Origin of the sequence: Sphingobium bisphenolivorans, assembly GCF_000412635.1 — a bacterium.
Lineage (GTDB): Bacteria > Pseudomonadota > Alphaproteobacteria > Sphingomonadales > Sphingomonadaceae > Sphingobium > Sphingobium bisphenolivorans.
This window is the reverse complement of record NZ_ASTG01000010.1, coordinates 109,907-166,123: the sequence shown is the minus strand read 5'-3', so window position 1 is coordinate 166,123 and position 56,217 is coordinate 109,907. Positions and strand designations below refer to the sequence as shown.

Annotated in this window: 54 protein-coding genes and 3 tRNA genes (1 of these 57 running past the window's edge); 42 read left to right on the top strand and 15 right to left on the bottom strand. The window is 64.5% G+C overall.

Annotated features, from left to right (window positions below; all coding sequences use genetic code 11):
* Positions 1-106 precede the first annotated feature (106 nt).
* Together surE and serS are read right to left on the bottom strand one after the other, a co-directional pair.
* Positions 107-871: a 5'/3'-nucleotidase SurE gene (surE, locus tag L858_RS0109665; RefSeq protein WP_022682947.1), complete on the bottom strand. Its 765-nt coding sequence runs from the start codon at positions 869-871 to the stop codon at positions 107-109.
* Between the two features lie 86 nt (positions 872-957).
* Positions 958-2,235 carry a serine--tRNA ligase gene (gene serS / locus L858_RS0109660; RefSeq protein WP_022682946.1) on the bottom strand — a complete coding sequence of 426 codons (1,278 nt, stop codon included), beginning with the start codon at positions 2,233-2,235 and terminating at the stop codon, positions 958-960.
* Positions 2,236-2,554: 319 nt separating this feature from the next.
* Between serS and L858_RS0109650 the strand changes: the two genes are divergently transcribed.
* The 3 genes from L858_RS0109650 (at position 2,555) to L858_RS0109640 (ending at position 4,525) form a co-directional block, all read left to right on the top strand.
* On the top strand, positions 2,555-3,055 hold the full coding sequence (locus L858_RS0109650) for a hypothetical protein (protein WP_238564949.1): 501 nt from the start codon (positions 2,555-2,557) through the stop codon (positions 3,053-3,055).
* A 575-nt stretch (positions 3,056-3,630) separates the two neighbouring features.
* Complete coding sequence (gene dksA, locus L858_RS0109645; protein ID WP_022682943.1) at positions 3,631-4,095, top strand: RNA polymerase-binding protein DksA; 465 nt, start codon at positions 3,631-3,633, stop codon at positions 4,093-4,095.
* 64 nt (positions 4,096-4,159) lie between these two features.
* A complete protein-coding gene (locus L858_RS0109640; RefSeq protein WP_022682942.1) occupies positions 4,160-4,525 on the top strand; it encodes a PilZ domain-containing protein in 366 nt (121 codons plus the stop codon).
* Between the two features lie 162 nt (positions 4,526-4,687).
* Here L858_RS0109640 and L858_RS21265 read toward each other — a convergent pair whose 3' ends face one another.
* Positions 4,688-4,846: a YdcH family protein gene (locus L858_RS21265; RefSeq protein ID WP_022682941.1), complete on the bottom strand. Its 159-nt coding sequence runs from the start codon at positions 4,844-4,846 to the stop codon at positions 4,688-4,690.
* Between the two features lie 192 nt (positions 4,847-5,038).
* On the opposite strand from L858_RS21265, the gene L858_RS0109630 reads away from it, so the two are divergent.
* The 5 genes from L858_RS0109630 to L858_RS0109610 all read left to right on the top strand — a co-directional run bounded on the left by L858_RS0109630 (position 5,039) and on the right by L858_RS0109610 (position 12,923).
* Entirely contained in the window at positions 5,039-5,218 is a 180-nt protein-coding gene (locus tag L858_RS0109630) for a YdcH family protein (RefSeq protein ID WP_037504558.1), read from the top strand.
* A 112-nt stretch (positions 5,219-5,330) separates the two neighbouring features.
* The gene (locus L858_RS0109625; RefSeq protein ID WP_022682940.1) at positions 5,331-5,801 is read left to right on the top strand and encodes a DUF1465 family protein; all 471 of its coding nucleotides are present in this window, start codon (positions 5,331-5,333) and stop codon (positions 5,799-5,801) included.
* Between the two features lie 59 nt (positions 5,802-5,860).
* Entirely contained in the window at positions 5,861-7,909 is a 2,049-nt protein-coding gene (locus L858_RS0109620; RefSeq protein WP_022682939.1) for an autotransporter assembly complex protein TamA, read from the top strand.
* Positions 7,909-12,090 carry a translocation/assembly module TamB domain-containing protein gene (locus L858_RS0109615; protein WP_022682938.1) on the top strand — a complete coding sequence of 1,394 codons (4,182 nt, stop codon included), beginning with the start codon at positions 7,909-7,911 and terminating at the stop codon, positions 12,088-12,090. Before L858_RS0109620 ends, L858_RS0109615 begins: the two co-directional genes overlap by 1 nt.
* A gap of 179 nt (positions 12,091-12,269) precedes the next feature.
* The gene (locus L858_RS0109610; RefSeq protein WP_022682937.1) at positions 12,270-12,923 is read left to right on the top strand and encodes an outer membrane protein; all 654 of its coding nucleotides are present in this window, start codon (positions 12,270-12,272) and stop codon (positions 12,921-12,923) included.
* A gap of 99 nt (positions 12,924-13,022) precedes the next feature.
* Here the strand turns inward: L858_RS0109610 and pyrF are convergent, their stop codons facing one another.
* Together pyrF and L858_RS0109600 are read right to left on the bottom strand one after the other, a co-directional pair.
* Positions 13,023-13,697: an orotidine-5'-phosphate decarboxylase gene (pyrF, locus tag L858_RS0109605; RefSeq protein ID WP_022682936.1), complete on the bottom strand. Its 675-nt coding sequence runs from the start codon at positions 13,695-13,697 to the stop codon at positions 13,023-13,025.
* Complete coding sequence (locus L858_RS0109600) at positions 13,694-14,032, bottom strand: hypothetical protein (protein WP_022682935.1); 339 nt, start codon at positions 14,030-14,032, stop codon at positions 13,694-13,696. The genes pyrF and L858_RS0109600 overlap by 4 nt, the downstream gene beginning before the upstream one ends.
* Before the next feature lie 218 nt (positions 14,033-14,250).
* Here L858_RS0109600 and ku point away from each other — a divergent pair, with 218 nt between their 5' ends.
* Genes ku through L858_RS0109585 form a run of 3 tightly spaced genes read left to right on the top strand, consistent with a single transcriptional unit; the run spans position 14,251 to position 17,867 of the window.
* Positions 14,251-15,147, top strand: a complete 897-nt coding sequence (ku, locus tag L858_RS0109595) for a non-homologous end joining protein Ku (RefSeq protein WP_022682934.1) — start codon at positions 14,251-14,253, stop codon at positions 15,145-15,147.
* A 3-nt stretch (positions 15,148-15,150) separates the two neighbouring features.
* Positions 15,151-17,640 carry a DNA ligase D gene (gene ligD / locus L858_RS0109590; protein WP_022682933.1) on the top strand — a complete coding sequence of 830 codons (2,490 nt, stop codon included), beginning with the start codon at positions 15,151-15,153 and terminating at the stop codon, positions 17,638-17,640.
* A 44-nt stretch (positions 17,641-17,684) separates the two neighbouring features.
* On the top strand, positions 17,685-17,867 hold the full coding sequence (locus L858_RS0109585) for a hypothetical protein (protein WP_022682932.1): 183 nt from the start codon (positions 17,685-17,687) through the stop codon (positions 17,865-17,867).
* 111 nt (positions 17,868-17,978) lie between these two features.
* Here the strand turns inward: L858_RS0109585 and L858_RS0109580 are convergent, their stop codons facing one another.
* Positions 17,979-18,353, bottom strand: coding sequence for an EF-hand domain-containing protein (locus L858_RS0109580; protein ID WP_022682931.1), 375 nt, complete (start codon positions 18,351-18,353; stop codon positions 17,979-17,981).
* A gap of 275 nt (positions 18,354-18,628) precedes the next feature.
* On the opposite strand from L858_RS0109580, the gene purB reads away from it, so the two are divergent.
* Positions 18,629-19,942: an adenylosuccinate lyase gene (gene purB, locus L858_RS0109575; RefSeq protein ID WP_022682930.1), complete on the top strand. Its 1,314-nt coding sequence runs from the start codon at positions 18,629-18,631 to the stop codon at positions 19,940-19,942.
* Positions 19,943-19,956: 14 nt separating this feature from the next.
* Here the strand turns inward: purB and L858_RS0109570 are convergent, their stop codons facing one another.
* Entirely contained in the window at positions 19,957-21,027 is a 1,071-nt protein-coding gene (locus L858_RS0109570; RefSeq protein WP_022682929.1) for a LacI family DNA-binding transcriptional regulator, read from the bottom strand.
* 163 nt (positions 21,028-21,190) lie between these two features.
* Here L858_RS0109570 and putA point away from each other — a divergent pair, with 163 nt between their 5' ends.
* Positions 21,191-24,796, top strand: a complete 3,606-nt coding sequence (gene putA / locus L858_RS0109565) for a trifunctional transcriptional regulator/proline dehydrogenase/L-glutamate gamma-semialdehyde dehydrogenase (protein ID WP_022682928.1) — start codon at positions 21,191-21,193, stop codon at positions 24,794-24,796.
* A gap of 7 nt (positions 24,797-24,803) precedes the next feature.
* On the opposite strand, the gene L858_RS0109560 is transcribed toward putA, so the two are convergent.
* Together L858_RS0109560 and L858_RS0109555 are read right to left on the bottom strand one after the other, a co-directional pair.
* Positions 24,804-24,880 (bottom strand) — tRNA-Pro (locus L858_RS0109560).
* A gap of 98 nt (positions 24,881-24,978) precedes the next feature.
* Positions 24,979-25,278 (bottom strand): JAB domain-containing protein, encoded by a 300-nt coding sequence (locus tag L858_RS0109555; RefSeq protein ID WP_022682927.1) that lies wholly within the window; start codon positions 25,276-25,278, stop codon positions 24,979-24,981.
* Between the two features lie 166 nt (positions 25,279-25,444).
* On the opposite strand from L858_RS0109555, the gene thyA reads away from it, so the two are divergent.
* The 4 genes from thyA to L858_RS0109535 all read left to right on the top strand — a co-directional run bounded on the left by thyA (position 25,445) and on the right by L858_RS0109535 (position 30,116).
* Positions 25,445-26,371 (top strand): thymidylate synthase, encoded by a 927-nt coding sequence (gene thyA / locus L858_RS0109550; RefSeq protein WP_028055986.1) that lies wholly within the window; start codon positions 25,445-25,447, stop codon positions 26,369-26,371.
* Between the two features lie 93 nt (positions 26,372-26,464).
* Positions 26,465-27,760 (top strand): 3-methyl-2-oxobutanoate dehydrogenase (2-methylpropanoyl-transferring) subunit alpha, encoded by a 1,296-nt coding sequence (locus tag L858_RS0109545; protein WP_022682925.1) that lies wholly within the window; start codon positions 26,465-26,467, stop codon positions 27,758-27,760.
* Positions 27,761-27,801: 41 nt separating this feature from the next.
* Positions 27,802-28,806: an alpha-ketoacid dehydrogenase subunit beta gene (locus L858_RS0109540; protein WP_028055985.1), complete on the top strand. Its 1,005-nt coding sequence runs from the start codon at positions 27,802-27,804 to the stop codon at positions 28,804-28,806.
* A 5-nt stretch (positions 28,807-28,811) separates the two neighbouring features.
* Entirely contained in the window at positions 28,812-30,116 is a 1,305-nt protein-coding gene (locus L858_RS0109535; RefSeq protein WP_022682923.1) for a dihydrolipoamide acetyltransferase family protein, read from the top strand.
* A 6-nt stretch (positions 30,117-30,122) separates the two neighbouring features.
* On the opposite strand, the gene L858_RS0109530 is transcribed toward L858_RS0109535, so the two are convergent.
* Entirely contained in the window at positions 30,123-30,584 is a 462-nt protein-coding gene (locus tag L858_RS0109530) for a DUF11 domain-containing protein (RefSeq protein ID WP_022682922.1), read from the bottom strand.
* Between the two features lie 152 nt (positions 30,585-30,736).
* On the opposite strand from L858_RS0109530, the gene L858_RS0109525 reads away from it, so the two are divergent.
* The 3 genes from L858_RS0109525 to L858_RS0109515 all read left to right on the top strand — a co-directional run bounded on the left by L858_RS0109525 (position 30,737) and on the right by L858_RS0109515 (position 32,164).
* Entirely contained in the window at positions 30,737-31,891 is a 1,155-nt protein-coding gene (locus L858_RS0109525; RefSeq protein ID WP_022682921.1) for an AI-2E family transporter, read from the top strand.
* A 41-nt stretch (positions 31,892-31,932) separates the two neighbouring features.
* A tRNA-Asp gene (locus L858_RS0109520) sits at positions 31,933-32,009 on the top strand.
* Between the two features lie 78 nt (positions 32,010-32,087).
* Positions 32,088-32,164 (top strand) — tRNA-Asp (locus tag L858_RS0109515).
* 165 nt (positions 32,165-32,329) lie between these two features.
* Here L858_RS0109515 and L858_RS0109510 read toward each other — a convergent pair.
* The 4 genes from L858_RS0109510 to L858_RS0109495 form a co-directional block, all read right to left on the bottom strand.
* Positions 32,330-32,572: a DUF2842 domain-containing protein gene (locus L858_RS0109510; RefSeq protein WP_022682920.1), complete on the bottom strand. Its 243-nt coding sequence runs from the start codon at positions 32,570-32,572 to the stop codon at positions 32,330-32,332.
* Positions 32,569-33,147: a 5-formyltetrahydrofolate cyclo-ligase gene (locus tag L858_RS0109505; RefSeq protein WP_022682919.1), complete on the bottom strand. Its 579-nt coding sequence runs from the start codon at positions 33,145-33,147 to the stop codon at positions 32,569-32,571. The genes L858_RS0109510 and L858_RS0109505 overlap by 4 nt, the downstream gene beginning before the upstream one ends.
* A gap of 219 nt (positions 33,148-33,366) precedes the next feature.
* Positions 33,367-33,702: a cell division protein ZapA gene (locus L858_RS0109500; RefSeq protein WP_022682918.1), complete on the bottom strand. Its 336-nt coding sequence runs from the start codon at positions 33,700-33,702 to the stop codon at positions 33,367-33,369.
* Positions 33,695-33,889, bottom strand: a complete 195-nt coding sequence (locus tag L858_RS0109495) for a hypothetical protein (RefSeq protein ID WP_037504554.1) — start codon at positions 33,887-33,889, stop codon at positions 33,695-33,697. The genes L858_RS0109500 and L858_RS0109495 overlap by 8 nt, the downstream gene beginning before the upstream one ends.
* A 172-nt stretch (positions 33,890-34,061) precedes the next feature.
* Between L858_RS0109495 and tkt the strand changes: the two genes are divergently transcribed.
* The 4 genes from tkt to L858_RS0109475 all read left to right on the top strand — a co-directional run bounded on the left by tkt (position 34,062) and on the right by L858_RS0109475 (position 39,451).
* Complete coding sequence (tkt, locus tag L858_RS0109490) at positions 34,062-36,032, top strand: transketolase (protein WP_022682916.1); 1,971 nt, start codon at positions 34,062-34,064, stop codon at positions 36,030-36,032.
* Between the two features lie 31 nt (positions 36,033-36,063).
* Entirely contained in the window at positions 36,064-37,074 is a 1,011-nt protein-coding gene (gene gap / locus L858_RS0109485) for a type I glyceraldehyde-3-phosphate dehydrogenase (RefSeq protein ID WP_022682915.1), read from the top strand.
* Positions 37,075-37,231: 157 nt separating this feature from the next.
* A complete protein-coding gene (locus L858_RS0109480; protein ID WP_022682914.1) occupies positions 37,232-38,434 on the top strand; it encodes a phosphoglycerate kinase in 1,203 nt (400 codons plus the stop codon).
* Positions 38,435-38,554: 120 nt separating this feature from the next.
* The gene (locus L858_RS0109475; protein ID WP_028055983.1) at positions 38,555-39,451 is read left to right on the top strand and encodes a fructose bisphosphate aldolase; all 897 of its coding nucleotides are present in this window, start codon (positions 38,555-38,557) and stop codon (positions 39,449-39,451) included.
* 184 nt (positions 39,452-39,635) lie between these two features.
* Here L858_RS0109475 and L858_RS0109465 read toward each other — a convergent pair whose 3' ends face one another.
* Positions 39,636-40,355, bottom strand: coding sequence for a DUF72 domain-containing protein (locus L858_RS0109465; protein WP_022682911.1), 720 nt, complete (start codon positions 40,353-40,355; stop codon positions 39,636-39,638).
* Between the two features lie 76 nt (positions 40,356-40,431).
* On the opposite strand from L858_RS0109465, the gene thiE reads away from it, so the two are divergent.
* From thiE to nuoL, 18 genes are all read left to right on the top strand, one after another.
* Positions 40,432-41,124, top strand: a complete 693-nt coding sequence (gene thiE, locus L858_RS0109460; protein ID WP_022682910.1) for a thiamine phosphate synthase — start codon at positions 40,432-40,434, stop codon at positions 41,122-41,124.
* 67 nt (positions 41,125-41,191) lie between these two features.
* A complete protein-coding gene (locus L858_RS0109455) occupies positions 41,192-42,283 on the top strand; it encodes a L,D-transpeptidase family protein (protein ID WP_028055982.1) in 1,092 nt (363 codons plus the stop codon).
* A gap of 2 nt (positions 42,284-42,285) precedes the next feature.
* Positions 42,286-42,855 carry a M23 family metallopeptidase gene (locus L858_RS0109450; protein ID WP_028055981.1) on the top strand — a complete coding sequence of 190 codons (570 nt, stop codon included), beginning with the start codon at positions 42,286-42,288 and terminating at the stop codon, positions 42,853-42,855.
* A 99-nt stretch (positions 42,856-42,954) separates the two neighbouring features.
* Positions 42,955-43,518, top strand: coding sequence for an elongation factor P (efp, locus tag L858_RS0109445; protein WP_022682907.1), 564 nt, complete (start codon positions 42,955-42,957; stop codon positions 43,516-43,518).
* Positions 43,518-43,883, top strand: a complete 366-nt coding sequence (locus L858_RS0109440) for a hypothetical protein (protein ID WP_022682906.1) — start codon at positions 43,518-43,520, stop codon at positions 43,881-43,883. Before efp ends, L858_RS0109440 begins: the two co-directional genes overlap by 1 nt.
* A gap of 35 nt (positions 43,884-43,918) precedes the next feature.
* Positions 43,919-44,731: an inositol monophosphatase family protein gene (locus L858_RS0109435; protein WP_022682905.1), complete on the top strand. Its 813-nt coding sequence runs from the start codon at positions 43,919-43,921 to the stop codon at positions 44,729-44,731.
* A gap of 130 nt (positions 44,732-44,861) precedes the next feature.
* Positions 44,862-45,236, top strand: a complete 375-nt coding sequence (locus L858_RS0109430; protein ID WP_022682904.1) for an NADH-quinone oxidoreductase subunit A — start codon at positions 44,862-44,864, stop codon at positions 45,234-45,236.
* Complete coding sequence (locus tag L858_RS0109425; RefSeq protein WP_022682903.1) at positions 45,227-45,781, top strand: NuoB/complex I 20 kDa subunit family protein; 555 nt, start codon at positions 45,227-45,229, stop codon at positions 45,779-45,781. Before L858_RS0109430 ends, L858_RS0109425 begins: the two co-directional genes overlap by 10 nt.
* Before the next feature lies 1 nt (position 45,782).
* The gene (locus tag L858_RS0109420) at positions 45,783-46,619 is read left to right on the top strand and encodes an NADH-quinone oxidoreductase subunit C (RefSeq protein WP_022682902.1); all 837 of its coding nucleotides are present in this window, start codon (positions 45,783-45,785) and stop codon (positions 46,617-46,619) included.
* On the top strand, positions 46,619-47,854 hold the full coding sequence (locus tag L858_RS0109415) for an NADH-quinone oxidoreductase subunit D (RefSeq protein WP_022682901.1): 1,236 nt from the start codon (positions 46,619-46,621) through the stop codon (positions 47,852-47,854). Before L858_RS0109420 ends, L858_RS0109415 begins: the two co-directional genes overlap by 1 nt.
* The gene (gene nuoE, locus L858_RS0109410) at positions 47,854-48,522 is read left to right on the top strand and encodes an NADH-quinone oxidoreductase subunit NuoE (protein WP_022682900.1); all 669 of its coding nucleotides are present in this window, start codon (positions 47,854-47,856) and stop codon (positions 48,520-48,522) included. Before L858_RS0109415 ends, nuoE begins: the two co-directional genes overlap by 1 nt.
* Positions 48,519-49,835: an NADH-quinone oxidoreductase subunit NuoF gene (gene nuoF, locus L858_RS0109405; protein ID WP_028055980.1), complete on the top strand. Its 1,317-nt coding sequence runs from the start codon at positions 48,519-48,521 to the stop codon at positions 49,833-49,835. The genes nuoE and nuoF overlap by 4 nt, the downstream gene beginning before the upstream one ends.
* Positions 49,836-49,837: 2 nt before the next feature.
* The gene (nuoG, locus tag L858_RS0109400) at positions 49,838-51,859 is read left to right on the top strand and encodes an NADH-quinone oxidoreductase subunit NuoG (protein ID WP_022682898.1); all 2,022 of its coding nucleotides are present in this window, start codon (positions 49,838-49,840) and stop codon (positions 51,857-51,859) included.
* A complete protein-coding gene (gene nuoH / locus L858_RS0109395) occupies positions 51,856-52,905 on the top strand; it encodes an NADH-quinone oxidoreductase subunit NuoH (protein WP_022682897.1) in 1,050 nt (349 codons plus the stop codon). Before nuoG ends, nuoH begins: the two co-directional genes overlap by 4 nt.
* A complete protein-coding gene (gene nuoI / locus L858_RS0109390) occupies positions 52,902-53,387 on the top strand; it encodes an NADH-quinone oxidoreductase subunit NuoI (protein WP_022682896.1) in 486 nt (161 codons plus the stop codon). The genes nuoH and nuoI overlap by 4 nt, the downstream gene beginning before the upstream one ends.
* A gap of 30 nt (positions 53,388-53,417) precedes the next feature.
* A complete protein-coding gene (locus tag L858_RS0109385) occupies positions 53,418-54,029 on the top strand; it encodes an NADH-quinone oxidoreductase subunit J (RefSeq protein ID WP_022682895.1) in 612 nt (203 codons plus the stop codon).
* Positions 54,026-54,331, top strand: a complete 306-nt coding sequence (nuoK, locus tag L858_RS0109380; protein ID WP_022682894.1) for an NADH-quinone oxidoreductase subunit NuoK — start codon at positions 54,026-54,028, stop codon at positions 54,329-54,331. Before L858_RS0109385 ends, nuoK begins: the two co-directional genes overlap by 4 nt.
* A 9-nt stretch (positions 54,332-54,340) precedes the next feature.
* On the top strand, positions 54,341-56,217 hold the 5' portion of the coding sequence (nuoL, locus tag L858_RS0109375; RefSeq protein WP_022682893.1) for an NADH-quinone oxidoreductase subunit L. 238 nt of this gene lie beyond the right edge of the window; only the first 1,877 of its 2,115 coding nucleotides appear in the window; it begins with the start codon at positions 54,341-54,343; the stop codon falls past the right edge of the window.

Here is a 56,217-nt window from a genome sequence, read left to right as displayed (position 1 = left end):
TCAACAATACATCGATAACTCGTCATCTTAGCGCAAGCTGGGCTCTCGTGGGGCTGGGTCGTGCTCTCTCGCCTGAGATCCCAGCTTGCGCTGGGATGACGGAAGATTACCCGCCAAACACCGCCGCCGTAGCCGCCATCGCGCCATCCTGCGTCAGGTCGTAATGCAGCGGGGTCACAGTCACATAACCCTCCGCGATCGCCGCCAGATCGCTTCCTTCCGGAACCGCGTCGCTCTTGCCGAGGCCAAACCAGTAATAGTGGTAGCCGCGCGGATCGGTGCCCTCGATGATCTTCGTGCGGTCGACATCATGAAAGCCTTGCCGCACCACCCGGACGCCCTTCACCGCTTCTGGAGCGAGCGCCGGGAAGTTCACGTTGAACAGCAGCCTTGGGCTGGCGGGCATTTCGATCAGCGGCCGCAGCACCCGCTCACCCCATGCTCGCGCCGCCGCGAAGGGAACCGCGTCATCCATGCCTTCCCGCTCATAGACCTGGCTCAACGCGATCGACTTGATGCCGGAAATCGCCCCCTCCATCGCGGCGGAAACGGTGCCGGAATAGGTCACGTCCTCCGCCAGATTGGCGCCGCGATTGACGCCCGACAGCACCAGGTCGGGCTTTGCATCCTTCATCAGATGCCCCACCGCCATCATCACCGCATCGGTCGGCGTGCCGGTGACGCTATAATGCTTCTCGCCATGCTCCCGGATGCGCAGCGGCCGCGTCAGCGTCAGGCTGTGCCCCGCACCGGACTGCTCCTCGCTGGGCGCAACGATCCAGATGTCGTCGGAAATCGCCCGCGCAATCTCCTCCAGCACCTTGAGGCCCGGAGCATGAACTCCATCGTCATTGGTGAGCAGGATGCGCATGAATTTCCCTGACTTCCGTTTGCTTCGAGCTTAAAAACCCTGCGCACCCGTTCCGACAAGCTCGAACCGAACGGGAAGGGGGGAAATCAGGCGGGCGTGAGAACCGTCAAACCGCCCATATAGGGCGCCAGCACCTCCGGCACGACGACGCTGCCATCCTCCTGCTGGTAATTTTCCAGCACCGCCACCAGCGTCCGGCCGACCGCCAGGCCCGACCCGTTCAGCGTATGCAGGAAGCGCGTCTGCTTCTCCCCTTCGGGCTTGAAGCGCGCGTTCATCCGCCGCGCCTGAAAGTCGCCGCAGTTGGAAACGGAACTGATCTCGCGGTAGGTCTGCTGGCTGGGCAGCCAGACTTCCAGGTCCCAGGTCTTGCGCGCGCCGAAACCCATGTCGCCGGTGCAGAGCAGCATCTTGCGATAAGGCAGCCCCAGCGCCTGCAACACGCCCTCGGCGGCCGCGCACATGCGCTCATGCTCGGCCTCCGACTCCTCGGGCTTGCAGATCGCGACCAACTCGACCTTCTCGAACTGATGCTGCCGGATGAACCCGCGCGTGTCGCGGCCGGCCGATCCTGCTTCCGAGCGGAAACAAGGCGTCAGCGCCGTCAGCCGCAGCGGCAGGCTCTCGACCGGCACGATCTGCTCGCGCACCAGATTGGTGAGGCTGACTTCCGCCGTCGGGATCAGCCACCGCCCGTCGGTCGTGCGGAACAGGTCCTCGGCAAACTTCGGCAACTGCCCCGTGCCGAACAGCGCCTCATCGCGCACCAGCAGGGGCGGGTTGACCTCCTCATAGCCATTCTCGCCCGACTGGCGGTCCAGCATATATTGCGCCAGCGCGCGATGCAGCCGCGCCATCTGCCCGCGTAGCGCCGTGAACCGCGCGCCCGAAAGCGCCGCGCCCCCCTCGAAATCCAGCCCCAGAGCCGGTCCGAAATCGGCATGATCCTGCGGCGTGAAGCTGAATTCGCGCGGCTCGCCCCAGCGTGCCACTTCGACATTGCCCGCTTCATCTTCGCCGAGCGGCACGTCGTCGGCGGGAAGATTCGGGATCGCCGCCAGCTTCGCCGCCAGCGCCTCGCCGACCTCGCGGTCCTCTGCCTCCAGAGCCGGCATGCTCTCCTTGAGTGCCGCCACTTCGGTCTTCAGTGCCTCGGCCGTCTCCATGTCCTTCTGCGCCATGGCCTGGCCGATCGCCTTGCTCGCCTCGTTTCGGCGGGCCTGGCCCTGCTGGAGCTGCGTCTTGATCGCCCGGCTGCGCTCATCGAGCGCCAGCAGTTCCGCGCTGAGCGGCTCAAGCCCGCGACGGGCAAGGCCGGCGTCGAAAGCTGCGGGATTTTCGCGAAGGAAACGAATGTCGTGCATGGGCCAGCCCTATGCCGTTCCGGGCGCAGCCGCGCAAGGCGCTGCCTCACGATATCCGGCCGACGCCTCCCCCCGGACGCATCGGCCGGATCGCCCCGCTTAAGTCCGGATCACCGGGATCGGTTCGGCTGCGCCTTCTTCCGCGGCCTTGTTGCGTGCGAAACGCTTGCGCGCCAGCAGGGCGGCGGCGCCGGCACCGAACAGCAGCACCATCGGCGGTGCCGGCACATCGGTGGGCGGCGGCGGCGGATGATGGTCCCCGCCCGAGGAGCTTGAAGAACTGCTCGACGTCGAGGAACTGGTCGAGGTGGAGGAGGAGGTGGACGACGAGGTCGACGAACTCGTCGAGCTGGAGGTGGACGAACTGCTCGTCACATTGCCGCTGGAGGTCGAGACATTCCCGCTCGACGTCGACACATTACCGCTCGACGTCGAGACACCGCCGGTGGAGGTCGATACCCCCCCGGTGGAGGTGGAAGTGGACACGCCGCCGGTGGAGGTCGACACGCCCCCTGTAGTCGAACTGGTGGAACTCGTGATCCCGCCGGTCGAACTGCTGGTGGAGGAGATGACGACCGATCCTCCGCTCGATCCCCCGCCGCTGCCGCCGAAGAAGCCGCCTACGAAACCGCCCCCGCCAAAGCCGGGGCCACCCGCCATCACGATCGGCCCCCCACCGCCACCGCCGGACATGACCGGCATTTCGGCCGGCATCGGCGCGGGGAGGGGAACGGGTGCCGCCTGGCTGGTCACCGTCACCGTCTGCGGCGCGCAGGACACGGTCTTCACCACCCGGCGCTTGACCGTCTGCACCGCATAGCGTTTGCGCGGAGCGGCCTTGGTGCTCTTGGTGCTGTGGACCACCGCCGGCCGCGCGCTCTCGGCGACATGGACGGCGCCGCCGCCGATGATCGCTCCCCCGCAAGCGCAGGCGCATAATTTAGCGAGTGCCATTCGTACCGACATAGGTTCCACTCTTGATGTCTTGCCTGCGCCCCTTTCCCGAATTCGGTGCCAGCGGGAAAGGAGCGGCGGCCATTGCGTAAGATTAAAAACGCAAAAGAAAGCGTTAACTTCAATGGCGTTAACCCTGAATGTCGCCACCAAGTCGAGATAATTTATAACTAAAGTCAAATGATCATGGTTAACGTCCCATTGTGATACGATCCGCCGCCCCGCTGTTTATGCGCTTGCCTCATTTCTTTTCGGAGATTGAAGCAGGGCGGACTCGCCGCATTTCCGTTCATCGTCTGTATCGCTACCCCGTGCGATATCGCCCGCTTTCGATTGGGCGCTTGTGTCGGCCTTCGCCGCTGGCTATTAGGCGCCGTCAATCACAAGTCACGGATACCCCGGCACTTTGAGCACCGGGGATCATGCGAGTCGGAGAGCCAGATGGCATCGGTCCTGAATTCCGATAAAGACGGCCACACCCCGCCCAAGTCGGCCGTAACACTACCCCCCGACTATCGTCCCTCGGCAGACGAAGAGTTCATGAACCCCCTGCAGCTTGAATATTTCCGGCAGCGTCTGTGGGACTGGAAGAAGCAGATATTGGCGGAGGCCGAAGGGACGCTCGCCGTGCTGCAGAACGAACCGCTGCGCGAGCCCGACCTCAACGACCGCGCGTCGAGCGAGACGGACTGGTCGATCGAACTGCGCACCCGCGACCGCCAGCGCAAGCTGATCTCCAAGATCGATGCCGCGCTCCGCCGCATCGACGAGGGTGAATATGGCTATTGCGAAGTGACCGGCGAGCCCATTTCGCTGGGCCGTCTGGAGGCTCGCCCGATCGCGACCATGACCGTCGAGGCGCAGGAGCGGCACGAGCGTCAGGAAAAAGTCTCCCGCGACGATTAACCTTTTCTCCATCCCGCCTTGGCACGTTCACTGCAAAATCAGTCGATTGTGCAAGGCGTTGTTGATGGATGACTATCAGGAAAGCTCCTCTCGCGGGCCGGCCCGTTCCGGCCCACGGGACAGCCTGTTCCTTTTGACCAGCCTGTCCTCGGTGGAAGGAACGCCGCTCGGCCGCGCTCGCGTGCGCAACCTGTCCGCGACCGGGCTGATGGCCGATTGCGAACGCGCGGTGCCATCAGGTGTTCGGGTCAGCTTCGCCCTGCGTGGGGTCGGTCAGGTGGAAGGTGTCGTTGTCTGGTCGCGGGAGGACCGCATCGGCATTGCCTTCGATGAGCGGATCGATCCGCAACTCGCGCGCCGTCCGGTGTCGGCCGGCGATTCGCGCCCGTCCCTGCCGGACTATCTGCGCCAGCACCGCCTAGTCCGTTAAGTCCGTTATCCTAGAAAAAACAAGCCCCGCGCCGTAAGGAATCCGGGGCTTTCGTGGTTCATGCAGGCTGGCCTCCATCCACGCCGCCTGCCTGAAAAGGGAACAGGCCGGGTCAGCGGCGTCCACCGCTGACCCATAGCCTTTCCCATAGGCGTCACCGGGTCAGTGTTGCGCCTCCATTTCCTCTTTCAAACGCAGCTTCTGCTTCTTGAGCGAGGCGACAAGGATCGCGTCGGGCAACGGCCGACTCGTCTCTGCCTTAATTCGAGCCTCGAGCCCGGCATGCTTGGCTGAAAGAGCTGAAATGTGGCTATTTTCCATGACATTCTCCTTACGAGGGCGATGGATGAGGGAGTAAATCACGATTCGGGTGTCATGTCTTCGCCCGTGTCGGGCTTTGCGACGGGCCGTCCCCAAATTTGCGATGGTTCGATCCCGTTGGGCGGGCTATCAAGGCCTTGGGGGCAAGATGATGAGCGTGAAAGTAGGTGTGCGGTGAGCCGGGAAGACATCATGCGTCGGCTGGAGCTGTTGCGAGTCGAGCATCGCGACCTCGATAGCGCGATCGCCGCGCTGGTCGGTTCCGGTTCGAGCGACCAGATGCAGGTCGCCCGTCTCAAGAAGCGCAAACTGCGCTTGCGCGACGAGATGACGATGCTGGAGGATGCACTGGTTCCCGACATCATCGCCTGAGTGGAAAGAAAGTTCGGCACAGGGCCGCCGCCACGCCCCTGAATGGGACAATTCGGGGTTAACACCGGGGATCGGGCCTGACATTCCGGCCGCTTTATGTCACACAGGCCGCATGTATCCCGTCCTCACTCCTGATCCTGGTCTTCACACCCGGCTGGTCGATGGCCTCTATGTCGAAGCCATGGTCATGGCGGATGAGGCACGCGCCTATTTCGACGTGCGGGAAGCGGCCGACCTGGAGATGGAGGACCCGATCCGGCGCGTCTCCTTCGCATGCGAATCGCTGAAGGTCACGACCCGCCTCATGCACATCATCGCCTGGCTGCTCAGCCAGCGCGCATGGCAGCGGGGCGAGATCAGCGCGGATGAGCTGAGCAACGACAAATATCGGCTCGGCCACGCCGCCGGAACGGACCCGGCCATCGCCTCGACCTTCCCGTTCGCCGCCCGCGCGCTGATAGAGGCGAGCCAGGATCTTTACGACCGGGTCGCCCGGCTGCAGGATCGCATGGGCGTTCCCAGGAGCCAGCCGACCGCCAGCCCGGCCCGCGCTCTGCTGGATCGGCTCAACACCGCCTTCTGATCGGCCGGCCGCCGCTTCGGGGCTGGTCATTTGCCTGATATCTGGTCTAGATCAGCCATATGAACACCGGTTTGCGGAACAGCCGCCGCACTTCAGGCATGCCGCAAGCTGCTCGCCTCTTCCTTGCGCCGCTGCTTCTGCTCGCGCCCGTGGTTTATGCGCAAACCGTGCCGCCGGCTGAGGCCGCGCCCGATCAGGACAGTCCGCTCGATCCTATGCCCGATATCGGCGTCGATTGGCCCGATATGGGCCAGCCCGATGACGTCGCCCTGCTGCCACGCGATCCGGCCGCCGAGGCCGCGCCGCTCCCCGCTGAGAATCCGGTCGAAGCGGTCGATGCGGCACCAGCGGAGGAAGATATCGCCACCTTCGCCGACACCGGTGAGGAGCGCCGCTACACGCTGCGCCTGGCCGGCCTTGACGGTATCGCCGACGCGCAGTTCAACAGCCGCTTCAACGAACTGTCGGTCCTTCATCTTGGCGAGGGGAAGCCCGCGAACCTTGCCCAGATCAACCGCCGCATCAAGGAAGACAGCGAATTGCTCGACCGCCTGCTACGCGCCAAGGGCTATTATGCCGCCCGCGTGCGCAGCAGCGTCGCTGCACCCCCGCCGGGGAGCGACCGCCTTGCCGTCACTTTCGATATCGCGCCTGGCACCCGCTACCTCCTTTCGTCGGTCGATATCGAAGGCTTGGCCTCCACCGGCGAGCGGGAACCCCGGCTCCGCGCCGCCTTCCCTGTCGAGGCTGGCGATCCGGTCGAGGCCGATGCGATCCTCGCCGGCCGGGACGCCTTGACCCTCGCGCTTGCCGAAAATGGCTTTCCCTTCGGCAAGGTGGAGGAGCCGGAAGTCCGCATCGACCATGAGGAGCGGAAGGGCGATCTCGACATCATCGTCGCGCCCGGCGCCTATCGGACCTTCGGTCAGATCCGCATGAAGGACGAGGCGTTGTTCAGCGCGCGCCATGTCCAGCGGATCGCCCGCTTCGAACCGGGCGACACCTATATGGCGTCGGATGTGGAGGATTTGCGGCAGGCGCTGGTGGCGACGGGCCTCGTCTCCTCGCTGACGCTGACGCCCGTGGATGCGGGCGATGGCGAGCATGTCGATCTTGCCATAGAGGCGCGCCCTGCGCCGCTGCGCACCATCGCCGGGGAACTGGGCTATGGCACGGGCGAAGGCTATCGCGCGGAGGTCAGCTGGCAGCATCGCAATCTCTTCCCGCCCGAAGGCGCGGTCACGCTGCGCGGCGTGATCGGTACGCAGGAACAAACCGCCTCCTTCACCTATCGCCGCAACAATTTTCGGGAGCGGGACCATGTGCTGACCGGCCTGCTGTCGGTCAGCAACATCAAGCGCGATGCCTATGACGCGCGTACCATCACGCTGGCGGGCGCGCTGGAGCGGCAGACCAACATCCTCTTCCAGAAGAAATGGGTGTGGCGCATCGGCGCCGAACTGATCGCGTCGGACGAAGCGGACGCTTTCAGCGGCGGCAGCCGCCGCACATTCCTGATCGGCGCCGTTCCGCTCAGCCTCACCTATGACGGCAGCGACGACTTGCTCAATCCGACGAAGGGCTTTCGCCTCGGCGGCCGCATCAGCCCTGAACTCTCGTTCCAGAACAGCAGTTTCGGCTATGCCCGGGTGCAGCTGGACGGCAGCATCTATCAACCGGTGAGCGACCGCATCGTCATCGCGGCGCGCAGCCGCTTCGGCACGATACTCGGTTCGACGGTCGATCGTATCGCTCCTTCACGGCGATTTTACGCAGGCGGCGGCGCGTCGGTGCGCGGCTATGGCTATCAGGCGATCGGTCCGCGCTACGGCCCGGACGATAAGCCCGTGGGCGGCAAGAGCTTGGCCGAATTTTCGCTCGAATCCCGCATCCGCTTCGGCAATTTCGGCGTCGTGCCCTTCGTCGATGCCGGCAATATCTCCACGACCTTCCTGCCGCGCTTCAGGGATCTTCGCATCGGCGCCGGGCTTGGGCTGCGTTATTACAGCAGCTTCGGCCCGATCCGCATCGATGTCGGAACCCCGCTCAATCCCCAGCCGGGTGATCCGAAGGTCGCCGTCTATGTCTCGCTGGGTCAGGCCTTTTGATGGACGAAGGCCAGCCCGAAGCCGCCACGCCGCCGCCACGCCGCCGCAGGAAATTCGCGCGGTGGGAGCGTTGGCTGGCGGGTTTCGTGGCGCTGCTTCTGCTGATCATGGCGGCGGCGCTGGTATGGCTCGACACGGCCCCCGGCCACCGCTTCCTTGTGTCGCGCATCGTGCGGATCAGCCCGCCATCGGGCCTGCGCATCCATGTCGATCGCATAGAAGGCAGCATCTATCACAAGGCTGTCCTCTATGGCCTCACTTTGTCGGATCCGAAGGGCAGCTTCCTCGACGCGCCGCGCGTGGAGCTTCAATGGTGGCCCTTCGCCTGGCTCTCCAACCGGCTCGACATCGACCGGCTCGTCATTCCGCAGGCGACCCTGCACAAGCTGCCCAAGCTCAACCCCAGCGAGCGGGAAGGGCCGATCCTGCCGGGCTTCGATATCCGCCTTATGGAGTTTTCGGTCGGCCGTCTCATCATCGATCGGGGCGTGACGGGCAAGGTGCAGCAGGCCACGCTTTCAGGCGACGCTGACATTCGCGGAGGGCGCGCGATCATTGATCTGTCCGCCCGGGTGCTGAATGGCGAGGACGCGCTGAACATCGCGCTCGATAGCAGGCCCGACGATAACAGGTTCGACCTCGACGTCACCGTCAATGCGCCGAATGGCGGCGTGCTCGCGCTGATGGCCGGGCTCAAGCAGGACGCCAATCTGCGCATTCGGGGCAAGGGCAGCTGGACCCGCTGGGACGGGCGGCTCGCTGGCACGCTCAGCAGTGAACCGGCGATCGACCTGAAGCTTGCCGCGCGCAGCGGCGCCTACACCGCGACCGGCACGATTGAGGGTGCGGCTCTGGCGGGGCAGGGGCTCGCCAAGCGCCTCTTCTCGCCACGCCTCGCCGTTACCGCGAGCGGATCGCTGACCAACCGGGTGATCGACGGCAAGCTTGCCCTGCGCTCCGCCGCGATCGACCTGAACGCGGATGGCGCCATCGACCTGCGCAACAACGCGCTCGACAATATGCTGGTCGATGTGAAGCTTGCCCGGCCGCAGGCTCTGCTCAAGAATATGCGCGGCCGCGACGTGGCCGCGCGGGTTCGGCTCGACGGGCCGCTCGCCGGTTTCGGCTACGAATATCTTCTGACCGCCAAACAACTGGCCTTCAGCAAGACCGTCATCCGCGAGGTGCGCGCCGATGGCAAGGGATGGAAGGCACGGGGCGGCCCTGCCATCATTCCCATTCGTTTGCGCGCCCGCAGCCTTGAGGGCCATGGCGACCTCATCGCCGGCATCATCCGCAATTTCCAGCTCGACGGCACGCTCCAGCTGAAGGACCAGCAGATCGTCAGCAATCCGATGGCGGTGCGGTCGGACAAGCTGCGTGGCCGGCTCATCATGCTCGCGAACCTGAGAACCGGGCGATATGATTTCGGCCTGGACGGGCAGATCAACGGCCTGGCCATTCGCGGCCTCGGGATCGTCGATCTGTCGTCCAAACTGCGCGCGGTTCCCGGACCCAAGGGCGCCTTCACGCTCAGCGGCCATGCGGTCGCACGGATGCGGCGGCTCGACAACAGCTTCCTGCGGTCCCTGGGCGGCGGCCTTCCCGTCGTGCGCAGCGGCCTGTCGCTAGGCCCCGACGGGCAGCTCCACTTCACCGATCTTCGCCTTGAAGCGCCCCATATCGGGCTCAATGCCACGGGCTATCGCCGCCGCGACGGCAGCTTCCATTTCGAAGGAACCGGCCAGCACAAAAGCTACGGCCCGCTCCGCCTCGTGCTCGATGGCAAGATCGAAAAGCCGACGATCGATCTCGTCCTGCAAAGTCCGCTGAAAGCGCTGGGCGTCACCAATATGCACGCGCATCTGATCCCCGATGCGAGTGGCTACAGCTTTACGGCCGAGGGCGGATCGACCCTCGGTGCCTTCAAGGGTGACGGCGCCATCCTCCTGCCCCCCGGCGGGCAGGCGGTGGTCCGCATCGCGCGGGTCACGGCGTCCGGCGTCACCGCCAGCGGCGACCTGCGCCCGGTCGAGGGCGGCTTGGATGGGCAGCTGGCGGTCAGCGGCCCGCTCAGCGGCACCATCGGCTTCGCGCCGGTCCGGGGCGTTCAGCAACTCGTCCTGAAGCTCGACGCCACCGACGCTAGCTTCGATGGCCCCACCGTCATCGGGGTTCGCCGGGGCAAGCTCGACGCGACGATCCTGCTCGATCCCGCCGGCACATCCGTCAACGCCACCGTGCAGGCGCGAGGCCTGCGCGTCGGCGGCATCCTGCTTGGCCGTCTTGCCGCCAACGCCGAACTCGTGGACGGCAGCGGCAAGGTGCGCGCCAGCCTGTCGGGCCAGCGTGGCCGCTTGTTCGACCTGCAAGGCGAGGCGCTGCTGGATCCCGACCGCATCCGCCTCTCGGCCAGCGGCACCATCGACAAGCGCCCCATCCGTCTGACCCGCGCCGCGCTATTCACCCGGACCGAGGGCGGCTGGCGCCTCTCTCCCGTGACGATCAGCTATGCCGGCGGTTCGCTGCAACTGGGCGGAGAATTGAGCGGCCAGACCACCAGCATAGAGGCGCGGATGCAGAAGCTGCCGCTCTCGCTGCTCGATATCGCCTCCGACAATCTCGGGCTTGGCGGCACGGCGACGGGCTCGCTCAGCTATGTCCAGACGCGCGGGGCCATGCCCACCGGCAAGGCGGAGCTGCGGGTGCGCGGCCTCTCGCGCTCCGGCCTGTCGCTCAGTTCCCGCCCCGTCGATGCCGGGGTCAATGCCGTGCTGACGCAGGACCGCCTCGCCACCCGCATGACCTTCCTCGCGGATGGGCAGACGATCGGCCGCGCCCAGGCGCTGCTGACCCCGCTCGGGACGGAGGGGAGCCTCGTAGAGCGGCTGAACCGCGCGCGCCTCTTCGCGCAGCTGCGCTTCCGCGGCACGGCGGACACGCTCTGGCGGCTGACAGGCGTGGAGATCGTCGACATCTCCGGCCCGGTCGGCGTCACTGCCGACGCGCGCGGCACGCTCGGCAATCCGGTTATCAGCGGATCGCTCGCCACCGGCGGCGCAGCCATCAACAGCCCCGTCACCGGCATGCGCCTGCACGGCGTCAGGGCGCGCGGCCGCTTCTCCGGCGCGCAGCTTGTCATGACGGACTTCAGCGCCACCGCGCATAATGGCGGCACCGTCACCGGCACCGGCAGCTTCACCTTCAACGGCATCGCCGGGGTTGGCATGGACCTTCGCCTCCAGGCCGAAAACGCCGCCTTGTTGGAGCGCGACGACATCGCCGCCGCAGTGACCGGCCCTATCACCCTCACGTCCACCGGCGTCGGCGGCACCATTGCCGGCGACCTGACGCTCAACCGGAGCCGCTTCACCCTGGGACGCGCTGCCGCAGTCGCGCAGATCCCCGAACTCAAGGTGGTGGAGATCAACCGCCGCGGTGAGGAGATCGAACGGCCCCGCGCCAGCACGCCCTGGGCGCTCGCGATCAAGGCACGCGCCCGCAACCGCCTGATGGTCACCGGCCTCGGCATCGAGAGCGAGTGGCGCGCCAATCTCGACATTGGCGGCACCGTCGCCAGCCCTGCGATCGGCGGCACGGCGGACCTTGTGCGCGGCACCTACGACTTTGCCGGCCGCCGCTTCGACCTCAAGGAAGGCAAGATCCAGTTCGACGGCCGCACGCCGGTCAACCCCATGCTCGACATTGATGCGGAGGCCGACGTCAACGACCTTACCGCCACCATCCATGTCGGCGGCACCGGCCTCAAGCCCGTCATCAGCTTCACCAGCATCCCCGCGCTGCCGCAGGAAGAGCTGCTCTCGCGTATCCTTTTCGGCACCTCGATCACCAACCTCTCGGCGCCCGAAGCGATCCAGCTCGCCTCCGCCGTCGGCTCCTTGCAGGGGGAGGGCGGGCTCGATCCCATCAACGCGGTGCGCAAGGCGGCGGGCCTCGACCGACTGCGGATCATCGCCGCCGATCCGACGCAGGGACAGGGGACCTCGATCGCGGCGGGCAAATATCTCACCCGCAAGACCTATGTGGAGCTGATCACCGACGGGCAGGGCTATTCCGCGACCCGCATCGAATATCAGGTCACGCGCTGGCTTTCGCTGCTGGGTGCGATCTCGACCCTGGGCCGGCAAAGCGCCAATGTGCGCGTCTCCAAGGATTATTGATCCTTTCCCCTTTACGGTCGAACCGCGCCCGCAATCAGACAGACCGAGCGGAACAGTGGCAAGTTTGCCACAGATTCAGCCGTTTATCTGACGTTCATGCAACTTCCCGGGGCGCCGCGACTTGAGCCTCTCACCCCTCGCCAAAGGGGACGAGTGGAAAAGTAGATTGGAGTATCCGCATGAAGAAGATCATGGTCGCAACGCTTCTGGCCGGCAGCGCGGTCGCCAGCCCGGCCCTGGCGCAGGACGTAGGTCCCACCTTCACCGGCCCTCGGGTCGAGGCGATCCTGGGCTATGACCATACCGGCGCAGGCAGCACGGTCGATAACGACAATGACCGCGACGATCAGAAGATCGACGGCCTCCTCTATGGCGTGGGCGCGGGCTATGACGTCAATCTTGGCAGCGCGGTCGTCGGCGTCGAGGGCGAGTTCACGGATTCGACCGCCAAGAGCAGCCGCAGCAACCTAACCACCGATTTCGGTTTCGGCCGCGTGAAGCAGGGCCGCGACCTCTATATCGGCGCGCGCGCCGGTATCCTCGCCAGCCCCAATACGCTGGTCTATGTGAAGGGCGGCTATACCAATACGAAGCTCGACGTGCTCGCCGGCACGACCAATCAGGAAACCGACACCTCCTTCAAGCTGGACGGGTGGCGTGTGGGCGGGGGCGTGGAACGTGCCCTCACCTCCAACAGCTTCGCCAAGGTCGAATATCGCTACTCCAAATATGATAGTGGGCACATCACCTTCGATGACGGCACCACCAGCAGCGAATTCAACGTCGATACCGATCGGCATCAGGTCGTTGCCAGCGTCGGGTGGCGCTTCTGACCCAACGGAAAAGGGCCGGCGAGAACCGGCCCTTTTTCTTGTCCTTATAAGCACCCCGGGCTCCTGCTTTAAGGAGCACCACTTATCCACGCCCCAATCCTAGAGCGTCGCCTCGATCTCCCGCGCCGCCATATCGGGATGTTCGGCCAGACTGATTGGCCGCCCAACCACCAGGATGGAGGCACCCCGGTCCAGCGCTTCCCTTGGCGTCACCGCCCGCTTCTGGTCGGCCATTGCGCCGCCTGCGGGCCGCACGCCCGGCACCACGAAGAAGCCGTCCGGCCATGCCCTCTTCGCCAGAGCCACTTCCTCGCCCGAACAGACGATCCCGTCCAGCCCGGCGCTCCGTGCCAGATCGGCGAGCCGCGCCACCTGATCCTCTGCCTTGCCGCCTACACCGATGTCCAGCAGGTCGCCATTGTCCAGGCTGGTAAGGACGGTCACCGCCACCACCTTCGTCTTGACGCCCGCCGCCGCCTTCGCATCCTCCAGCATGGCGCGGCCGCCTGCGGCATGGACGGTCAGGATCGCCGGCTCCAGCACATGGAGCGACTGCACCGCCTTGGCGACAGTATTGGGAATGTCGTGCAGCTTGAGGTCGAGGAAGATCGGCAGCCCGAACTTCATCATCTCATGCACGCCGTGATGACCATTGGCGCAGAAGAATTCGAGGCCCAGCTTCAGCCCGCCCACATGATGGCGCACCCGCGTGGCAAGCTCCTGCGCCTTGGAAAGATCCGGCGTGTCGATCGCGACATAGATGGGGCTGCTCATGCTGATCCTGTGGCAGAAAGGGAAGGGGAAGGCGTAGTCGTCGGCTCGGCCGGCAAGGCGGCGGAAGAGGCCGGCGCGCTCGGCGTGACGGTTGCCGCCACCAGGGCCCGCTCGGCATTTTCCAGCTTGCGCTTCATCCGCCAGCGCGTTGCCCGTGCCATGATCCAGAAAGGCAGCGCGCCCAGAAGATAGGCAAGCAGCATTGGAAACCAGATTTTGGTACTCCAGATGATGTCGCCCCAAATCTTGATATCGACCGGCCGATTATTCGCCTTGAAGAACAAGGCGGCGGCGACGGCGATGACGACCCACCAGGCAGTCCGCAGAAATTGCATCAACGCTCCTATAGCTGTTGAATGATCCAGCTTAGGCGATTTTGCCGCAGATCGAAAGCGCCTCGTCGCATGACGCTTTGGCTATGCCCCTCATTCCGTCGCTTTCGACTCGTCTTCAGCCCACCATATCCTGCAACTCGCGTCCCTTCCTCCGGTCACCGACCCCGGAACTCACGTCCATTCTCGCGCATTTTCCCCGAGCAAGAAGGAGGCGACACATGGCCGCTCGCGCATATTGGCAAGGTCAGATCAGGCTGGCGCTGGTGTCCATTCCAGTGGAAATCTATTCTGCCACCAAGTCGGGCGCCCAGATCGCCTTCCACCAGATCCACCAGCCCAGCGGCAAACGAGTGCGCTATGAAAAGGTCGTTCCGGGCCTTGGTCCGGTGAAGCCGGAGGATATAGTCAAGGGTTTTGAGGTTTCTAAGGGCGACTATGTCCTGCTCGACCCCGACGAGATCGAGGCGGTCAAGCTGGAGAGCAAGAAGACCCTCGAACTCACCCAGTTCGTCGATGCCAGCGAGATCGACGTGCTCTATTATGAGCGCCCCTATTATGTCGTCCCGGCCGACGATCTGGCGGAGGAAGCCTTCATCGTTTTGCGGGAAGCCCTTCGCCGCACGAAGAAGGTCGGCCTGGGCCAACTGGCGATGCGGGGCCGCGAATATATCGTCTCGCTGAAGCCCTGCGGTCGCGGCATGATCCTGGAAACCCTCCGCTACGCCGACGAGGTAAACCGCGCCCAAAGCTATTTCCGTGAGATCGAGGATGCCCAGCCCGACACCGAACTGCTCGACCTCGCCGAGGCGCTGATCGAGAAGAAGTCCGCGCCCTTCAAGCCCGACAGCTTCCACGACCGCTATGTCGATGCGCTCGAACGGCTGATAGAGAAGAAGAAAAAGGCCAAGGGCCGCCGCATTATCGAGGATAAGGATGAGGCCCCGGCCAGCCGCGGCAGCAATGTCATCGACCTAATGGCCGCGCTCAAAAAATCCGTCGGGTCCGCGCCGCAGAAGGACACGGCTGCGCCCAAGAAGGAGCCAGCGCGAAAGACGCCTGCGCGAAAAACACCTGCCAAGGCGCCCGCCAAGACGACCAGCCGCAAGCGCGCCTGATCCATGGCCGAGGCAGACTCCCTCTCGACCTACAACCGCAAACGCGACTTCACACGCACGCGAGAGCCGGCAGGCAAGCTTGGCCGCAAGCAGGGCAACAGCTTCATCGTCCAGAAACATGACGCCAGCCGGCTGCATTATGACTTCCGCCTCGAAATGGACGGCGTCCTCAAGAGCTGGGCCGTCACCCGAGGGCCGAGCCTCGATCCTGCCGACAAGCGCCTTGCGGTGCGGACCGAAGATCATCCCCTGTCTTATGCGACCTTCGAAAGCACCATCCCCAAGGGCGAATATGGCGGCGGCACCGTGATGCTTTGGGACGAGGGCACATGGGAACCCATTCCTGGCAAGAGCGCCAAGGATCTGGAGAAAGGCCATCTCCACTTCATCCTCCATGGCAAGCGGATGAAGGGCGAATGGCTGCTCATTCGTCTGAAACCGCGCGGCAGGGAGAAGGGGGAGAACTGGCTGCTCCGCAAGATCGATGACGGTCATGCCGGCAGCGCGGAGGATCTGACCGGCCGCGAACTCACCAGCATCAAGAGCGGCCGGACCATGGCAGAAATCGCTACCAACGCGCCTGCTGTTTCGCTGAAGGGAAAGCGCGGCAAAGCCTTCGACGCCGCGATGAAGGAGGCGGATCAGACGTCCCGTCCGAAGCCGAGCGCCAAACGCAAGGCGCTGAAGCCGCCGCCTTTCCGGCAGCCGCAACTTGCGACCCTCGTGGACTCCGCGCCGACCGGCACTGGCTGGTTCCATGAGATCAAATATGACGGCTATCGCTGCCTGCTGGCGGCGTCGGGCGGGGACGTCAAAATCTACACCCGCTCGGGGCTGGACTGGACGGAACGCTTCGCACCGATCGCTGCCGAGGCCGCACAGCTGAACCTGCCCGCGGCTCTCATCGATGGAGAGATCGTCGCCCTCGACACGAAGGGCAATCCCGACTTTTCGACCCTCCAGCGGACCCTCAAGGGAGAAGGCGATGCTAAGCTTCATCTCTTCACTTTCGATCTGCTCGAACTGGAAGGCAGCGACCTCACCCTGCAACCCAACATCGCGCGCAAGGAGCAGTTGTCCGCGCTGATCGGGGATGGCTCGGCGCATATCCACCTGGCGGATCATGTCGTCGGCGCTGGCGAAAAGCTGTTCGCCGCCATGTGTGATGCGGGGCAGGAGGGGATCATCTGCAAGCGCGCCGACGCCCCCTATCGCGGCATGCGCTCCAAAAACTGGCTGAAGGTCAAATGCACCCGCCGGCAGGAGTTCGTCATCGTCGGCTGGACCCCCAGCAGCACCAGCGGCCGCGCTATCCGCAACCTGCTGCTCGCGCAAAATGGAGCGGACGGGCTCATTTATGCGGGCAAGGTGGGCACCGGCTTCAACGCGCAAAACACCGCGACCCTGTTGGCCTCGCTCCAGAAGCGCGCCCGCAAGAATGCGCCGCTCACCGTTCCGCACAGCGAGAGCCGTGGCGCGCGCTGGGTCCGCCCCGACCTGGTCGCCGAGATCGCCTTTGCCGAATTCACCAGCGACAATGTCGTCCGCCACGCCAGCTTCCTTGGCCTGCGCGAGGATAAGGCGGCCAAGGACGTCAGCCCCGAGAAGCCCATGCCCGCACCCGAAATTCATTCCGACGTCACGATCAGCAACCCCGACCGCCTGATCTTCCCCGAAGCCAAGGTGACCAAAGGCCAGCTTGCCGACTATTATGCCGCCATGGCAACCGTCATGCTGCCATGGGTCGCCAATCGTCCGATCAGCCTTGTCCGCTGCCCACAAGGCCGCGCGAAGAAATGCTTTTTCCAGAAGCATGACAGCGGCAGCTTCGGCGATCATGTCAAACATGTGCCCATCCGCGAGAAGGATGGGAATGAGGAGGACTATCTCTACATCGATGATACCGACGGCCTGATTGCCTGCGTGCAGATGGGCGCGATCGAGTTTCACGGCTGGGGATCGCGCGTCGAGGACGTCGAAAAGGCCGATCGACTGGTGATCGATCTCGATCCCGACGTCGGCCTTGACTTTGAAGATGTGAAGCGCGCCGCCCGCGACATCCGCCGCACGCTGGAGGATATCGGCCTCACCAGCTTCCCGATGCTGTCGGGCGGGAAGGGCGTTCATGTCGTGGTACCCCTGACCCCGCAAGCGGAATGGCCGCAGGTCAAGGATTTCGCCGACCGCTTCGCGCGCGCGCTGGCAGCGGCTGAGCCGGAGCGCTTCACCGCCACGATGAGCAAGGCCAAGCGCAAGGGCCGCATCTTCATCGACTGGCTCCGCAATCAACGCGGGGCGACGGCCGTCCTGCCCTATGTGGTGCGGGCGCGGGAAAATGCGCCGGTTGCCGCGCCGGTAAGCTGGGAAGAACTGGACGATGTCGAGAGCGCCGGCATGTTCACCGTCAAGGATGCGGCGCTTCTCATCGAGCGCGCGTCCTCCCGCGATCTGCGCGGCTGGGGGGAGGCGCGCCAGACGCTGCCGGATTACTGAGCCGTCTTTTCTGTCGTGCGACTTTGAGGCATAGCGGTTTGACCATGACAAAGCCTGACGAAGACGCGCCTATCGACGGCGCCGCACCCGCCGCCCCGGATCAGAAGAACCTCGCTGCCGCTGCCCGCAACTCGGCCGGCAAGTCCGTCTGGACGGGCGCTGCTGTCGGCATCGGTTCCGCCGCTATTGTCGCGGCGCTGCTTTACGCCAACAGGAAGAGTCGCTGAGCCACACGCCATGGCAAAAAAATGAGGCGGCATGGCCTTCGCTCCATGCCGCCTCAAGAGATGCGACCCGTTGTGGGCTCTATTCCCGTCCTTCGCGACGGGGGAAGGCGTCTATACTGCGCCGCCACTCAAATAGGTGATCAATTCCGGCTTGCTGACGGAGACGCTCTTGTCCGCATCAGCCGTGGCGAAGGCGCCGTCGGCCCAGGCACTCACCTCGGCCGGCGCGAGAGTCGTGCCCGCGGCCTTCATCTCCTGACCCTTCAGCGCCACCATCCAGCGCGAAAATTCCGCCTTGTCGAGTTGGCCGTCATTATTCTGGTCATAGGCAGGGAACTCACTCTCCACGATGGAGGCGACCGCATCCCCCGTCGCTGCCGGCTTCTGCGCCTCGGCCGGCGGGGACTGCCCAGGAGTAGCCGCCGTCTGCGCGACAGCAGGAGCAGTCAAGCCAAGAGCCGCAGTGCAAAGAAGAGCGCGGATCATCAGTATCTCCTCACGAAATTCCGACGAACCCGCTGAGCTCATTCGGCAACTGTCTCAGTAGAATAGCCTCTGCGCAGCCAATGTTCCTGACATTTTGTTCATATTGTTCCGTTCGTCTTGCGATTTCGGTCTATTCATCGACCAATGCTGCCGATTTTGGGACGAAGGGCTCTGCCTATCGGTGTCAGTTCCAGCGGCGATGTCCCGATTTGCTCCGCCAAGGCCGGGCTGCTAGGCGCGCCAGCATCGTCACTCACACAAGCAGGATTCGCTTCATGGTCCCCCGCTACGCCCGCCCGCAAATGACCGCCCTTTGGGAGCCGGAAGCGCGCTTCCGAATCTGGTTCGAGATTGAGGCGCACGCGACTGAAAAGCTGGGCGAACTGGGCGTGGTGCCCGAATCGGCTGCTAAGGCGCTCTGGGATTGGTGGGCGACCAATCCTGCGATCGACGTCCCCGCGATCGACGCGATCGAAGCGGTCACCAAGCATGACGTCATCGCGTTCTTGACCTGGGTGGCTGAGCAGGTCGGCGACGAAGCCCGCTTCATGCACCAGGGCATGACGTCCAGTGACGTGCTCGACACCTGCCTTGCCGTGCAGCTCAGCCGCGCGGCGGACCTGTTGATCGAGGATCTCGACAAGCTGCTCGAAGTCATCAAGCGCCGCGCCTTCGAACATAAGCTGACCCCGACGATCGGCCGCAGCCACGGTATCCACGCGGAGCCGGTGACTTTCGGCCTCAAAATGGCCGAAGCTTATGCGGAATTCAGCCGCTGCCGCGCCCGCCTTGTCGCGGCGCGCGAGGAAGTCGCCACCTGCGCGATCTCCGGAGCCGTTGGCACCTTCGCCAACATCGACCCGCGCGTCGAGGAGCATGTCGCGCAGAAGCTGGGCCTCGCCATCGAATCGGTTTCGACGCAGGTCATCCCCCGCGACCGTCACGCGATGTTCTTCGCGACGCTGGGCGTCATCGCCTCCTCGATCGAGCGGCTCGCTGTCGAAGTCCGCCACCTCCAGCGCACCGAAGTGCTCGAAGCGGAGGAATATTTCTCGCCCGGCCAGAAGGGCAGCTCCGCCATGCCGCATAAGCGCAATCCGGTGCTGACCGAAAATCTCACCGGTCTCGCACGCATGGTGCGCAGCTATGCGCTGCCCGCGATGGAGAATGTAGCGCTCTGGCATGAGCGTGACATCTCGCACTCGTCGGTCGAGCGCTATATCGGCCCCGACGCCACCATCACGCTCGATTTCGCGCTCGGCCGCCTCACCGGCGTCATCGACAAGCTGCTCGTCTATCCTGAGCGGATGATGAAGAATCTCGACAAGATGGGCGGCCTAGTCCACTCGCAGCGCGTGCTGCTGGCGCTGACGCAGGCGGGTGTCAGCCGTGAGGACAGCTATCGTTACGTTCAGCGCAACGCGATGAAGGTGTGGGAGTCCGACGGCCAGCTGTCGCTGATGGAATTGCTGAAGGCCGATCCGGACGTGTCTGCCGCGCTCACCGCCGAGCAGATCGAGGAAAAGTTCAACCTCGATTATCATTTCCGTCAGGTCGATACGATCTTCGCCCGGGTTTTCGGGGAGTAAGGCTGCGGCGGTAATCAGCGGGGACCACGCCAACGGCGCAATGGAAGTTGTCGGCCGTCAGACTGTCGCCGGACCAGCTCATAATCGAGCAGCAGACGGTCGGGCGAGCCACCGGCTTCACCCTCGCGGCCTTTGATCTGCTTCACCGGCAGTTCGACCGCGGCGCGCGCCATCGCGCTGACCGGCTGGCGGATCGTCGTCAGCTCCGGCCAGATAGCGGTGGCGAGCAACGTATCGTCGAAGCCGCACACGCTGATGTCGCTGGGCACCTCCAGCCCGCTCCGATGAGCGGCAGCGACCGCCGCCGCCGCCATGTCGTCATTGCTGGCGAAAATGGCGCTCGGCCGCTCAGCAAGCGGGAGCAGGCGCTCCGCCGCGCTGAGGCCGGAGCGATAGGTGAAATCGCCCTGCGTCACGAGCGCGGGATCGGCCGCGATGCCTGCGTCCTTCAGCGCATGCCTGTAGCCTTCCAAGCGGCGTTCGCTGGCGCTCAGGCCGGGATCGCCCTTGATGAAACCGATCTGCCAATGGCCAAGCGCGATCAGATGGCGGGTCATGGTGAGCGCGGCGGCCCGATCATCGATGCTGACCGCGGACATCTCGGCCGACGCTTCCCCCGTCGCGACCCCGACGGCGAGGATGCCGGCGCCCGTTAGCGCGCGCTGCATCCCCTGATTGTCGCAGAGCGGTGGCGGCAGGATGACGCCGTTGATCCTGCTACGCAGCAGATGCTTGACCCAACTGTCTACCGCGCTTTCCCCGTCCCATTTCTCGACCACCAGATCGACGCCGCTGCGGCTCGCCTGATCCACGCTGTCGACGAGGAATTCGCTGAGATAAGAAGCGGAAGGGTTGCTGTGCAGCAGGGCGATGCGTGTTTCCTCCCCTCCCGCCAGACTTCGTGCGGCCGCGCTCGGCGAATAGTCCAGCGCTGCGATCGCCCGCTCCACCTTCTCCCGGGTCTGCGCGCGAACCACGCTTTCGCCGTTGATCACGCGGGAGACGGTCATCGGTGAGACGCCCGCCTTCAACGCGACATCGTTGATGGTGCGCGCGTTGCGCTGCCTCCTCTTGGTTCGGTTCATGCGGCGCGGATGCTCGCGCGCGGGTGAGAAGGAGGGCAGGACAGGCCGTAAATGGTAGCGGCATCCACGCATGTTCATGAAGCAATTTATTTGCCGTTCCGGTTGAGCGCACCCAAATAAGGGATGCCGGCAGTGCCGGCGTGCGTTCGTCAAGGCGAGGTGCATGACAAAGCCGGTCCCTTTCGCTCAATTCGCTCCGCCGATCCGACAGCCATCGCCGCTCCGCGGGGCCATCACGGAGGCTTATCGGCGGGGCGAGGCCGAGTGTCTGCGGCCGCTGCTCGAAACGGCCGGCGTGGAGGATCGGACGCGGCTGGCGATCGCGCGGACCGCCCGCAAGCTCGTGGAGGCGCTGCGGGCTCATCGAAACGGCAGCGGCGTCGAAGCACTGGTGCAGGAATATGCGCTCTCCAGTCAGGAGGGGGTCGCGCTGATGTGCCTCGCCGAAGCGCTGCTGCGCATTCCCGACGAGCCGACGCGCGACGCGTTGATCCGCGACAAGATCGCCGATGGGGAATGGAGCCGCCATCTGGGCGGGGGCAGGTCGCTGTTCGTCAACGCTGCCACCTGGGGACTGGTGGTGACCGGCCGGCTGGTCGGCAGCGTCGATGACCGGGGCCTCGCTGCTGCCCTGACCCGGCTGATCGCACGCGTCGGTGAGCCCGTCATCCGGCGCGGTGTCGATCTGGCCATGCGCCTGCTGGGTGAGCAGTTCGTCACCGGCGAAACCATTGGCGAAGCGCTGAGGCGGTCGCGCAGCATGGAGGCGAAGGGCTTTCGTTACAGCTATGACATGCTGGGGGAGGGGGCTGCGACGGCGGCGGATGCGGCCCGCTATCATGCCGATTATGAGCAGGCCATCCATGCGATCGGCCGTGCCGCTGCCGGGCGGGGCGTCTATGCGGGGCCGGGTATCTCGATCAAGCTGTCGGCCCTGCATCCGCGCTATGGCCGGGCGCAAGCGGAGCGGGTGATGGCACAGCTGCTCCCGCGCCTGAAGCAACTGGCGCTCCTCGCGCGCAGCTATGACATCGGCCTCAATATCGACGCGGAGGAGGCCGACCGGCTGGAACTCTCGCTCGACCTGCTCGAAAGCCTCGCCCTCGATCCGGAGCTTGAAGGATGGAACGGGCTCGGTTTCGTCGTCCAGGCTTATGGCAAGCGCTGCCCCTTCGTGATCGACTGGCTGATCGACCTTGCCGAGCGCTCGGGCCGTCGGATCATGGTGCGTCTGGTCAAGGGTGCCTATTGGGACGCGGAGATAAAGCGCGCGCAGGTCGACGGGCTGCAGGACTTCCCCGTCTACACCCGCAAGCTGCATACCGACGTCGCCTATATCGCCTGCGCCCGCAAGCTGCTCGCCGCGACGGATCATGTCTTCCCGCAGTTCGCGACACATAATGCGCAGACATTGGCGACCATCTATCATCTTGCGGGGCCGGACTTCGCGGTCGGCCGATATGAGTTTCAATGCCTGCACGGCATGGGCGAGCCGCTTTATGAGCAGGTCGTCGGCAGCGATCATCTGGATCGGCCTTGCCGCATCTATGCGCCGGTGGGAACGCATGAGACGCTGCTCGCCTATCTTGTGCGGCGGCTGCTGGAAAATGGCGCGAACTCCTCCTTCGTTCATAGGATCGCGGATCCGTCAGTCCCCATAGACGATCTGATTGCCGACCCCGCCGAACAGGTGCGCGCCATGCCATGCCCCGGCGCGCGGAGCGAAGCGATCGCGCTGCCGGGCGAGCTTTACCCCGACCGGCGCAACTCCGAAGGCATTGACCTCAGCGATGAAGGGGCGCTGGCGGCTCTGACGGCCGCGTTGAGCGAGAGCGCGGCGCTCGACTGGAGGGCCGCAGCGGACGGCGGCGAAGGGACCAAGCGCGCGATCCTGAACCCCGCGGACCGGCGCGACCGGGTGGGAACAGCGATCGACCTTCCCCCAGCGCAAGCCGCCACCGCCGCCGGTCGGGCCGCTTCCGCGACATGGGGCGCACTCCCCGTCGCCAAGCGGGCGGCGGCACTGGAGCGAGCGGCCGACGCCATGCAGGCGCGCATGCCGATCCTGCTCGGCCTCATCATGCGGGAGGCGGGCAAGTCGCTTCCCAACGCCATCGCCGAAGTGCGGGAGGCGATCGATTTTCTGCGCTATTATGCGGCCCAGGCGCGGACGACTTTCGGATCCGCGCAGAAGCCGTTAGGGCCGATCGCCTGCATAAGCCCCTGGAATTTTCCGCTGGCGATCTTCACTGGCCAAGTTGCCGCAGCGCTCGTCGCGGGCAATCCGGTGCTCGCCAAGCCGGCCGAGGAAACACCGCTGATCGCTGCCGAGGCCATGCGTTTGCTGCATGACGCCGGGGTGCCGAGCGACGCGCTACAACTGCTGCCAGGTGACGGAGAACTCGGCGCGGCGCTGGTCGCAGCACCGGAGATTGCCGGCGTCATGTTCACAGGATCGACGGAGGTAGCGCGGCTGATCCAGCGCCAGCTCGCCTCCCGGCTTTCCCCCGATGGCCGGCCCATCCCGTTGATTGCGGAGACGGGCGGGCAGAATGCGATGATCGTGGATTCCTCCGCCTTGGCCGAGCAGGTGGTGGCCGATGTGATCGCCTCCGCCTTCGACAGCGCCGGGCAGCGCTGTTCGGCGCTGCGCGTCCTGTGCCTGCAGGAGGAGGTTGCCGAGCGGACCCTCGCGATGCTTGAAGGCGCGCTGGACGAGTTGCGGATCGGCAGGACCGACCGGCTCGCCGTGGATATAGGCCCGGTCATCACGGCCGAGGCGAAGGCCGGAATAGAAGCGCATATCGGTGCCATGCGCGCACTGGGCCGCAAGGTCGCGCGGAAGGCGCTGCCCGTCGAGGCAGAGCATGGCAGCTTCGTCGCGCCGACCATCATCGAAATCGCTGATGTCGCCGAACTGACACGGGAGGTGTTCGGGCCCGTGCTGCATGTGATCCGCTATCGCCGGGAGGCGCTCGACCGGCTGGTGGGTGCGATCAATGCGACGGGCTATGGCCTGACCTTTGGTCTGCACACGCGGCTGGACGATGTCGTCGCGCAGGTGACGGCACAGGCGGGCGCGGGAAATATCTATGTGAACCGCAACATGATCGGCGCCGTAGTCGGCGTTCAGCCTTTTGGCGGGAGAGGGCTCTCCGGCACCGGGCCCAAGGCAGGAGGACCGCTCTATCTGGGCCGTCTGGTCAGCACCCCGCCGCTGGCGCTGCCGCCTGCCGCCAGCGCCGACGCTGATCTCGTGCAATTTGCCGACTGGCTGGAGGCGCAAGGGGAAAGCGCGGCGGCGGCAGAGGCGCGCCGCTATGGTGAGGCATCGCCGCTCGGCGTCGAGCTGGAACTGCCCGGACCGGTTGGAGAGCGCAACCTTTATGCGCTTCACCCGCGCGGCCTGATCGGAATGCATGCGGTCACCAAGCGTGGCCTCTATTCCCAGATGGCCGCCGTGCTGGCGACGGGCAACACAGGTCGCGCCGAGGGCATCACTTTGCCCGACAACCTCCCGGCTGCCGTGGGGCTGCGGTTCGAGGCTGATGAGGATCCGCAAGCAGCGGCGCTGGTGCAGGGCGATGCGGCCGCCATCCTGACGGCAGCAGAGACACTGGCGCGGTTGCCTGGACCCATCGTACCCCTCCATGCCGCCGACGTCGAAGCAGGGCTGGCCTATCGCCCCGAATGGCTGCTTGAGGAGCGGACGATATCGATCAACACGACCGCAGCAGGCGGCAATGCCAGTCTGATGATGCTCGAATGAAAGAAATTGGTCGGGGAGAGAGGATTCGAACCTCCGGCCCCTGCCTCCCGAAGACAGTGCTCTACCAGGCTGAGCTACTCCCCGACCGTCGGCGGTTCCGCTAGGGTCCCGCTGGGCAGGCCGCAGCCTATAGAGGCGGCTTTTCGCACTGGCAAGCGGCAGAACAGGTTTTTTTCATCTCGCTACAAAAGCCCCGCTTCCCGAAAGCTGAAACGGCCTTGTGCGCCTTCGATGATGTGGTCGGCAATGCGGATCTCCATCGGCCGCAGCCGCCGGCGAAGGCTGCGCGTCAGGCGGATGTCGGATGAGCGCGGCAAGGGCGCGGCCGCCTCGTCGCGCCGCTGTTCGATGACGAGCCAGGAGCTGTCGCAGCGCAGCAATATGTCCATGGTGGCGCGCCAGTCTTCGTCCAGCGCCACCCGGCGGCGCGGCTGCCATTGTTCATCCAGCAGCAGGAGGTGCAATGTCGCTGTATCCGTCATGCCGCAATCATGCGATTGCGCATGGGCCGCGGCGCGCGCAAGCCGGTCCGAAGCGGAGCGGGCTGCGGCGAACCTCCTCCATTTTGCAGCGAAATTTTCCCGCGCCTCCGCTAGACGCGGATGGAGCATCGGCAGACTCGCCACCTATGAAAGTCCGGACGGCCCCATGACGCCCCATTATGAGCAGCAATATCTCGACCTGATGCGGCGCATATGGACCGAAGGGGACGAGCGGGTGGACCGCACCGGCGTAGGCACCCGATCAGTGCTCGGCGCGACCATGCGCTTTTCGCTCGCGGACGATGCCGTGCCGCTGCTGACCACCAAGCGGGTCTATTGGAAGGCCGCCGCGCGCGAAATGCTGTGGTTCCTGACCGGCGACACCAATATCCGCGAACTGGTGCGGCAGGGGGTGCATATCTGGACCGACTGGCCGCTCGATGCTTACCGCAGGGCGACCGGGGAGGCGATCGACCGCGACGCGTTCGAGGCGCGGATCATCCAGGATGAGGTCTTCGCGCGGCGCTGGGGCGATCTAGGGCCGGTCTATGGCGCGCAATGGGTGAACTGGCCGCGCTATGAGCCAGTCGGCGACGGCCTCTATCGCCGCGCCGCGCGCGGGCACAACCAGATTGCGGACCTGGTGGAAGCGATCCGCACTACGCCGGGCTCCCGCCGCCTGCTGTTCACCGGCTGGAACGTCGCCGAAGTCTCTCAAATGGCGCTGCCGCCCTGCCACATGACCTATCAATTTCAGGTAGCGAACGGACGTCTGAACGGCCTGTTGTTCCAGCGCAGCTGCGACCTTGGGCTGGGGTTCGCCTTCAACATTTTCGGCCTTTCCATGATCACCCGCATGCTGGCGCAGCAGTGCGACCTGCTGCCGGGAGAGGTGGTCTGGCAGGGCGGCGACGTGCATCTCTACCTTAACCACGCCGATCTTGTGGAAGAGCAGATCAGCCGAATTCCGTCGGGCAATCCGAAACTGCGGATCAAAGGGCGGCCTTCATCCATTTTCGACTACAGGATCGAAGATTTTGAAGTGGTTGATTACGCGCCGCAGGCCCATATTTCCGCCCCGGTCGCTGTCTGACGGACTTCAGGCGGGCGGGGCTTGCCTCCAAGCGGCGTTGTAATATAATAATTGCTTAGAGCAATAATATTGCAATGCACAAGAGGAGGCAGGATGAGCGACCGGCCCGTTGCCGACGCTGGAAAGGATCAGCCGGGGCGCAATCTCCCGCCGCTGCGGCTGCATGTGCCAGAGCCGAGATTTCGCCCGGGCGACCATGCCGATTTCAGCGATTTCGCCATTCCTCCCGCTGGCGCCATGCCCCGTCCTGATGAGGCGGCGGCAGCGGAAAGCTTTCGCGAACTTGCCTATGGCCTCGTCCGCGTGCTGGATGAAGACGGGCAGGCGGTCGGCCCTTGGGACCCGAAGCTGCCGCCCGAGACGCTGCTGAAGATGCTGCGTTCCATGGCGCTGACCCGCGCGTTCGACGCGCGCATGTTCCGCGCCCAGCGGCAGGGCAAGACCAGCTTCTACATGAAGTCGACGGGGGAGGAGGCGGTATCGATCGGCGCGGCGCTCGCCCTGGCGCGGGACGATATGTGTTTTCCCAGTTACCGGCAGCAGGGTATATTGATCGCCCGCGACTGGCCGCTCATCGACATGATGAACCAGATCTACTCGAACAAGGGCGACCGGCTGAAGGGGCGTCAGCTGCCGATCATGTATTCGGCGCGGGAGGCGAGTTTTTTCTCGATCTCCGGCAACCTTACCACGCAATATCCGCAGGCGGTCGGCTGGGCCATGGCGAGCGCCGCGCGGGGCGACAGCCGCATCGCGGCGACCTGGTGCGGGGAAGGTTCGACGGCGGAGGGCGACTTCCATTCGGCCTGCACCTTCGCCAGCGTCTACCGCGCGCCGGTCATCATGAACATCGTCAATAATCAATGGGCTATCAGCAGCTTTTCAGGCTTTGCCGGAGCCGAGGCCACGACCTTCGCCGCGCGGGCGATCGGCTATGGCATTGCCGGCCTCCGGGTGGATGGCAATGACGCGCTGGCCGTCTATGCAGCGACACGCTGGGCCGCTGACCGGGCGCGGGCCAATGGCGGCCCCACCCTGATCGAGCATTTCACCTACAGGGTCGAGGGGCACAGCACGTCCGACGATCCCATCGCCTATCGCTCCGCCGATGAGGCGAGCCACTGGCCGCTCGGCGACCCGATCGCCCGGCTCAAGCAGCACTGCATCCGCCTCGGCATCTGGGACGAGGAACGCCACGCCGCGATGGACAAGGAACTGGCCGAGACGGTCCGCGACGCCGCGCGGGCGGCGGAGAAGAACGGCATCCTCGGCCATGGCCTGCACCACCCCATGGAAACCATGTTCCAGGATGTGTTCGAAGAAATGCCCTGGCACCTCAAGGAACAGCAGCAGAAGATGCTGGACGAATGGAAGGCGGCCGGGCTGTGAACGAGACGTCCAGACAGGAAGCGGCCATCGATACTCAGCAGATGAACATGATCCAGGCGATCAACAGCGCGCTCGACGTGATGATGGAGCGCGATCCCGACGTGGTGGTCATGGGGGAGGATGTCGGCTTCTTCGGCGGCGTCTTCCGCGCGACCGCAGGGCTCCAGCAGAAATATGGCAAGAACCGCGTGTTCGACACGCCGATCACCGAATGCGGCATCATCGGCGTGGCAGTGGGGATGGGCGCCTATGGGTTGCGGCCCGTCCCGGAAATTCAGTTCGCCGACTATATCTACCCCGCGCTCGATCAGCTGGTGTCCGAAGCAGCGCGGCTGCGATACCGGTCGGCCGGCGAATATATCGCGCCGCTCACCGTTCGCTCTCCCTTTGGTGGCGGCATCTTCGGCGGGCAGACGCACAGCCAGTCGCCCGAGGGCATCTTCACCCATGTCTCCGGCGTCAAGACGGTGATCCCTTCGACCCCCTATGACGCCAAGGGCCTGCTGATCGCGGCGATCGAGGATAATGATCCGGTGATCTTCTTCGAGCCCAAGCGCATCTATAACGGCCCGTTCGACGGCCATTACGACACGCCCGCCAGAAGCTGGGCCGGCCATCCGCAGGCGCAGGTGCCGGCGGGCTATTATCGCGTGCCGCTGGGAGCGGCGCGGGTGGCGCGGGCCGGGGAGGCGCTCACCATCCTCTGCTACGGCACGATGGTGCATGTCGTTGAAAATACCACCGCCGAACTGGCCATCGACGCGGAGATATTGGACCTGCGCACGCTGGTGCCGCTCGACATCGATGCGATCGAGCGGTCGGTCAAGAAGACCGGCCGCTGCCTGATCGTGCATGAGGCGACGCGGACCAGCGGCTTTGGCGCGGAACTTCTGGCGCTGGTGCAGGAGCGCTGCTTCTACCATCTCGAAGCGCCGATCGAGCGCGTCACCGGCTTCGACACGCCTTATCCGCATAGTCTGGAATGGGCCTATTTTCCCGGCCCGGTGCGCATCGGCGAGGCGATCAAGAAGATCATGAGGGACTGAAGGGCATGGCACTTTTCACGTTCAAGCTGCCCGACATCGGCGAAGGCATTTCCGAAGCGGAAATCGTCGGCTGGCACGTCAAGGTCGGCGACCGGGTCGAGGAGGACCAGCCGATCGCCGACATGATGACCGACAAGGCGACCGTTGAAATGGAGAGCCCCGTTTCGGGCACCGTCATGCGGCTGGCGGGGGAGCCGGGACAGCAGGTGGCGATCGGCTCGATGCTGGTGGAGATCGAGATGGAGGCGGTGGGGGAAGAAGCTGCTCCGCCCGATAACTCATCCATGGGCGAGGTTGAAGAGTCCACCTCCGTTCCCCCCGAGCTTGTCGGGCAGCAGGCGACCGAAGGTCAACGGCCGGGCCGAGCCGATAGCGAGGCAGCATCGCCTGCGGCTCAGCACGGGGCTTCGACTTCGCTCGGCTCGAACGGGGAGAAGGTGGACAGGGCTACCCCCATCCTCGCATCGCCCGCTGTCCGCGCGCGCGCCAGGGAACTCGGCATCGACCTCGCGCAAGTTAAGCCCAGCGGCGACCATATCCGGCATGCCGATCTCGACGCCTTCCTGCTTTATGGGACGGGACAGGGCTACAGTCCCGCAGGGCGCTCCGTCAGACGCCCGGATGAGGAGGTGAAGGTCATCGGCCTGCGCCGCCGCATCGCCGAAAACATGGCCGCATCCAAGCGTGCCATTCCGCATTTCTCCTATGTCGAGGAAATCGATGTTACCGCCCTGGAGGAAACGCGCGCGCAACTGAACGCCCACCGCGGCGACAAGCCCAAGCTTACCCTGCTGCCGCTGCTGATCGTCGCCATCTGCCGCGCGCTGCCGGACTTTCCGATGCTGAACGCGCGCTATGATGACGAGGCGGGCGTGGTAACGCGCCATGGCGCGGTCCATATGGGCATCGCGACGCAGACGGACGGGGGCCTCATGGTGCCGGTCATCCGGGACGCGCAGGACCGCAATATCTGGCAGCTCTCGGCGGAGATCACCCGGCTTGCGGATGCCGCCCGCTCCGGCAAGGCGAAAACGGCGGAACTGTCCGGCTCTACCCTCACGCTGACGTCGCTGGGGCCGCTTGGCGGCATCGCGACCACGCCGGTCATCAACCGGCCGGAAGTGGCAATCATCGGCCCGAACCGCATCATCGAGCGGCCGGTCTTCCGGGGCAAGGAAGTGGTGGCTGCAAAGCTCATGAACCTGTCGATCAGCTGCGACCATCGCGTGGTCGACGGCTGGGACGCGGCCAGCTTCGTACAGGCGGTGAAGAAGCTGCTCGAAACGCCGGTGCTGCTGTTCGCGGACTAAGCGGCGTCAGCGCATGATGGCGCGATAGCTGAGCCGGCCGCGCTCACCGGGCGAAATCCGGGCGGGCATCGTCCAGCGAACATGGGTGACGTCACGCGAAGTGGCGCGTCGGGTGCCGCCGAGCGGCGTAGGCAGCCATAATTCCTCGAGCCGGCCCCAGCGCTGTCCGCCATCCACCGACACCTGCATCATCGGATCGGCGAGCGAGAGCGACGTGCCACGCGGCACCGGGTCCGTCACCGCGACACCGTGCAACGGCTGGCTACCCTGATTGCGCCAGTTGACGACGAAGACCAGTTGGTCGCCGGGCTGCGGACGCTCTGCGCTGGTGAGAATGCGGCGCTCGCGCCCGTTGATGTCTGTCGCGACCCGCTCGACGAACATTTGCCGCGACAGGCGGATGTCCTGCTGCGCCATTGCCGGCGTCGTCAGAAACAGGCTCACGCCGAGCCAATATCCGAACCTCATGCGCCATTTCCCCCTTTGGCGTTGAGCATGAAGGGGAAGGGCGAAGATTTGGTTAAGGCGGGCTTTTCCATATTGGCCACAAGCGAATGGAAATTGACGGGTTCGGGCGCCACGTGCACAGGATAGCCCAGGCGCGCAGGAACAGGTCGGACGTGACACCCCAGGAAGAACAGGAAATCATCCGCCGGCGCGATCGCCTGCTGGCCTCCATCGCGCTCACATCCGGGATCGGCTTGTTACTGGCCTTGCCCTTCGCGTTGCGGGCGGGGGCCGAATTCTTCCTGCCGCTGACCGCTGCGCTGGTGATCGCCATCGCGCTGGTTCCGCTGCTCGAATGGATGGAGCGGCGGCGCGTGCCGTCCTCGCTCGCGGCCTTGCTGGCGGTGGTCGTCTTCCTGCTGGTCGCGAACACCGCGCTCGTGCTGATCGTCGTGCCTGCGGCTGACTGGTTCCGCGTGCTGCCCGAGCGCCTGCCGCAGATCCAGACCAACCTTGCGCCGATCATCGACTTTTATTCGCAGCTTCAGCGCTTCGTCGACGAAACCGTGCAGATGCTGGCGAGCGGCCCCGTCGCCGCGGCACAGACCGCCGCCGTAGAGGCGCCCCGTTCGCTGCTGCAATTCGCCGCAACATCCGCGCCCTCGGCCATCATCCAGATGGTGTTCGCGCTGCTCATCATCTATTTCTTTCTCGCCGGCTGGACCCGGCTGCGGCGGCGCACGATCAACAGTCGCGGCAGCTTCGACGGCGCAATGGCGGTCGCGCGCGTCATCCAGAATGTGGTCGACGCGACCTCCGCCTATGTGCTGACGATCGCCACGATCAACCTGTGTCTTGGCATGGCGGTGGCGCTGGCGCTCTGGCTGATCGACATGCCCTCGCCGCTCATGTGGGGCGGCATCGTAGCGCTGCTGAATTTCGTGCCCTATTTCGGGCCGATGCTGGCGGCGGTGCTGCTGGCGCTGGGCGGCCTCATGGTGTTTGACGATGTGTGGAGGGCGCTGTTGCCTGCCGCGTTGCAGGTCGGCTTCCATCTGGTCGAGGCGAACTTCGTGACCCCCACGATCCTGGGCCGGCGCCTCACCATGAACCCGCTGCTGATTCTGGTGTCGCTGACCTTCTGGGGCTGGGTATGGGGAACGCTCGGTGCGCTGCTCGGCGTACCGCTGCTGATCATCATCCAGACCGTCGTGGCGGCGGCGGGAACCCCCGATATTGCGGGTTTCCTGTTCGAGCGCGGCACGCTCACCGTGACTCCGCGGAAAGAAAATGACGAAAGACAGGAAAGCGATGTTACGGAGAGTTGACAGCAGGGGCAGGCCCGCATAGATGCCCGCCCACACCGAACGCGGGTGTAGCTCAGTTGGTTAGAGCGCCGGCCTGTCACGCCGGAGGTCGCGGGTTCGAGCCCCGTCACTCGCGCCATTTCTCCTGAAGTGGAAGGTATCCCAGATCAGCATCGTCTGGTGGCTTGTTTCAGGTCACGCCATGATGCCGCCCTGCGCGGGTGTAGCTCAGTTGGTTAGAGCGCCGGCCTGTCACGCCGGAGGTCGCGGGTTCGAGCCCCGTCACTCGCGCCATTTCCTTCATGATAGAATGATGACGTGGCTCCATGCCGGCGCTGCGCCAAGTGGAATAGCGCTCGCGATCCGAGAATCGCGGCTCCCTCCGCTGGGTGATCGATCCCCCGCCTTCGCCGGGATGACGTCGTTCAAGCCGGGAGCGCCGTCTCCACCCATTCCACCTCAAAAACTCCGCCAGCGCCCCGTTTCCATCCACGACATCAGTCGCTTCAACGGCAGCACCCAGATCCACACCACGCCCAAAAACACATAGACCGGTACCTGCGCCAGCATCGGCAATCGCCCGATCAGCGCCGAGAGGCTCCCCACCATCACTGCCCAGAGCGCGATCAGCGCCAGGATGATGAACATGCCCACGGGCTTGCGCCAACTCGGCGTATAACTGTGGCGGGGATCGATGCTCACATCCCGTCTCCTTCTATCAGCTCGATCTCGGTCAGGATGATGTGCAGCGGCAGGTCCCAAGGATCGGCAGGCACCGCTTCATGCTCCTGCACCGACCAGGCAATACCGATGCGCAACGCGTCGGGATAGCGCGCGAAGACCCGGTCATAATAGCCGCCGCCTTGCCCCAGCCGGTTCATCGCCCGGTCGAACCCCACCAGCGGCGCGATGATGACGTCGGGCACCACCGGGTCGCCCGTCGGCTCGGGATGGCTGGTGCCGAACAGGCCCGGGAAAAGCTGGTCGTCCGGGCTCCACGTCAGGAAATCCATGCTCCCCAGCCGGTCGATCACCCGCGGCAGGGCAAGCGTCAGGCCCATCGCCTGCAACTGTGGGGCGAGCCGCTGGGCTGGCGCTTCATCGTCCAGCCCCATATAAAGCGCCACCGTCCGTGCGCCCGAAAGCCGCCGGGCGAGGGGAGAGGGAATCATCTTGAAAGCCAGCCGGTGGGCGAGCGGATCGAGCGAGGCGACGAACGCCCGCCGCCGCTGTCGGGCAGCGGCGCGCAATGTGGCTTTATCGGGATCGTCGCTCATCGATGGTATCGGCCTGTCCTGTGAGCCAGCACGCTTTATGGGGAGGGGGGTGACGGGACCGCCTCGGCCGTTTGCTGGAATATCCTCTGACGCCTCAACGTCAGGTGGGAACCATGTAGATCGGGCCGGAGCCCGCCCAGGGACAGTCCCCGTGGATGTGATTATCGCCTCAGGGATGTTCGCTAAAGCTCGTATCGCGCAGTACCCGTCGCCCTCAATTTAGGCGTCGGGCGCGACGGCGGCAAGAGTCTCGCGCAGCTTTTCTATCCGCCCGGCCAGAGCCTCCACCGCGCGGGCGGCAACCTCGTCGCCCTCGTCGAGCGCCAGGCTCTGCTGACGCCCGATCGCCTCGCGCTTCAGGTCATTGAGCTCATCCGCCAGGAACAGCGCCGCGAACAGCAGCGTGCGCACTTCGGTCAAGCCCGGCGTATTCTGCTGCGCTAGCCGCGCCTTGCGCTCGATCAGCGTGCTGAGGTGCGCCAGATGCGCTTCCTCCCCGTCGCGGCAGCGCAGATTATATTGCCGACCGGCGATGTGCAGCGTGGTTTCAGCCACTTGTCCGCCCCTTCAGTTCGTTGATCAACAGGTCGAGCGATTGCAGCGCCTGCCGCGCGGCGCCTTCGTCCATGCTGGAGGAGGATTCGGGGGCGGGCGTCGTCATCAGCCTGCCCAATTCCTGTTCGAGCCCGGTGACCGCACGCTCCAGCGTGGCGATCGCCTGCGTCATGCGGTCACTTGCCATGTCCTTGCCATAACCAAAGTTTTCGCCGTGCAAAAGCTGTCATTGGGCGGCTTGGCGCAGCCACGGTGCCTGCCATGGTTGACGCATGCGGATTGAGCATACAAAGGAGGCCCGATCTCGATTCGCAGGCCTTACAGGGGGCCGCTGCAAAGCCAGGAAAGACGCCGCTTCGATGACCGTTTCCGAAAAGTCGCTTGCCAACGCCATCCGGGCGCTTTCGATGGATGCCGTGCAGGCCGCGAACAGCGGTCATCCGGGCATGCCGATGGGCATGGCGGACGTCGCCACGGTATTGTTCAGCGATTATCTGAAGTTCGATCCGACCCAGCCCAAATGGGCCGACCGCGACCGCTTCGTGCTGTCGGCCGGCCACGGCTCGATGCTGATCTATTCGCTGCTGCACCTGACCGGCTACGCCCGCCCGACGATCGAGGACATCCGCAATTTTCGCCAGCTCGGCAGCCCCTGCGCCGGCCACCCGGAGAATTTCGAGCTTTCCGGCGTAGAGGCGACCACCGGCCCGCTCGGCTCGGGCCTCGCCACCGCCGTTGGCATGGCGATCGCGGAGCGTCACCTGAACGCGCAGTTCGGCGACGATCTGGTCGATCACCGCACCTGGGTCGTCGCGGGCGACGGCTGCCTGATGGAAGGCATCAACCACGAGGCGATCGGCCTTGCCGGCCACCTGAACCTCGGCCGGCTGATTGTCCTTTGGGACGACAACAAGATCACCATCGACGGTTCGATCGACCTGTCGAGCAGCGAGGATGTCCGCGCCCGCTACGCCGCGACCGGCTGGCATGTCGTCTCCTGTGACGGCCACGACGTCGCCGACGTGCGCCGCGCCATTGATGAAGCGCTGGCCGATCCCCGGCCCTCGCTCGTCGCCTGCGCCACCAAGATCGGCTATGGCTCGCCCAACAAGGCGGGCACGTCGGGCGTCCACGGCTCCGCGCTGGGTGTCGAGGAAGTGGCTGCCTCCCGCGAGTTCCTCGGCTGGTCGGCCGAACCCTTCGTCATTCCCGAAGACATCGCCGCCGCCTGGCGCCAGATCGGCGCGCGCGGCGCTGAAGTTCGCGGCGTTTGGGAAAACCGTCTCGCAAGTAACGGACAGAAGGCGGAATTTGAACGCCGCATGGCTGGCGAGCTGCCCGCAGATTTCTCACTTTCGGCCTATATCGACACGCTGATCGCCAATCCGCAAAAGGTCGCGACCCGCAAGGCGAGCGAGCTGACGCTGGGCGCGATCAACGACCTGCTGCCCGAAACGCTGGGCGGCTCGGCGGACCTCACCGGCTCCAACAACACAAAGACCAAGTCGACCGGTCCGCTGACCAGGGACGATTATTCGGGCCGCTACGTCTATTACGGCATCCGCGAATTCGGCATGGCCTGCGCGATGAACGGCATGGCGCTGCACGGCGGTGTCATCCCCTATGGCGGCACCTTCCTGGTCTTTTCCGACTATTCGCGCGCGGGCATTCGTCTCGGCGCGCTCCAGCAGCAGCGCGTCATCCATGTTCTGACCCATGACTCGATCGGTCTCGGCGAAGACGGCCCGACTCACCAGCCGATCGAACATGTCATGTCGCTGCGCATGATCCCCAATCTAGACGTCTACCGCCCCGCCGACATTGTCGAGACGGCGGAGTGCTGGGAATTGGCGCTCAAGGACAAGGACGGTCCGTCGGTGCTGGCGCTGACCCGCCAGAACTTGGCCCAGCTGCGCACCGAAAAGGCCGTCGGGAACCTCTCCGCCAAGGGGGCCTATCGCCTGCGCGCAGCCAATGGCGAGCGCAAGGTGGTGCTGATCGCCACCGGCTCCGAGGTTGAGATCGCCGTCGCTACCGCAGACCTGCTGGAAGCGCAGGGGATCGGCGCCGACGTCGTATCCATGCCGAGCTGGGCGCATTTCGATGTGCAGCCGCAGGCCTATAAGGACGAACTCCTGCCGCATCATGTGCTGCGCGTATCGATCGAGGCGGGAACGACCTTTGGCTGGGAACGCTATGTCGGCATCGCCGGGCTGCGATTTGGCATCGACACATTCGGCGCTTCGGCTCCGGCGGAAGCACTTTACGAGCATTTCGGCCTGACCGCCGCAAAGATCGCGCCGCAGGTCGCGGCCGCGCTCGATCATTAAGAATAATCTACCCAATCAGGAGGCTAGTGCAGTGGCAACGAAGGTAGCAATCAACGGTTTCGGACGTATCGGTCGACTGGTCGCCCGCGCGATCCTGTCGCGTACCGACCATGATCTGGAACTGGTGAGCATCAACGATCTGGGCGATGCCAAGTCCAATGCTCTCCTGTTCAAGCGCGACAGCGTCCATGGCAACTGGGCTGGCGAAGTCAGCGTCGACGGCAATTTCCTGGTCATCGAGGGCAAGCGCATCGCCGTCACCGCTGAGCGTGACCCCGCCAAGCTGCCGCACGCAGCCCAGGGCGTGGACATCGCGCTGGAATGCACCGGCATCTTCGCCGACAAGGAAAAGGCGAGCGCCCATCTGGCCGCCGGCGCCAAGCGCGTCGTCATCTCGGCGCCCGCGACCGGCGTGGACAAGACCGTCGTGTTCGGCGTCAACCATGAGACGCTGACCGCCGAAGACGTCGTCATCTCGAACGCCAGCTGCACCACCAACTGCCTGGCGCCGCTCGCCAAGGTCCTGCACGACGCGATCGGTATCGAGCGCGGCTTCATGACCACGATCCACAGCTACACCAACGACCAGAACACGCTCGATCAGCTGCACAAGGACATGCGCCGCGCCCGCGCCGCAGCCCTGTCGATGATCCCGACCACCACCGGCGCCGCTCGCGCCGTGGGCGAGGTTCTTCCCGAACTCAAGGGCAAGCTCGACGGTTCGTCGGTCCGCGTGCCGACCCCGAACGTCTCGGTAGTCGATCTCAAGTTCGACGCCAAGCGCGCGACGACCGTTCAGGAAGTCAATGAACTGCTGAAGGCCGCGTCCGAAAATGGTCCGCTCAAGGGCGTGCTCGGCTATTCCGACGAGCCGCTGGTGTCGATCGACTATAATGGCGATGCGCGCAGCTCGACTGTGGACAGCCTCGAAACGGCGGTGATCGACGGTACGCTGGTGCGCGTACTGAGCTGGTACGATAATGAATGGGGCTTTTCGAACCGCATGATCGACACCACCGGTGTTGTGGCGAAGTTCCTGTAAAAACCCGTTTGTCCATAAAAATCCCGTTCGGTTCGAGTAGCCGTCGAGCGAAGTCGAGACGGCGTATCGGGAATTTTTCTCGACGGGCGCTTCTCGACAAGCTCGAAGCTGCTCGAACCGAACGGTTTTTCATGTGAATAGCCAAGGAAAAATCACTATGGCAAAGCCGTTCAAGACACTCGACGACATGGGGGATATCACCGGGAAGGTGGTGCTGGTGCGCGAGGATCTGAACGTGCCGATGCAGGACGGATCGGTCAGCGACGACACCCGCCTGCGCGCCGCCATGCCGACGATCCTCGAACTTGCCGACCGGGGTGCGAAGGTGCTGATCCTCGCTCATTTCGGCCGGCCCAAGGGCCAGAAAAACCCGGAATATTCGCTGTCCAAGATCACCCGCCCACTGACGGCGGTGCTGGGCCGCGATGTGCAGTTCATCCCCGATTGCCAGGGCGAAGCCGCCACCGACGGTATCAGGGTGATGCGCAACGGCGACATCGCCATCCTCGAAAATACGCGGTTCCATCCCGGCGAGGAGAAGAATGATCCTGCGCTGGCGGATGCCATCGCCGCGATCGGCGACCTTTATGTGAACGATGCCTTCTCCGCCGCGCATCGGGCCCATGCCTCGACCGAAGGACTGGCGCACAAGCTGCCCTCTTTCGCTGGCCGCTCGATGGAAAAGGAACTCGACGCGCTGCAGGCTGCACTTGGCGAGCCGGTGAAACCGGTCGCGGCCGTCGTTGGCGGCGCGAAAGTGTCGACCAAGCTCGACGTGCTCAACAATCTGGTCGCGAAGGTCGATCATCTGATCATCGGCGGCGGCATGGCGAACACCTTCCTCCACGCGCGCGGCGTCGATGTCGGCAAGTCGCTGTGCGAGAAGGACCTTGCCGAAACGGCCGATGCGATCTTCGACAAGGCGGAGGCTGCCGGCTGCACCATCCATCTGCCCTATGACGTGGTGGTCGCGAAGGAATTCGCCGCTAACCCGCCATCGCTGCGGACCTGCAACGTGCATGAGGTCGCCGCCGACGAGATGATCCTCGACGTTGGGCCTGCCGCCGTCGAGGCGCTCGGCGACGCGATCAAGAACTGCCGCACTTTGGTGTGGAACGGCCCGCTCGGCGCGTTCGAGATCCCGCCTTTCGACAAGGCGACCGTTGCGCTGGCCAAGACCGCCGCCGCGCTCACCAAGGAAGGCGGGCTTACCTCCGTCGCGGGGGGCGGCGACACGGTGGCGGCGCTCAATCATGCGGGCGTGGCGGGCGACTTCAGCTTCGTCTCGACCGCGGGCGGCGCCTTTCTCGAATGGATGGAAGGCAAGGAACTGCCGGGCGTCAAGGCGCTGCTGGCCTGACAATCACCGCGAGGCCGCCCGGATGAGGCGGCCTTGCTTTTTCAGGATGCCGCTTTTCGGCTCCTTTCTTACAGCGCCGCCGCTAGGGGGCGCTCTTCCCAGATGAAAAGGTATGTGCAGATGCAGTTTCAGGACATGAAGGCGAAGATCGAGGGCGGCAACGGCTTCATCGCGGCGCTCGACCAGAGCGGCGGCTCGACGCCCAAGGCGCTCAAGGGCTATGGCATCGAGGAAGGCGCCTGGGCCAATGACGAGGAAATGTTTGGCCTTATCCACGGCATGCGCAGCCGCGTCATCACCTCGCCCGCTTTCACGGGTGAAAAGGTGCTGGGCGCGATCCTGTTCGAGCGCACGATGGACGGCGAAGTCGCCGGCAAGTCGGTGCCGCAGGCGCTGATCGAGCGCGGCGTCGTTCCCTTCATCAAGATCGACAAGGGCTTGGAAGACGAACAGAATGGCGTGCAGCTGATGAAGCCGAACCCCGACCTCAACGTGCTGCTCCAGCGGGCAAAGGCGCTTGGCGTGTTCGGCACGAAGGAGCGTTCGGTCATCAACCTCGCCAATCGCGAGGGCATTGCCGCTGTCGTAAAGCAGCAGTTCGAAGTCGGCAGCCAGGTCCTTGCCGCCGGCCTCGTTCCGATCATCGAGCCGGAAGTCAACATCAAGAGCCCCGAGCGTGCCGAGGCCGACCAGATCCTGCTCGAAGAGATTCTCAAGAATCTCGACGCGCTGCCGGGTGACGACAAGGTCATGCTGAAGCTGTCGCTGCCGACCAAGCCCGGTCTGTTCGACCCGCTGGTCGATCATCCCCGCGTGCTGCGCGTCGTCGCGCTTTCGGGCGGTTTCTCGCGCACCGAGGCTTGCGCTGAACTGGCGAAGAATCGCGGCATCATCGCCAGCTTCAGCCGCGCGCTGCTGAACGACCTGCGCCACCAGATGAGCGACGACGAGTTCAACGCCTCGCTGGGGCAGGCGATCGACGAAATCCACGGCGCCTCGACCAAGAAGGCGGCGTGAATGGAAGGGAGGCTATCGGTGAACGCCGATAGCCTCATCCTTGACGACCATTTCATCCAGATCGTCATCCCCGCGAAAGCGGGGACCCATCTCTCAACCGTTCCGCTTGGCGCTTCTTACGGGAGATGGATTCCCGCTTCCGTGGGAATGACGGGGTGATGGTCTGTATCGGACTGCTTTCAGGTCACGACCCAACCAGCGCCTTCAGCGCCCGCGCATCCTCGATCGCCTGCGCTTCGGGGTCATTGTTGAAATAGGCCCAGACCGGCCGCCCGGCGCTGGCCTGCTCCCTCATCCACTCCGCCCATCCGCGCAGATGCGTCTCCGAATATCGGCCCCAATATCGGCCGCCGCTGCCATGGAAGCGGACATAAGCGACCGGCCCCACAGCCACTCGAGGCGTGGCCGACCCGGCCATGTCATGCAGGCAGAGCCCCGCGCCGTGGCGCTCCAGCAGCGCATAGACCGCATCGACATACCAGCTCGGATGCCGAAATTCGAACATATGCACCTGTTCACGCGGCAGGATGCGCAGGAACGCCTGCAGCCGCTCCAGATCGACGCCAAATTGCGGCGGCATCTGATAAAGGATCGGTCCCAATGTCGGGCCAAACTGCCGGAAGGACGCCATCATCCGCGCCACCGGCTCCTCGCAATCCTTCAGCTTCTTCATCTGCGTCAGAAAGCGGTTCGCCTTCACCGCATAGCAGAAGCCCGGCGGCGCCTGTTCGCGCCACTTGTCCACCGTCTCCGGCTTTGGCAGCCGATAGAAGCTGTTGTTGATCTCGACCGTGTCGAAATGCTCCGCGTAAAAGGCGAACCATTGCTTCATCGGCAGCTTTTCGGGATAGAAGCGCCCGCGCCAGTGGCGGTAATTCCATCCCGAGCATCCGATCCGGATCATGGGCGGACAACGCGGCAGGGGCGGGGTACGGTTCCCATCTTTCCCAGCGCCGCCAAAAAGCGCTAAGGGCAGGGGCATGACCGACTTCACCGACGAAGAACTCGCCCTCGATCCCAACTTCGCGGACCGCTTCGAGCGCGATGGTCGGCGCCCGCCATGCCAGCTTTACCTGATCTCGCCGCCCGCCATCGACGACAGTTTCGTCGAAAAACTGGCGCAGGCGTTCGACGGCGGGGAAGTCGCCGCATTTCAGTTGCGCCTGAAGGGTGTGGATGAGGACGCCATCGCCCGCGCGGCCGAACCGTTGCAGAAGCTCTGCGCCGAGCGCGACGTCGCCTTCATCATCAACGACAGCATCGCGCTCGCCCAGCGGCTCGGTGCGGACGGCGTGCATCTGGGGCAGGATGACGGCGACCCGCGTGAGGCGCGCAAGCTGCTCGGCCCCTCGGTGCAGATCGGCGTCACCTGCCACGACAGCCGCCATCTCGCGATGGATGCGGGGGAGGCGGGGGCGGACTATGTCGCGTTCGGCGCCTTCTATCCCACCACGACCAAGGAAACCCGGCATCGCCCCGACCCGTCAATCCTCGGCTGGTGGACGACGCTGTTCGAACTCCCCTGCGTCGCGATCGGCGGCATCACGGCGGACAATGCCGGGCCGCTGGTGGCGGCAGGCGCCGATTTCCTGGCCGTGAGCGGCGCCGTCTGGAACCATGTCGAAGGCCCGAAAGCGGGTGTGGCCGCCTTCTCGCGCATATTGAGCGCGTAACGACCCGCGGAGAGGCAGCCTTCCCGCGCCCCGTGCGTTCTCTCGCCGCAACATGGGAGAGAATGCCTTGAAGAACCACATGCTCATCCTGACGCTGCTCTGCGCCGCGTGCAAAGTCTCCGTCACCGACGCCAACGACAGCGCCGCCGCGCCGAAAGGGCAGGCGGCGGGGACGCAGCAGTCCGCCGCTCCTGCGGCGAACGATGCCGACTTCACGATCGTACCGGAGCCAACTGGCGCCCCGCCACGCACGGATTCCATTCTCCAGGCGCAGGTGGCGCTGGACCGCGCGGGCTTCTCGCCGGGCGTGCTGGACGGCAAGGAGGGCATGTCCTTCACCGCCGCGCTCAAGGGCTTCCAGGAGGCGAGGGGCCTTCCCGCCACTGGCACCTATGACGAGGCGACGGCCAAGGCGCTGCTGAACGGTCAGCCGCAACCCGCGACCTGGCTGGTCAGGATTCCCGACAGCTTCGCCCGCGGCCCCTTCTTCAACGTGCCCAAGGACCTCAACGATCAGGCGAAGCTGCCGGCGCTTGGCTACCGGAACCTGCTCGAAAAGCTGGCCGAGCGCTTCCACACCAAGCCGGAGGTGCTGGTCGCGCTTAACGCCCCCAACACGAAGGTGGGCGCCGGCACGACCATCCGCGTGCCCGCCATAGCCAATCAGCCCGTGGCGCGGATCGATGGTGATGAGCGCGGCTGGGGCACGACCCTCGCCAGCCTCGGCGTCGCCAAGGACCAGCCGCAGGCCGACCATATCGTCGTCGACAAATCGGACGGCGTGCTCCGTGCCTATGACGCGCAGAACAAGCTGATCGCGCAATTCCCCGCGACGATGGGGTCGCAATATGATCCGCTGCCGCTCGGAACGTGGGAAATCAAGGGGTTGAGCCGCAATCCTGACTTCCATTATAATCCTGATCTGTTCTGGGACGCTTCGGCGAACGACCAGAAGGCGGTGCTGAAGCCCGGCCCGAACGGCCCGGTCGGCGTCGTCTGGATCGACCTCTCCAAGCCCCATTACGGCATCCACGGCACGCCTGAGCCTCAGACCATCGGCCGCACCGAAAGCCATGGCTGCATCCGCCTCACCAACTGGGATGCCGCGCGGCTGGCGCAGATGGTGAAGTCTGGCGTCAAGGCCGTGTTCCAGGCATGAAGATGAGCGCGCGGGGCTGTGGCGGCGGCATCCTCGCCATCTTGCTCTGCGCGCTCTTCCTGCATTTTTGCGTCCGCATCGTGCCCGACGAAGCGCCGCGTCCGTCTCCGCCGCAGCGCCCCGCTTCCGCCGAGACGGGGCCGCTGCTTATTCCGGTCGAGGGCGTCCCACCCACCGCGCTCACCGACACCTTCACCCAGGCGCGGGCGAGCGGCGCACGGCCGCACGACGCCATCGACATCATGGCCGCGCGGGGCAGGGCGGTGCTGGCGGTCAGCGACGGCTGGATCGAAAAGATCTTCTGGAGCGATGCCGGCGGACGCACCCTCTATCAGCGCTCCCCTGACGGCCGGCGCGTCTATTATTATGCCCATCTCGACAGCTATGCGCCGGGCCTCAAGGAGGGCCAGGCCATCCGCCGCGGTCAGCGGATCGCCAACGTCGGCAGCACTGGCAATGCCGATCCGTCAGCGCCCCACCTCCATTTCGCGGTCCACGAGATGCAGCCGGGCGAGCCCTGGTATGGCGGCCGCCCGATCAATCCCTATCCGCTGCTCGTCCGCCCGCGATGACGCGCGGCCCCTTGCCCTTCGGCCTCTGCCGAGGTAAAGGCCCGCCAGCCTCAACAGGCCGGCTCTTTTCATCCTCAGACATATAGGCAGGCTCTTCCCATGAAGATCAGCGGCGTCGAGATTCGTCCCGGCAACAACATCGAATATGACGGAAGCCTGTGGCGTGCCGTTAAGATCCAGCACACCCAGCCCGGCAAGGGCGGCGCCTATATGCAGGTTGAGCTCAAGAACCTGATCGACGGCCGCAAGAACAACGTCCGCTTCCGCTCGGCGGAGACGGTCGAGCGCATCCGCCTCGACACCAAGGATTTCCAGTATCTCTATGCCGAGGGCGACATGCTCGTCTTCATGGACACGGAAAGCTATGAGCAGATCAACCTGCCGCAGGATCTGGTCGGCGAAGCGTCGGCCTTCCTTCAGGACGGCATGATGGTCATGCTCGAAATGTATGAAGAGCGCCCGATCAGCGTGCAGCTGCCCGAGACGGTCGAAGCGACCGTGGTCGAGGCTGACGCCGTGGTGAAGGGGCAGACGGCTTCCGCCAGCTACAAGCCGGCGATCCTCGACAATGGCGTGCGCGTCATGGTTCCCCCGCACATCGTCACCGGCACGCGCATCGTCGTCGACGTGTATGAGCGCGAATATGTGAAGCGGGCCGACTGATGCGGTTCGGGCGCAGCATGGGTGCGGCCGCCATTCTCGCGATCGGCGCCATGCCGGCTGCGCTTGCTGCGCAGACGGTTAACAAACCATCCAAGGCACAACTCGACAGCGCGGCCTATGTGCTGCGCGTCATCAGCAGCGCGCTGCAGTCGGCGCAGGTCGAACAGCCGGTCAAGAATGTGCTCTTCGAATGCCTCTACATCAATCCGCTGTCGAAGATCAGTGCGGCGACCGACAAGGTGATCGCGGCCAATGCCGGCAAGGTTGACCGCAAGGACCCTTCGCAGATGCTGGCGGTGATCGCCGGGACCTGCGGCTATCGCCCGCCTGCTGCACCCGCCGCCAAGCCTGCCCCCAAGAAATAAGCGAAGGCCGTCCCTCGGGGCGGCGGAGATTTTGCATGGTATCCCACTCAGGCCTTCTCACCGTCATGGAACGCGCGGTTCGCAAGGCCGGCGCCAAGCTGCGCCGCGATTTCGGCGAGGTCGAGCATCTTCAGGTGTCCCGCAAGGGGCCGGCCGACTTCGTGTCGAAGGCCGACAAGCAGTGTGAGCAGACGCTGGTCGAGGAACTGCGCAAGGCGCGGCCCGACTGGGGATTTCTGCTCGAAGAGGGCGGGGTGATAGAGGGCGACCCCAGCAAGCCGCGCTGGATCATCGATCCGCTCGACGGCACCACCAACTTTCTCCACGGCATCCCGCATTTCGCCATCTCGATTGCGGTGGAAGAGCCGCTCTATGGCGGTAAGAAGGAAATCACGACCGGCCTCATCTATCAGCCGATCACGGACGAAAGCTATTGGGCGGAAAAGAGCCGGGGCGCCTGGCGGCATGACCAGCGCCTCCGCGTCTCCGCTCGCCGCGATATGGGTGACTGCCTGATCGCCACGGGCATTCCGTTCCTCGGCCACGGCAACTTCGCGGAGTGGACGCGCATCTTCGGCGCGGTCGGCCCTTCGGTGGCGGGAATCCGCCGCTTCGGCGCCGCGACACTGGACCTCGCCCATGTGGCATCGGGCCGCTACGACGGCTTCTGGGAAAGCGGCCTGCAACCTTGGGACGTTGCCGCCGGCATCCTGCTGGTGCGCGAAGCGGGGGGCTTCGTCACCGACTTCCGGGGCGGCGACCAGGCGATCGAGCGCAAGGAAGTGATCGCCGGGAACGATGCCGTCCACAGCAAGCTGCACAAGCTCATTGCCGGGGCGCTCCGCTAATCCGCGCTGTTTGAACTCTCGTACAACAAATCGCGATTGTTGCGAATCATTCTCATGGCTCAAGGCCTTGCTTCACCTATGCGGCAGGCCTAAAGCGCGCCCGTAAGTCACATTCGCCCAGGGGATTCCGTTGGTCGATCTATCCCAATATCTGCCGATCCTGATTTTTCTCGGGATCGCACTGCTGCTTTCGAGCGCATTCGTGTTCCTGCCGATGCTGGTGGGGCGGCTCACCGGCTCGCACCAGCCCGACCCGGCGAAGCTCAGCGAATATGAATGCGGCTTCCCGGCCTTTGAGGAGCCGCGCAGCCAGTTCGACGTGCGTTTCTACCTCGTCGCCATCCTGTTCATCATCTTCGATCTGGAGGCGGCGTTCCTCTATCCCTGGGCCGTCAGCCTCGACCAGATCGGCTGGGCCGGCTGGGGCACCATGATGATCTTCATAGCGGAGCTGGTGCTCGGCCTCGTCTATGCGTGGAAGAAGGGAGCACTCGATTGGGAGTAGAACTTGAGCGGCCCGCCCCCGGCACCCTGCTGCCGGCCGGAACGCAGCCCGACCAGGATTTCTTCAACGCGCTGAACAGCGAAGTCAGTGACAAGGGCTTCCTCGTCACCTCGACCGAGGAACTGTTCCAGTGGGCGCGCACCGGGTCGCTGTGGTGGATGACCTTCGGTCTTGCCTGCTGCGCGGTCGAGATGATCCACGTCAACATGCCGCGCTATGATATGGAGCGTTTCGGCGCAGCACCGCGCGCATCCCCGCGCCAGTCGGACGTGATGATCGTGGCCGGAACCCTCTGCAACAAGATGGCTCCCGCGTTGCGCAAGGTTTACGACCAGATGTCCAATCCGAAATATGTGATTTCGATGGGCAGCTGCGCGAATGGCGGCGGCTATTATCATTACAGCTATTCGGTAGTGCGTGGCTGCGACCGCATCGTGCCGGTCGACATCTATGTGCCCGGCTGCCCGCCGACCGCTGAAGCGCTGCTCTATGGCGTGATGCAGTTGCAGCGGAAGATTCGCCGGATCGGGACGATTGAGCGTTAACATGGGCCATTCTGCACCGAAGATCGCGACCATCCCCGGCATCGCGGAAGAAATCGCCGGCCTGCTCGGCTCCATGCTGGTCGAAACCGTCGATCGGGCCGATGAGCTGAGCTTCACCGTCGTGCGGGAGAAGCTAGCCGACGCCATGGTGGTGCTGCGCGACCGCGCGCAATATCAGCAACTGATGGAAATCGCGGGCGTCGATTACCCTGAACGCCCTGAGCGTTTCGAGGTGTGCTACCATCTGCTCAGCGTCACGCGGAACCATCGCGTCCGCGTCAAGGTCCAGACCGACGAGGATACCCCGGTCCCCACCGTCACGCACATCTGGCCGGTCGCCGGCTGGCTGGAGCGCGAGGTGTTCGACATGTACGGCGTCATCTTCGAAGGCAATTCGGACCTGCGCCGCATCCTCACCGACTATGGCTTCAAGGGTCATCCGCAGCGCAAGGACTTCCCGCTGACCGGCTATGTCGAGATGTGGTATAGCGAAGAGGACAAGCGCGTCGTCTACAAGCCGGTGAAGCTGGCACAGGACTTCCGCAGCTTCGACTTCCAGAGCCCCTGGGAAGGCGCGCAATATGTGCTGCCCGGCGATGAAAAGGCGCCGCAAGCGCCCGGCGCCCCGTCACCTGTCGCCGCGCCGCCGCCGCCCCCCGCCGCTCCCAAGGGCGAGCCGGCCGGTGCGACGCCCAAGGTTACGGAAAAATCCGAGCAGACCGGCGCGGGGGAACCCGCCAACAGCAAGGGCCATGAAAAATCGCCCAACGCTCCGGTTCCTCCGGAAGAGCATACCGACGAAGGCAAAGGCGCCGCCAAGCCCGAGGACAAATCCTGATGTCCACCTATCTCGACGAACTGGAACAAAAGGTCAGCGCGGACGATCCGACGCTGGGCGATACGGAAATCCAGAACTACACGATCAACTTCGGACCGCAGCATCCTGCGGCGCACGGCGTGCTTCGCCTAGTCATGGAACTGGACGGCGAGATCGTCGAGCGCTGTGATCCGCATGTCGGCCTGCTCCATCGCGGCACCGAAAAGCTGATCGAGTACAAGACCTATCTGCAGGCGCTGCCCTATTTCGACCGGCTCGACTATTGCTCGCCCATGGGGATGGAGCACAGCTATGTGCTGGCGATCGAGAAGCTGCTGAACCTGGAAGTGCCGATCCGCGCCCAATATCTGCGCACCTTCTTCGCGGAACTGACGCGCATCAAGAACCACATGCTGAACCTGGGTTCGCACGTCATGGACGTGGGCGCGATGACGCCGAACCTGTGGCTGTTCGAGCTGCGCGAAGACTGCATGAACTTCTATGAGCGGGCCTCGGGCGCGCGCATGCATGCGGCCTATTTCCGGCCCGGCGGCGTGCATCAGGACGTGCCGCTCAAGCTGCTCACCGATATCGCCGACTGGCTGGACACGCGCCTGCCGCGCCTGTTCGAGGACGCGATCAGCCTCGTCGCCGACAACCGCATCTTCAAGCAGCGCAATGTCGACATCGCCGTGGTCAGCAAGGAAGACGCGCTGAAATGGGGTTTCTCCGGCCCGATGCTGCGCGGTTCCGGCATCGCCTGGGACATCCGCAAGTCGCAGCCTTATGATGTTTACGACCGAATGGACTTCGACATTCCCGTCGGCACCAATTTCGACTGCTACGACCGCTTCATGGTCCGCGTCGAGGAAGTGCGTCAGTCCGCCCGCATCATGAAGCAATGTCTCAACGAGATGCCGGAAGGCCCGGTGCTCTCGCTCGACACCAAGGTTGCGCCGCCGCGCCGTGGCGAGATGAAGCGCTCGATGGAGGCGCTCATCCACCACTTCAAGCTCTATACGGAGGGCTTCCATGTGCCCGCTGGCGAAGTCTATGTCGCCACCGAAAGCCCCAAGGGCGAGTTCGGCGTCTATCTGGTCGCGGACGGCTCGAACAAGCCCTACCGCTGCAAGATCCGCCCGACCGCCTTCTCGCACCTTCAGGCGATGGATTTCATGATGAAGGGCCACATGCTGGCCGATACGACCGCTGTCCTGGGCGCCATGGACATCGTGTTTGGAGAATGTGACCGCTAATGGCTGACGCAGTTCATATCCCGGACGAGGCCGAAACGCGCGCGCGCTGGGGCGCGTTTGCGTGGACGGCCGAAAATGCCGAGCAGGCGAAGAAGGTCATCGCCCGTTATCCCGCCGGTCGTCAGCAGTCGGCGGTCATGCCGCTGCTCGACCTCGCCCAGCGCCAGGTCGGCGCGGAAACGCAGACCCAGGGCTGGCTGCCGGTGCCGGTGATGGAATATATCGCCGACCAGCTCGACATGCCCTATATGCGGGTTTACGAGGTCGCGACCTTCTACACCATGTACAACCTCGCTCCCGTTGGCCGCTATCATGTGCAGGTCTGCGGGACGACGCCCTGCATGCTGCGCGGTTCCGACGATGTCTTCTCGGCCTGCAAGAACAAGGGTCTGGTGAAGGGCGGCACGACTCCCGACGGCCTGTTCACCCTGAGCGAGGTCGAGTGTCTGGGCGCCTGCGCCAACGCGCCGATGGTCCAGATCAACGACGATAATTACGAAGACCTGGCCTATGACAGCATGAGCGCGATCCTCGACGATCTCGCCGCTGGCAAGCAGCCCAAGATCGGTCCGCAGATCGATCGTCAGACAAGCTGCCCCGAAGGCGGGCCGACCAGCCTCAAGGACATGGTCAAGGAAAATCACGACTATCGGGGCGAATGGGCATGAGCGACGTGATTGCGCCTCTCAGCGACAAGGACCGCATCTTCACCAACGTCTATGGCTTCCAGGATTGGGGCATCGACGCGGCGATCAAGCGCGGCGATTGGGACAATACCAAGAAGCTGCTGGAAATCGGCCAGGACGAGATCATCGAGCGCATCAAGGCCTCGGGCCTGCGCGGCCGTGGTGGCGCCGGCTTCCCGACCGGCATGAAGTGGAGCTTCATGCCCAAGGAAAGCAAAGACGGTCGTCCGAGCTTCCTGGTCATCAACGCCGACGAATCCGAGCCGGGATCGTGCAAGGACCGCGAGATCATCCGCCACGATCCGCACAAGCTGATCGAGGGCGCGCTGGTCGCCGGTTTCGCGATGCGCGCGCGCGCCGCCTATATCTATATCCGCGGCGAGTTCATCTATGAGGCGAAGGTTCTCTTCGCCGCCGTCGAGCAGGCCTATGAAAAGGGCTTCCTCGGCAAGAATGCCTGCGGATCGGGCTATGATTTCGACGTCTTCGTCCATCGCGGCGCGGGCGCCTACATCTGCGGCGAGGAAACCGCGCAGATCGAAAGCCTGGAAGGCAAGAAGGGCCAGCCGCGCCTGAAGCCGCCTTTCCCGGCGGGCGCCGGCCTCTATGGCTGCCCGACGACGGTGAACAATGTGGAATCGATTGCGGTCGCGCCGACGATCCTGCGCCGTGGTTCCGAATGGTTCGCCAGCTTCGGGCGGGAGAATAACAAGGGCACCAAGCTCTTCCAGATCAGCGGCCATGTGAACAAGCCATGCGTCGTCGAAGAGTCGATGGGCATCAGCTTCAAGGAACTGATCGACCGGCATTGCGGCGGCATTCGTGGCGGCTGGGACAATCTGCTCGCCGTCATTCCCGGCGGGTCGTCGGTGCCGCTGGTTCCGGCCAAGCAGATCATGGACGCGCCGATGGACTTCGATGGCCTCAAGGCGCTCGGCTCCGGCCTCGGCACCGCCGCCGTCATCGTCATGGACAAGTCGACCGACATTGTCCGCGCGATCAGCCGTCTCTCTTACTTCTACAAGCATGAGAGCTGCGGCCAGTGCACGCCCTGCCGCGAAGGCACCGGCTGGATGTGGCGCGTGATGGAGCGCCTGCGCTCGGGCGAGGCGGACATCGGCGAAATCGACATGCTGCACGAGGTCACCAAGCAGGTCGAGGGCCATACCATCTGCGCGCTTGGCGACGCGGCGGCTTGGCCGATCCAGGGCCTGATCCGCCATTTCCGCCCGGAAATCGAGCGCCGGATCAACGAGAACAAGGGTAGCGCCCCCGTCATGGAGGCAGCGGAGTAACCATGCCGAAGGTCAAAGTAGACGGCGTAGAACTCGAAGTCCCGGCGGGCGCCACCGTCCTCCAGGCCTGTGAGATGGCGGGGAAGGAAATCCCCCGCTTCTGCTATCATGAGCGCCTCAGCATCGCGGGCAATTGCCGCATGTGCCTGGTCGAGGTGAAGCCCGGACCGCCCAAGCCGCAGGCTTCGTGCGCGCTGCCGGCCGCCGAGAATCAGGAGATCTTCACCCAGACCGAAATGGTGAAGAAGGCGCGCGAAGGGGTGATGGAGTTCCTGCTCATCAACCACCCGCTCGACTGCCCGATCTGCGATCAGGGCGGCGAGTGCGACCTGCAGGACCAGTCGGTCGCCTATGGCCGGGGCGGCAGCCGCTTCGACGAGAATAAGCGTGCGGTCACCGAGAAATACATGGGTCCGATCGTCAAGACCGTCATGACCCGCTGCATCCAGTGCACCCGCTGCGTGCGCTTTGCCGAGGAAGTCGCGGGCGTGCCGGAAATCGGCGCGATCTATCGCGGCGAGAATATGCAGATCACCACCTATCTTGAACATGCCGCCAAGAGCGAACTGTCGGGCAATGTGGTGGACCTTTGCCCCGTAGGCGCGCTGACGTCGAAGCCCTACGCGTTCGAGGCGCGTCCCTGGGAACTCAAGAAGACCCACGCCATCGACGTGATGGACGCGGTCGGCACCAATATCCGCCTCGACAGCCGCGGCCGTCAGGTGCTGCGCGCCGTTCCGCGCATCAATGATGACGTGAACGAGGAATGGGCGAGCGACAAGACCCGGCACAATGTCGATGGTCTGGTACGCAAACGCCTCGACAAGCCCTATGTCCGCAAGGACGGCAAGCTGGTTCCGGCAACCTGGAACGAGGCATTCGCGGCCGTCGCGGCGGTCCAGCATGGCGGCAGCGTCGCGGCTCTGGCCGGCGACCTGCTCGATTGCGAGACGATGTTCGCGGGCAAGGCGCTGGTCGAGAAGCTAGGCGGCACCATGCTGGAAGGGCGTCAGACCGGCCTTGCCTATGATGTGTCGAGCCTGTCCGCGGTCAACTTCAACACGACGCTGAACGGCATCGAAACCGCTGACGTGATCCTGCTGGTCGGCACCAATCTTCGCTGGGAAGCGCCGCTGGTGAACACGAGGCTTCGCAAGGCGATCAAGAAGGGCGCGAAGGTCTTTGGCATAGGCCCGCAGGTCGACCTTACCTACAAGGTCGAATGGCTGGGCAATGACGCCTCGCTGCTGGCGAAGCTTCCGCAAGCGGTGGTGGAAGCGTTCGGCAAGGCCGCGCGCCCGGCGATGATCGTCGGCGGCGGCGTGCTGGCGAAGGACGGCGCGCATGGCGATACGCTGGCGCTGGTCGAAACGCTGGGCCTGATCAAGGAAGGCTGGAACGGCTATAATGTCCTGCATTTCGCGGCGGCGCGCATGGGCGGGCTGATGCTCGGCTACGCCACGCAGGGCGGCATCAAGGCGGTGGCGGCGGCGAGCCCCAAGCTGCTCTTCTCGCTCGGTGCGGACGAGGTCGATTATTCCGCGTTCGAGGACAGCTTCAAAGTCTATATCGGCCATCACGGCGACAAGGGCGCGCATGCGGCGGACGTGATCCTGCCGGGCGCAAGTTATGCCGAAAAGGCCGGCACCTACGTCAATCTCGAAGGCCGGGTGCAGCGGGGCGAGAAAGCCGTGTTCGCGCCGGGCGACGCCCGCGAGGACTGGTCGATCCTGCGCGCCCTGTCCGAAGTGCTCGGCGCGACCTTGCCCTTCGACAGCTTCGAGCAGCTCCGCGCCGAGATGGAGAAGGCCGTGCCGGCGCTCGGCCAGATCGGTCTTGCTGATTATGGCTGGCCAAACAACCTCAAAGACTTGCCGTCGCTGCCAACCGGCGCCAGCGGCGAGTTCGGTTCGCCGATCAAGGATTTCTACCTGACCAACGCCATCTGCCGCGCCAGCCCGACGATGCAGCAATGCTCGGCCGAGCTGATCCACGGTGAGACCTTTGCGGAGGCCGCAGAGTGACCGCTTTCTTCCAGAATCTCGGCCTGCCCTTCGAAGGCGCCTGGCTGCTCGCGACGATCATCGGCATCCTGGTAATCGCCCTTCCGCTGATGCTCGCGGTCGCGATGATCATCTACGCCGACCGCAAGATCTGGGCGGCGATGGCGCTGCGTCGTGGTCCGAACGTCGTGGGTCCCTTCGGCCTGCTCCAGTCCTTCGCCGACGGCGCCAAGGTTTTCCTTCAGGAAACCATCATCCCCTCGGCCGCCAACCGCGCGCTGTTCCTGATCGCGCCGATCATCACCTTCACGGTGGCGCTGATCGCCTGGGCGGTGATCCCGTTCCAGGTCGGCGTGGTCGTCGCCAACATCAATGTCGGCCTGCTCTACATCCTCGCCATATCCTCGCTGGGCGTATATGGCATCGTGCTGTCGGGCTGGGCGTCCAACTCCAAATATCCCTTCTATTCCGCGATCCGCGCCAGCGCGCAGATGATCAGCTATGAAGTCTCGATCGGCTTCATCCTGGTCTGCGTCGTCCTCTGGGCCGGCAGCTTCAACCTGACCGCGATCGTCGAAAGCCAGAAGGGCTATTATGGCTTCCTGAACGGCAACGGCTTCAACCCGCTGCTCTTCCCGATGGCGATCATGTTCCTGATCAGCGCCATGGCGGAAACCGGCCGCGCGCCGTTCGACCTGACCGAAGCAGAGTCCGAACTGGTTGCCGGTTACCAGACCGAATATTCGTCCATGGCCTTTGCGCTCTTCTGGCTTGGCGAATATGCCAACGTCATCCTGATGTGTGCGCTGAACGCGATCCTGTTCTGGGGCGGTTACCTGCCGCCGCTCGACTGGGCGCCACTCTATTATGTGCCCGGCATCCTCTGGCTGTTCGCCAAGATCCTGTTCTTCTTCTTCGTCTTCTCCTGGGTGAAGGCGACGGTGCCCCGCTACCGCTACGACCAGCTGATGCGGCTGGGCTGGAAGATCTTCCTGCCGACGTCGCTCTTCTTCGTCTTCCTGGTTTCGGGCTTCCTCATGTTTACGCGCTACGGAGGCGCTCAATGAGCCTCGGCTATTATGTCAAATCCTTCACCCTCTGGGAGTTCGTGAAGGCGCACGCTTTGACCTTGAAATATTTTTTCAAGCCCAAGGCGACGATCAACTACCCCTATGAGAAGAACCCGATTTCGCCGCGGTTCCGGGGGGAGCATGCGCTGCGCCGCTATCCCAATGGCGAGGAACGCTGCATCGCGTGCAAGCTGTGCGAGGCGATCTGCCCGGCGCAGGCGATCACGATCGAGGCGCAGCCGCGCGAGGACGGCAGCCGCCGCACCACGCGCTACGACATCGACATGACCAAGTGCATCTATTGCGGCTTCTGTCAGGAAGCCTGCCCGGTGGACGCGGTCGTCGAAGGCCCGAACTTCGAGTTCTCGACCGAAACCCGCGAGGAGCTGATCTACGACAAGGCCAAGCTTCTTGAGAATGGTGACAAGTGGGAACGCGCCATCGCCGCGAACCTTGCCGCCGATGCACCCTATCGTTAAGCCGCGCGCGTCAAAGGGGAATATGATCCTGTGATTCACGTTATCGCCTTCTATCTGTTCGCCACGATCGTGGTGTGCAGCGGCGCGCTGACGATCCTGTCACGCAATCCCGTTCATTCGGTGCTGTGGCTGATCCTCGCCTTCTTCAACGCGGCGGGCCTCATGGTCCTGCTCGGCGCCGAATTCATCGCGATGCTGCTCGTCATCGTTTATGTGGGCGCGGTCGCCGTGCTGTTCCTCTTCGTCGTCATGATGCTCGACATCGACTTCGCCGAACTGCGGGCCGGTTTCGTCGATTATCTGCCGTTCGGCATGCTGATCGCGCTGGTGCTGCTGGCGGAAATCGTACTCGGCATCGGTATCTGGAGCGCGGGTCCGATCGAACTCGCCCAGCGCGCCGCGCCGGTCAATCCGGAGCTCAGCAACATTCAGGCGATCGGCGCGCTGCTCTACACCCGCTACATCTTCCTCTTCGAGGCGGCGGGCATCGTCCTGCTGGTCGCGATGATCGGGGCGATCGTCCTCACCCACCGCGCTCGCGGCGGCGTCCGTCCGCAGAATATCGCGAAGCAGAACCGCCGCCGTCCGCAGGATGCCGTGCGCAACGTCAATCAGCCCGTGGGGCAGGGGGTGGAGCTGTGATCGGCCTTCAGCATTATCTGGTGGTCAGCGCGATCCTGTTCGTGATGGGGGTGCTTGGCATCTTCATCAACCGGAAGAATGTCATCATCATCCTGATGGCGATCGAGCTCATCCTCCTCAGCGTGAACATCAACCTCGTCGCGTTCAGCGCCTTCCTCGGCGATCTGGTCGGCCAGGTCTTTTCGATGTTCGTGCTGACGGTGGCGGCGGGTGAGGCGGCCATCGGCCTTGCCATCCTCGTCATCTACTTCCGCGCTCGCGGCACGATCGCCGTCGACGATGTCAACCGGATGAAGGGCTAAAGCCTCGTCATGATCCAGCTTATAGTCCTTCTCCCGCTGCTGGCTGCTGCCATCGCCGGCCTTGGCAACAAGGCTCTGGGCAAGCTGCCGGCCAAGATCGTCACGACCGGCGCGCTGTTCGCATCCTGTGCGATGAGCTGGCCGATCTTCATCAGCTTCCTGACCGGCCACGCCGAAGCCTATGTCGTCCCCGCCTTCACCTGGATTCAGTCGGGCACGTTCGACGCCCAATGGGCGCTGCGGGTCGACGCGATGACGGCAGTCATGCTGGTGGTCATCACCAGCGTGTCCAGCCTCGTCCACCTCTATAGCTGGGGTTATATGGAGGAGGAGCCGGACCAGCCGCGCTTCTTCGCCTATCTGTCGCTCTTCACCTTCGCGATGCTGATGCTCGTGACGGCGAACAATCTGCTCCAGATGTTCTTTGGCTGGGAAGGCGTTGGCCTTGCCTCCTACCTGCTGATCGGCTTCTGGTTCCGCAAGCCCTCTGCCAACGCTGCCGCGATCAAGGCGTTCGTCGTCAACCGCGTCGGCGACCTTGGCTTCATGATGGGGATTTTCGGCACCTATCTGGTGTTCAACACCATCTCGATCCCGGAAATCCTGGCCGCTGCCCCGTCCATGGCCGGTTCGACCATCGGCTTCCTCGGCTATCGTTTCGACACTATGACCGTGCTCTGCCTGCTGCTGTTCATCGGCGCGATGGGCAAGTCGGCGCAGCTTGGCCTCCACACCTGGCTGCCGGACGCGATGGAAGGCCCGACGCCCGTGTCGGCGCTGATCCACGCGGCGACCATGGTGACCGCGGGCGTGTTCATGGTGTGCCGCCTGTCGCCGATGTTCGAGGTGTCGCCGACGGCGCTCGGCTTCGTCACCTTCATCGGCGCGGCCACCTGTCTGTTCGCGGCGACCGTCGGCACGGTGCAGAACGACATCAAGCGCGTCATCGCCTATTCGACCTGCTCGCAGCTGGGCTATATGTTCTTCGCGGCGGGCGTCGGCGCCTATGGCGCGGCGATGTTCCATCTCTTCACCCACGCCTTCTTCAAGGCGCTGCTGTTCTTGGGCGCCGGCTCGGTCATTCACGCGATGCACCATGAGCAGGACATGCGTTATTACGGCGCTCTCCGTAAGGAGATCCCGATCACCTTCTGGACGATGACGCTGGGCACGCTCGCCATCACAGGCGTCGGCCTGCCGCTCGTCGGCTATGGTTTCGCCGGCTTCTATTCCAAGGACGCGATCCTGGAGTCCGCCTTCGCGGCTGGAGGTGCCGGCACCGGTGCGTTCCTCGTCGGTGTGTTCGCGGCGCTGCTCACCAGCTTCTACAGCTGGCGCCTGGTGTTCCTCACCTTCTTCGGAAAAGCCCGCTGGGCCGCGTCGGAGCATATCCAGCACGCGATCCACGGCCATCATGAATCGCCGGACGAGGAAACGGCGCATGACGATCATGCGACGCATGGCCATGGGTCGGAGCATGCCAATGCCCCGGCGCAGGAAAATGCGGGTCACGATCCGCACGGCCACGAAACCGACGCGCATGCGCTGCAGGGCGGCACTGGCGGCTATCATCCGCATGAAAGCCCTTGGGTCATGCTGATCCCGCTGGTGGTGCTGAGCCTCGGCGCGGTGTTTGCCGGCCTTATCTTCCACGATCAGTTCGTGGGGCCTGAAGGGGGCGTCGAGTTCTGGAAGGGCGCGCTCGCCTTCGACAGTCATCTGATGCACGCCAGCCACGAAGTGCCGACCTGGGTCAAGCTCTCGCCGTTCGCGGTGATGCTGGCGGGCTTCGTGATCGCCTGGCTCAGCTACATCAAGAATACCGACTGGCCGCGCCGTTTCGTCGCCGAATTCGGCGTTCTCTATCAGTTCCTGCTCAACAAATG

What these genes read in the sequence shown, in the direction of transcription:
- surE (WP_022682947.1), bottom strand. Translation starts at nt 871, where the DNA reads ATGCGCATCCTGCTCACCAATGACGATGGAGTTCATGCTCCGGGCCTC.
- serS (WP_022682946.1), bottom strand. Translation starts at nt 2,235, where the DNA reads ATGCACGACATTCGTTTCCTTCGCGAAAATCCCGCAGCTTTCGACGCC.
- dksA (WP_022682943.1), top strand. Translation starts at nt 3,631, where the DNA reads ATGGCATCGGTCCTGAATTCCGATAAAGACGGCCACACCCCGCCCAAG.
- L858_RS0109640 (WP_022682942.1), top strand. Translation starts at nt 4,160, where the DNA reads ATGGATGACTATCAGGAAAGCTCCTCTCGCGGGCCGGCCCGTTCCGGC.
- L858_RS21265 (WP_022682941.1), bottom strand. Translation starts at nt 4,846, where the DNA reads ATGGAAAATAGCCACATTTCAGCTCTTTCAGCCAAGCATGCCGGGCTC.
- L858_RS0109630 (WP_037504558.1), top strand. Translation starts at nt 5,039, where the DNA reads ATGCGTCGGCTGGAGCTGTTGCGAGTCGAGCATCGCGACCTCGATAGC.
- L858_RS0109625 (WP_022682940.1), top strand. Translation starts at nt 5,331, where the DNA reads ATGTATCCCGTCCTCACTCCTGATCCTGGTCTTCACACCCGGCTGGTC.
- L858_RS0109620 (WP_022682939.1), top strand. Translation starts at nt 5,861, where the DNA reads ATGAACACCGGTTTGCGGAACAGCCGCCGCACTTCAGGCATGCCGCAA.
- L858_RS0109615 (WP_022682938.1), top strand. Translation starts at nt 7,909, where the DNA reads ATGGACGAAGGCCAGCCCGAAGCCGCCACGCCGCCGCCACGCCGCCGC.
- L858_RS0109610 (WP_022682937.1), top strand. Translation starts at nt 12,270, where the DNA reads ATGAAGAAGATCATGGTCGCAACGCTTCTGGCCGGCAGCGCGGTCGCC.
- pyrF (WP_022682936.1), bottom strand. Translation starts at nt 13,697, where the DNA reads ATGAGCAGCCCCATCTATGTCGCGATCGACACGCCGGATCTTTCCAAG.
- L858_RS0109600 (WP_022682935.1), bottom strand. Translation starts at nt 14,032, where the DNA reads ATGCAATTTCTGCGGACTGCCTGGTGGGTCGTCATCGCCGTCGCCGCC.
- ku (WP_022682934.1), top strand. Translation starts at nt 14,251, where the DNA reads ATGGCCGCTCGCGCATATTGGCAAGGTCAGATCAGGCTGGCGCTGGTG.
- ligD (WP_022682933.1), top strand. Translation starts at nt 15,151, where the DNA reads ATGGCCGAGGCAGACTCCCTCTCGACCTACAACCGCAAACGCGACTTC.
- L858_RS0109585 (WP_022682932.1), top strand. Translation starts at nt 17,685, where the DNA reads ATGACAAAGCCTGACGAAGACGCGCCTATCGACGGCGCCGCACCCGCC.
- L858_RS0109580 (WP_022682931.1), bottom strand. Translation starts at nt 18,353, where the DNA reads ATGATCCGCGCTCTTCTTTGCACTGCGGCTCTTGGCTTGACTGCTCCT.
- purB (WP_022682930.1), top strand. Translation starts at nt 18,629, where the DNA reads ATGGTCCCCCGCTACGCCCGCCCGCAAATGACCGCCCTTTGGGAGCCG.
- L858_RS0109570 (WP_022682929.1), bottom strand. Translation starts at nt 21,027, where the DNA reads ATGAACCGAACCAAGAGGAGGCAGCGCAACGCGCGCACCATCAACGAT.
- putA (WP_022682928.1), top strand. Translation starts at nt 21,191, where the DNA reads ATGACAAAGCCGGTCCCTTTCGCTCAATTCGCTCCGCCGATCCGACAG.
- L858_RS0109555 (WP_022682927.1), bottom strand. Translation starts at nt 25,278, where the DNA reads ATGACGGATACAGCGACATTGCACCTCCTGCTGCTGGATGAACAATGG.
- thyA (WP_028055986.1), top strand. Translation starts at nt 25,445, where the DNA reads ATGACGCCCCATTATGAGCAGCAATATCTCGACCTGATGCGGCGCATA.
- L858_RS0109545 (WP_022682925.1), top strand. Translation starts at nt 26,465, where the DNA reads ATGAGCGACCGGCCCGTTGCCGACGCTGGAAAGGATCAGCCGGGGCGC.
- L858_RS0109540 (WP_028055985.1), top strand. Translation starts at nt 27,802, where the DNA reads ATGAACATGATCCAGGCGATCAACAGCGCGCTCGACGTGATGATGGAG.
- L858_RS0109535 (WP_022682923.1), top strand. Translation starts at nt 28,812, where the DNA reads ATGGCACTTTTCACGTTCAAGCTGCCCGACATCGGCGAAGGCATTTCC.
- L858_RS0109530 (WP_022682922.1), bottom strand. Translation starts at nt 30,584, where the DNA reads ATGAGGTTCGGATATTGGCTCGGCGTGAGCCTGTTTCTGACGACGCCG.
- L858_RS0109505 (WP_022682919.1), bottom strand. Translation starts at nt 33,147, where the DNA reads ATGAGCGACGATCCCGATAAAGCCACATTGCGCGCCGCTGCCCGACAG.
- L858_RS0109495 (WP_037504554.1), bottom strand. Translation starts at nt 33,889, where the DNA reads ATGGCAAGTGACCGCATGACGCAGGCGATCGCCACGCTGGAGCGTGCG.
- tkt (WP_022682916.1), top strand. Translation starts at nt 34,062, where the DNA reads ATGACCGTTTCCGAAAAGTCGCTTGCCAACGCCATCCGGGCGCTTTCG.
- L858_RS0109480 (WP_022682914.1), top strand. Translation starts at nt 37,232, where the DNA reads ATGGCAAAGCCGTTCAAGACACTCGACGACATGGGGGATATCACCGGG.
- L858_RS0109475 (WP_028055983.1), top strand. Translation starts at nt 38,555, where the DNA reads ATGCAGTTTCAGGACATGAAGGCGAAGATCGAGGGCGGCAACGGCTTC.
- L858_RS0109465 (WP_022682911.1), bottom strand. Translation starts at nt 40,355, where the DNA reads ATGATCCGGATCGGATGCTCGGGATGGAATTACCGCCACTGGCGCGGG.
- thiE (WP_022682910.1), top strand. Translation starts at nt 40,432, where the DNA reads ATGACCGACTTCACCGACGAAGAACTCGCCCTCGATCCCAACTTCGCG.
- L858_RS0109450 (WP_028055981.1), top strand. Translation starts at nt 42,286, where the DNA reads ATGAGCGCGCGGGGCTGTGGCGGCGGCATCCTCGCCATCTTGCTCTGC.
- efp (WP_022682907.1), top strand. Translation starts at nt 42,955, where the DNA reads ATGAAGATCAGCGGCGTCGAGATTCGTCCCGGCAACAACATCGAATAT.
- L858_RS0109440 (WP_022682906.1), top strand. Translation starts at nt 43,518, where the DNA reads ATGCGGTTCGGGCGCAGCATGGGTGCGGCCGCCATTCTCGCGATCGGC.
- L858_RS0109435 (WP_022682905.1), top strand. Translation starts at nt 43,919, where the DNA reads ATGGTATCCCACTCAGGCCTTCTCACCGTCATGGAACGCGCGGTTCGC.
- L858_RS0109420 (WP_022682902.1), top strand. Translation starts at nt 45,783, where the DNA reads ATGGGCCATTCTGCACCGAAGATCGCGACCATCCCCGGCATCGCGGAA.
- L858_RS0109415 (WP_022682901.1), top strand. Translation starts at nt 46,619, where the DNA reads ATGTCCACCTATCTCGACGAACTGGAACAAAAGGTCAGCGCGGACGAT.
- nuoE (WP_022682900.1), top strand. Translation starts at nt 47,854, where the DNA reads ATGGCTGACGCAGTTCATATCCCGGACGAGGCCGAAACGCGCGCGCGC.
- nuoF (WP_028055980.1), top strand. Translation starts at nt 48,519, where the DNA reads ATGAGCGACGTGATTGCGCCTCTCAGCGACAAGGACCGCATCTTCACC.
- nuoG (WP_022682898.1), top strand. Translation starts at nt 49,838, where the DNA reads ATGCCGAAGGTCAAAGTAGACGGCGTAGAACTCGAAGTCCCGGCGGGC.
- nuoI (WP_022682896.1), top strand. Translation starts at nt 52,902, where the DNA reads ATGAGCCTCGGCTATTATGTCAAATCCTTCACCCTCTGGGAGTTCGTG.